This is a genomic window from Longimicrobiales bacterium, assembly GCA_028823235.1.
Classification (GTDB): domain Bacteria; phylum Gemmatimonadota; class Gemmatimonadetes; order Longimicrobiales; family Gaopeijiaceae; genus UBA2589.
Genome location: JAPKBW010000008.1, coordinates 57,672 through 115,342, shown reverse-complemented (window position 1 = coordinate 115,342; position 57,671 = coordinate 57,672). Strand labels below are relative to the sequence as shown.

Annotated in this window: 47 protein-coding genes and 1 pseudogene (2 of these 48 cut by a window edge); 39 read left to right on the top strand and 9 right to left on the bottom strand. The window is 61.2% G+C overall.

Annotation, left to right across the window (positions count from 1 at the left end):
• The 8 genes from OSA81_06700 to hutU form a co-directional block, all read left to right on the top strand.
• Nucleotides 1-124, top strand: the 3' portion of a protein-coding gene (locus OSA81_06700; GenBank protein ID MDE0898687.1) for a DUF1592 domain-containing protein. The gene continues 2,294 nt to the left of window position 1, outside the view; only the last 124 of its 2,418 coding nucleotides appear in the window; its start codon lies off the left edge, out of view; its stop codon occupies nt 122-124.
• A gap of 51 nt (nt 125-175) precedes the next feature.
• The gene (locus OSA81_06695; protein MDE0898686.1) at nt 176-1,600 is read left to right on the top strand and encodes a DUF1552 domain-containing protein; all 1,425 of its coding nucleotides are present in this window, start codon (nt 176-178) and stop codon (nt 1,598-1,600) included.
• The gene (locus OSA81_06690; protein ID MDE0898685.1) at nt 1,601-3,571 is read left to right on the top strand and encodes an ankyrin repeat domain-containing protein; all 1,971 of its coding nucleotides are present in this window, start codon (nt 1,601-1,603) and stop codon (nt 3,569-3,571) included.
• A gap of 55 nt (nt 3,572-3,626) precedes the next feature.
• A complete protein-coding gene (locus tag OSA81_06685; GenBank protein ID MDE0898684.1) occupies nt 3,627-3,827 on the top strand; it encodes a hypothetical protein in 201 nt (66 codons plus the stop codon).
• A gap of 213 nt (nt 3,828-4,040) precedes the next feature.
• Complete coding sequence (locus tag OSA81_06680) at nt 4,041-4,286, top strand: hypothetical protein (GenBank protein MDE0898683.1); 246 nt, start codon at nt 4,041-4,043, stop codon at nt 4,284-4,286.
• 30 nt (nt 4,287-4,316) lie between these two features.
• Nucleotides 4,317-4,682 (top strand): hypothetical protein, encoded by a 366-nt coding sequence (locus OSA81_06675; protein ID MDE0898682.1) that lies wholly within the window; start codon nt 4,317-4,319, stop codon nt 4,680-4,682.
• The gene (gene hutH / locus OSA81_06670) at nt 4,679-6,208 is read left to right on the top strand and encodes a histidine ammonia-lyase (protein MDE0898681.1); all 1,530 of its coding nucleotides are present in this window, start codon (nt 4,679-4,681) and stop codon (nt 6,206-6,208) included. The genes OSA81_06675 and hutH overlap by 4 nt, the downstream gene beginning before the upstream one ends.
• The gene (gene hutU / locus OSA81_06665) at nt 6,205-7,881 is read left to right on the top strand and encodes a urocanate hydratase (GenBank protein MDE0898680.1); all 1,677 of its coding nucleotides are present in this window, start codon (nt 6,205-6,207) and stop codon (nt 7,879-7,881) included. The genes hutH and hutU overlap by 4 nt, the downstream gene beginning before the upstream one ends.
• Nucleotides 7,882-7,883: 2 nt before the next feature.
• Here hutU and OSA81_06660 read toward each other — a convergent pair whose 3' ends face one another.
• Nucleotides 7,884-9,287, bottom strand: a complete 1,404-nt coding sequence (locus OSA81_06660; GenBank protein MDE0898679.1) for a formimidoylglutamate deiminase — start codon at nt 9,285-9,287, stop codon at nt 7,884-7,886.
• A gap of 68 nt (nt 9,288-9,355) precedes the next feature.
• Between OSA81_06660 and hutI the strand changes: the two genes are divergently transcribed.
• A complete protein-coding gene (gene hutI / locus OSA81_06655; protein MDE0898678.1) occupies nt 9,356-10,564 on the top strand; it encodes an imidazolonepropionase in 1,209 nt (402 codons plus the stop codon).
• Nucleotides 10,565-12,347: 1,783 nt separating this feature from the next.
• Here hutI and OSA81_06650 read toward each other — a convergent pair.
• Entirely contained in the window at nt 12,348-13,655 is a 1,308-nt protein-coding gene (locus tag OSA81_06650) for an aminotransferase class V-fold PLP-dependent enzyme (protein MDE0898677.1), read from the bottom strand.
• 465 nt (nt 13,656-14,120) lie between these two features.
• Here OSA81_06650 and rho point away from each other — a divergent pair, with 465 nt between their 5' ends.
• A complete protein-coding gene (rho, locus tag OSA81_06645) occupies nt 14,121-15,332 on the top strand; it encodes a transcription termination factor Rho (GenBank protein MDE0898676.1) in 1,212 nt (403 codons plus the stop codon).
• A 30-nt stretch (nt 15,333-15,362) separates the two neighbouring features.
• On the opposite strand, the gene OSA81_06640 is transcribed toward rho, so the two are convergent.
• Nucleotides 15,363-15,992: a hypothetical protein gene (locus OSA81_06640; GenBank protein ID MDE0898675.1), complete on the bottom strand. Its 630-nt coding sequence runs from the start codon at nt 15,990-15,992 to the stop codon at nt 15,363-15,365.
• Nucleotides 15,989-16,702, bottom strand: a complete 714-nt coding sequence (locus OSA81_06635) for an arylesterase (GenBank protein ID MDE0898674.1) — start codon at nt 16,700-16,702, stop codon at nt 15,989-15,991. The genes OSA81_06640 and OSA81_06635 overlap by 4 nt, the downstream gene beginning before the upstream one ends.
• Here OSA81_06635 and OSA81_06630 point away from each other — a divergent pair.
• Both OSA81_06630 and OSA81_06625 read left to right on the top strand, forming a co-directional pair.
• A complete protein-coding gene (locus tag OSA81_06630) occupies nt 16,701-17,396 on the top strand; it encodes an ABC transporter ATP-binding protein (protein MDE0898673.1) in 696 nt (231 codons plus the stop codon). The two genes, OSA81_06635 and OSA81_06630, sit on opposite strands and share 2 nt — an antisense overlap.
• A gap of 38 nt (nt 17,397-17,434) precedes the next feature.
• Entirely contained in the window at nt 17,435-19,969 is a 2,535-nt protein-coding gene (locus tag OSA81_06625) for an FtsX-like permease family protein (protein MDE0898672.1), read from the top strand.
• 7 nt (nt 19,970-19,976) lie between these two features.
• Here the strand turns inward: OSA81_06625 and OSA81_06620 are convergent, their stop codons facing one another.
• Nucleotides 19,977-20,384, bottom strand: a complete 408-nt coding sequence (locus OSA81_06620) for a hypothetical protein (GenBank protein MDE0898671.1) — start codon at nt 20,382-20,384, stop codon at nt 19,977-19,979.
• A gap of 5 nt (nt 20,385-20,389) precedes the next feature.
• The gene (locus OSA81_06615; GenBank protein ID MDE0898670.1) at nt 20,390-21,565 is read right to left on the bottom strand and encodes an aminotransferase class I/II-fold pyridoxal phosphate-dependent enzyme; all 1,176 of its coding nucleotides are present in this window, start codon (nt 21,563-21,565) and stop codon (nt 20,390-20,392) included.
• Between the two features lie 142 nt (nt 21,566-21,707).
• On the opposite strand from OSA81_06615, the gene OSA81_06610 reads away from it, so the two are divergent.
• The 6 genes from OSA81_06610 (at nt 21,708) to OSA81_06585 (ending at nt 29,480) form a co-directional block, all read left to right on the top strand.
• A complete protein-coding gene (locus OSA81_06610; protein MDE0898669.1) occupies nt 21,708-21,830 on the top strand; it encodes a hypothetical protein in 123 nt (40 codons plus the stop codon).
• A 226-nt stretch (nt 21,831-22,056) separates the two neighbouring features.
• Nucleotides 22,057-25,104 (top strand): hypothetical protein, encoded by a 3,048-nt coding sequence (locus tag OSA81_06605; GenBank protein MDE0898668.1) that lies wholly within the window; start codon nt 22,057-22,059, stop codon nt 25,102-25,104.
• The gene (locus OSA81_06600) at nt 25,101-26,036 is read left to right on the top strand and encodes a M55 family metallopeptidase (GenBank protein ID MDE0898667.1); all 936 of its coding nucleotides are present in this window, start codon (nt 25,101-25,103) and stop codon (nt 26,034-26,036) included. Before OSA81_06605 ends, OSA81_06600 begins: the two co-directional genes overlap by 4 nt.
• A gap of 12 nt (nt 26,037-26,048) precedes the next feature.
• Nucleotides 26,049-26,963: a proline dehydrogenase family protein gene (locus OSA81_06595; GenBank protein ID MDE0898666.1), complete on the top strand. Its 915-nt coding sequence runs from the start codon at nt 26,049-26,051 to the stop codon at nt 26,961-26,963.
• A 36-nt stretch (nt 26,964-26,999) separates the two neighbouring features.
• Entirely contained in the window at nt 27,000-28,223 is a 1,224-nt protein-coding gene (locus OSA81_06590; protein ID MDE0898665.1) for an MFS transporter, read from the top strand.
• Between the two features lie 39 nt (nt 28,224-28,262).
• Complete coding sequence (locus OSA81_06585) at nt 28,263-29,480, top strand: dicarboxylate/amino acid:cation symporter (GenBank protein ID MDE0898664.1); 1,218 nt, start codon at nt 28,263-28,265, stop codon at nt 29,478-29,480.
• Here OSA81_06585 and OSA81_06580 read toward each other — a convergent pair.
• A complete protein-coding gene (locus OSA81_06580) occupies nt 29,464-30,333 on the bottom strand; it encodes a radical SAM protein (GenBank protein MDE0898663.1) in 870 nt (289 codons plus the stop codon). The two genes, OSA81_06585 and OSA81_06580, sit on opposite strands and share 17 nt — an antisense overlap.
• Nucleotides 30,333-31,433: a hypothetical protein gene (locus OSA81_06575; protein ID MDE0898662.1), complete on the bottom strand. Its 1,101-nt coding sequence runs from the start codon at nt 31,431-31,433 to the stop codon at nt 30,333-30,335. Before OSA81_06575 ends, OSA81_06580 begins: the two co-directional genes overlap by 1 nt.
• A gap of 149 nt (nt 31,434-31,582) precedes the next feature.
• Between OSA81_06575 and OSA81_06570 the strand changes: the two genes are divergently transcribed.
• The 5 genes from OSA81_06570 to egtD all read left to right on the top strand — a co-directional run bounded on the left by OSA81_06570 (nt 31,583) and on the right by egtD (nt 38,027).
• Complete coding sequence (locus tag OSA81_06570; GenBank protein ID MDE0898661.1) at nt 31,583-33,211, top strand: D-aminoacylase; 1,629 nt, start codon at nt 31,583-31,585, stop codon at nt 33,209-33,211.
• Between the two features lie 11 nt (nt 33,212-33,222).
• Entirely contained in the window at nt 33,223-34,401 is a 1,179-nt protein-coding gene (locus tag OSA81_06565; protein MDE0898660.1) for a serine hydrolase, read from the top strand.
• Nucleotides 34,402-35,664 (top strand): mechanosensitive ion channel, encoded by a 1,263-nt coding sequence (locus OSA81_06560; GenBank protein ID MDE0898659.1) that lies wholly within the window; start codon nt 34,402-34,404, stop codon nt 35,662-35,664. It begins immediately after the preceding gene.
• A gap of 82 nt (nt 35,665-35,746) precedes the next feature.
• Nucleotides 35,747-37,072 carry an ergothioneine biosynthesis protein EgtB gene (gene egtB / locus OSA81_06555; GenBank protein ID MDE0898658.1) on the top strand — a complete coding sequence of 442 codons (1,326 nt, stop codon included), beginning with the start codon at nt 35,747-35,749 and terminating at the stop codon, nt 37,070-37,072.
• Nucleotides 37,059-38,027 (top strand): L-histidine N(alpha)-methyltransferase, encoded by a 969-nt coding sequence (egtD, locus tag OSA81_06550; protein MDE0898657.1) that lies wholly within the window; start codon nt 37,059-37,061, stop codon nt 38,025-38,027. Before egtB ends, egtD begins: the two co-directional genes overlap by 14 nt.
• Before the next feature lie 851 nt (nt 38,028-38,878).
• On the opposite strand, the gene dcd is transcribed toward egtD, so the two are convergent.
• The gene (dcd, locus tag OSA81_06545) at nt 38,879-39,433 is read right to left on the bottom strand and encodes a dCTP deaminase (protein MDE0898656.1); all 555 of its coding nucleotides are present in this window, start codon (nt 39,431-39,433) and stop codon (nt 38,879-38,881) included.
• A 228-nt stretch (nt 39,434-39,661) separates the two neighbouring features.
• Between dcd and ndhC the strand changes: the two genes are divergently transcribed.
• From ndhC to OSA81_06465, 16 genes and pseudogenes are all read left to right on the top strand, one after another.
• Nucleotides 39,662-40,018 (top strand): NADH-quinone oxidoreductase subunit A, encoded by a 357-nt coding sequence (gene ndhC / locus OSA81_06540; GenBank protein ID MDE0898655.1) that lies wholly within the window; start codon nt 39,662-39,664, stop codon nt 40,016-40,018.
• Between the two features lie 68 nt (nt 40,019-40,086).
• Nucleotides 40,087-40,512 (top strand): annotated as a pseudogene (locus OSA81_06535) (NADH-quinone oxidoreductase subunit B).
• 184 nt (nt 40,513-40,696) lie between these two features.
• Entirely contained in the window at nt 40,697-41,410 is a 714-nt protein-coding gene (locus OSA81_06530) for an NADH-quinone oxidoreductase subunit C (GenBank protein MDE0898654.1), read from the top strand.
• Nucleotides 41,410-42,690 (top strand): NADH dehydrogenase (quinone) subunit D, encoded by a 1,281-nt coding sequence (gene nuoD / locus OSA81_06525; GenBank protein MDE0898653.1) that lies wholly within the window; start codon nt 41,410-41,412, stop codon nt 42,688-42,690. Before OSA81_06530 ends, nuoD begins: the two co-directional genes overlap by 1 nt.
• The gene (locus OSA81_06520) at nt 42,687-43,340 is read left to right on the top strand and encodes an NAD(P)H-dependent oxidoreductase subunit E (protein MDE0898652.1); all 654 of its coding nucleotides are present in this window, start codon (nt 42,687-42,689) and stop codon (nt 43,338-43,340) included. Before nuoD ends, OSA81_06520 begins: the two co-directional genes overlap by 4 nt.
• 3 nt (nt 43,341-43,343) lie before the next feature.
• Nucleotides 43,344-44,636: an NADH-quinone oxidoreductase subunit NuoF gene (gene nuoF, locus OSA81_06515; GenBank protein MDE0898651.1), complete on the top strand. Its 1,293-nt coding sequence runs from the start codon at nt 43,344-43,346 to the stop codon at nt 44,634-44,636.
• Nucleotides 44,637-44,644: 8 nt separating this feature from the next.
• Entirely contained in the window at nt 44,645-46,231 is a 1,587-nt protein-coding gene (locus tag OSA81_06510; protein MDE0898650.1) for a 2Fe-2S iron-sulfur cluster-binding protein, read from the top strand.
• Nucleotides 46,232-46,236: 5 nt separating this feature from the next.
• A complete protein-coding gene (nuoH, locus tag OSA81_06505; GenBank protein MDE0898649.1) occupies nt 46,237-47,556 on the top strand; it encodes an NADH-quinone oxidoreductase subunit NuoH in 1,320 nt (439 codons plus the stop codon).
• Between the two features lie 4 nt (nt 47,557-47,560).
• On the top strand, nt 47,561-48,061 hold the full coding sequence (locus OSA81_06500) for an NADH-quinone oxidoreductase subunit I (GenBank protein ID MDE0898648.1): 501 nt from the start codon (nt 47,561-47,563) through the stop codon (nt 48,059-48,061).
• Nucleotides 48,062-48,070: 9 nt separating this feature from the next.
• The gene (locus tag OSA81_06495; GenBank protein ID MDE0898647.1) at nt 48,071-48,580 is read left to right on the top strand and encodes an NADH-quinone oxidoreductase subunit J; all 510 of its coding nucleotides are present in this window, start codon (nt 48,071-48,073) and stop codon (nt 48,578-48,580) included.
• The gene (gene nuoK / locus OSA81_06490; GenBank protein MDE0898646.1) at nt 48,580-48,873 is read left to right on the top strand and encodes an NADH-quinone oxidoreductase subunit NuoK; all 294 of its coding nucleotides are present in this window, start codon (nt 48,580-48,582) and stop codon (nt 48,871-48,873) included. The genes OSA81_06495 and nuoK overlap by 1 nt, the downstream gene beginning before the upstream one ends.
• A 5-nt stretch (nt 48,874-48,878) precedes the next feature.
• On the top strand, nt 48,879-51,041 hold the full coding sequence (gene nuoL, locus OSA81_06485) for an NADH-quinone oxidoreductase subunit L (GenBank protein ID MDE0898645.1): 2,163 nt from the start codon (nt 48,879-48,881) through the stop codon (nt 51,039-51,041).
• Nucleotides 51,042-51,053: 12 nt separating this feature from the next.
• A complete protein-coding gene (locus OSA81_06480; protein MDE0898644.1) occupies nt 51,054-52,727 on the top strand; it encodes an NADH-quinone oxidoreductase subunit M in 1,674 nt (557 codons plus the stop codon).
• 11 nt (nt 52,728-52,738) lie between these two features.
• Nucleotides 52,739-54,274: an NADH-quinone oxidoreductase subunit N gene (locus OSA81_06475; protein MDE0898643.1), complete on the top strand. Its 1,536-nt coding sequence runs from the start codon at nt 52,739-52,741 to the stop codon at nt 54,272-54,274.
• Between the two features lie 136 nt (nt 54,275-54,410).
• Nucleotides 54,411-55,778, top strand: coding sequence for a phosphomannomutase/phosphoglucomutase (locus OSA81_06470; protein ID MDE0898642.1), 1,368 nt, complete (start codon nt 54,411-54,413; stop codon nt 55,776-55,778).
• Nucleotides 55,779-55,835: 57 nt separating this feature from the next.
• A protein-coding gene (locus OSA81_06465) for a UPF0182 family protein (GenBank protein ID MDE0898641.1) crosses the window boundary here: on the top strand, nt 55,836-57,671 show its 5' portion. The gene runs 957 nt beyond the window's last position; the window shows 1,836 of its 2,793 coding nt (coding positions 1-1,836); it begins with the start codon at nt 55,836-55,838; the stop codon falls past the right edge of the window.

Here is a 57,671-nt window from a genome sequence, read left to right as displayed (position 1 = left end):
CGTGGCAGATGCCGAAAAAAACGGACAGTACAAGATGCAGTCGCTCATTCTGGGTGTCGTCACGAGTGATGCCTTCCGAATGAAACAGGCGGCCGAAGCGGTTGTGACCGAAGCAGGGCACTAGACGGACACGAATACGAAGACCAGATCCCAACTTTCGAGGAGTAACGGGACGATGGAGTTCATCACCGGGAAACACTTGGACCGCAGGACCTTTTTGCGTGGCTTGGGCGCTGCTGTCGCGCTCCCGCACCTTGACGCGATGGTTCCGGCCGGACGCATGAGCGGACCCGTGATGCGGGCGAATAACGACCGCACGCCGCTGATCGCGATCGAAGAGGTTCACGGCCTGGCTGGGTGTAATGACTGGGGTGCGACTCAGCACCTCTACGCGCCCGAGATCATCGGCAAGGACTTCGAGATGGCACCGAACAGTGCCTTGATCTCTCTCGAGCCTTATCAGGACTACCTGACCATCGTCAGCAACACCGACGTCCGCATGGCCGAGGCGTTCACCGCGCCAGAGATTGGAGGCGATCACTTCCGATCCAGTGCCGTGTTTCTCACCCAGTCGCACCCCAAACAGACCCAGGGGTCGGATTTGTTCGTCGGTACGTCATTGGACCAGATTTACGCGAAACGGTTCGGTCAGGACACACCGCTTCCGTCGATGCAGTTCACCATCCCGAACATCGATCAGGCCGGTGGGTGCACGTACAACTATTCATGTGCGTACACGGACTCCCTGAGCTGGGCGTCGCCAAGTGAGCCGCTGCCGATGATTCGTGATCCGCGTGTCGCCTTCGACATGCTTTTCGGTGCGGGCTCGTCGCCGGCCGACAGAGCAGAACGTCGTGCAATGCGCTCCAGCATCCTCGACTGGATAGGCGGCGAAGTCTCCTCGATGAACCGCCAGCTTGGCTCCGAAGATCGCATGCGGATGGAGCAGTACTTGAACAATGTGCGGGAGATCGAACGTCGTATTCAGATGGTTGAATCGGGCAACACCAGCGGTGAGGAACGAGTGATTCCAGAAGCTCCGGCTGGCGTGCCAGATTCCTACCGTGAGCACATGGAGCTCATGTTCGACCTCCAGGTTCTTGCCATCCAGACGGATATGACCCGCGTCATCACCTTCAAGACGGGGCGTGATTCAGAGAATCGAGTGTTCCCCGAGTCCGGGTCGGACCGGCCGTTCCATCCTGCGTCGCATCATGGTGGGCGCGAAGAGGCCGTCCTGGAGTTCAACAAGATCTGTCAGTACCGGGTGAGCATGCTCCCGTATCTGCTGGACAAGCTGAAGGCGACGATGGACGGGGACATGAATCTCCTCGACAAATCTGTCGTGATGTTCGGTTCTCCCATGGCCGACTCTAACCTGCACAACCATCGGCGCGCACCGCTCGTATTCCTCGGTAAGGGCGGGGGCATTCTCGAGGGCAACCTGCACCTCAAGACGGCAGACGGAACGCCCATGGCGAATGCCATGCTTACACTGATGCAGGAGCTTGGGCATACGGACATGGAGAACTTCGGTGATAGCACCGGCGGCCTGATGCTCAAGTCTTCAGGTCGCACGACTGCGCAGGAGACTCACTAGGTGACAAGTTTACTCGGGGCGCTGTTTACCTTGGCGGTCATGGCCTGGGCGCCCGTCGAGGCGCCTGTCGCCGACGCCGCAATGCGCGGCGATGTGGAGACAGTGCGGGCGCTGCTTCGAGATGGGGCAGATGTGAACGCGGCTCAGGGCGACGGCATGAGTGCGTTGCATTGGGCGGCCGAACGGGGTGATGCCGAACTCGTCGACATCCTTGTTTACGCCGGTGCGGAAATTCAGTCCGTGACGCGGATTGGGCTCTACACCCCCCTACACATCGCCAGCCGGAACGGAAGTGCAGACGCAGTCACGCACCTGATCTCCGCCGGAGCAGATGTGCACGCAGTCACCGCTCCGAGTGGCTCAACGGCGTTACACCTTGCTGCCGTGTCCGGCAATAGAGCTGTTGTTCAGGCGCTTCTGGATGCAGGTGTCGACCCGAACAGTGTCGAGGCCCAGTGGTCGCAGACGCCGCTGATCTTTGCGGCCGCCTGGAACCGCGTGGACGCGATCAATGCGCTCCTAGACGGAGGCGCCGACCCGAACATCGCAGCGGTGGGGATGGACCTGACCGCGATGGGCCGGCTCGATGCCGAGGCGAACCGTCGTCAGGCCGACGTTATCAACGCCTTCACGAATGAGGGTGAGTGGCAGCCCACGTCGTCGCAGGTGCAGGCGGCGGTGCGTGCAGGTCGCGCCGCGTATGAGACAGATGCGCCAGAACCTCGCAAGGCCCGCATGAACAGTCGGTTCCAGCGGCAGGTCCGGATCACTTCCAAGGGCGGACTGACGCCTCTCCTGCATGCGGCTCGTCAAGGGCACCTCGAAGCAATGGAGGCACTTCTCGATCGCGGAGCCGAGATTGATCGGGTGGGTGGAGGAGACGGGACGTCACCACTCCTCATGGCGACCATCAATGGTCAGTTCGATGCCGCGATGTCGCTGCTCCAGCGTGGTGCTGACCCGAATGGGAGTTCGACCCTCAACGGTGCCACACCTTTACTCGCAACGATCAACTCCGAGTGGCAGCCGCGGACGCGTTATCCTCAGCCACAGGAGCGCTCGGCCCAACAGGTCGGCTACCTCGACGTCCTTGAGGCGCTCCTTGAAGCAGGAGCCGACCCCGACACCCGGATGACAATGCATCCCTGGTACATGGAGTACACAGGGTGCGGCAACGGAAACTGTGGTCTAATCGATACAAATGGGGCGACCCCGTTCCTTCGCGCGTCGTATGCGACCGATGTCGCCGCGATGGCGCTTCTAAAAACGTGGGGTGCAGATCCATCGATCCCAACCAAGGCTCCTCAGAGGCGGCAGCGTCAGACCCCCGAGCAGAGGCAGCGGGCCCTCCAGATTGATCAGATCGCCGACGCGGACAGTTTCGCTGTGATGAGTGATTCCACGCAGGCAACCTCCGTGGTCACCATTTGGCAGGATCTTCCTGACTCCATCAAGGCAGAGATGGCGGAGGAAGATGTTCGGGCCACCCCGGGAGACTTCCGTGAGGACATCGTTGCACACGCCCAACGCCAGGACTCGGTGAAGGCTGCCGAGCCTGATCCTACCGGCCTTCCGCCAATTCCGACTGGTGGTCCGGCGGTATCAGCGATCCACGCCGCGTCCGGGGTCGGGTACGGTGAGGGTTTTGCAGGAAACGCCCACCGACACGTCGAGAATGGTTGGATGCCGGCGGTGAAGTTCCTGATCGAAGAAGTCGGGATGGACGTCAATATGCGGGATCATGGTGGCTACACAGCCATTCATCATGCGGCAGCGCGCGGTGACAACGACCTGATACTCTACTTGGTTGAGCACGGTGGTGACGTAACCATGGTCAGTCGCCGTGGGCAGACAACCGCGGACATGGCAAACGGGCCTGTGTCACGGGTCTCTCCTATCCCTGAGACAGTGGCGTTGCTCGAGAGCTTGGGCTCGGCTAACAGTAACAATTGCGTCAGCTGCCAGCAGTAACGATAGATGCGGTCCGGGGTGGGGGTCCGATGATTTTTGCCCCGGAGTTCGCTCGGTGAGCATCCTCTGGATTCTCATCCCCAGCCCCTTCGTTGGCTACCTGATGATCGATAGCCTGCGGAAGGTCTTTTCGGACGACGACACCCTGCTGAGAAAGTTGTTCGCTGATCAGCCCGTCACGATGATCGCGACTTCCATGTCGCTGGGGTCGATGGTCGTATGGGCGCTCTCAGAGGCCGTACTCCGCATCCTCTGACCCGCTGTGGGGCGGGGGCGGCCGCCTTAACGGATTGTGCGGACGGCAGTGGGGGAGCGCCGGGATGACGTGTCTTGGAAAAACGGGTATGAAGGCCCGAGTATGTGCCCCGGAGCCCTCAATTTACGCACGCGGCGCAAAGTCTTGCCCCGAGTCAGGTTCCACGCTCACTTCACGCAACGTGAAAGTCGACGCCGAGTCTCTGGAGGTCCTGTGGCCCACATCCCATACGTCTCGGATGACGAAGCGGAGGGGCTGCTATCTGAACTCTACGACGATCACCGGAACGAGCACGGTGTGGTCGACAATATCCTTCGGATTCACTCTCTGAATCCTAGGTCCCTCAGGGACCACGCGCGACTCTATTCCCACCTGATGCGGGGGAGATCGCCGCTGTCCCGAACCCAGCGCGAGATGCTCGCTGTGACGGTCTCAGCGGAGAACGACTGCTTCTACTGAATCAATCATCACGGGGCGGGACTCCGTACGTTGACTGGCAGTCTGGGGCTCTCCCGCGCCCTGGCGCGGGATTTTCGAAGTGCAGACGTCTCGGAGCAGGATGCAGAGATGCTCCGGTATGCTGTGAAGCTCACCCACGAGCCGTGGGCGATGAGCAGCAGTGATGCCGGCCGACTGCTTAAAGCAGGCTTCAGCGACACTGCAGTTTTGGATATCTGTCAGGTCGTGTCGTACTACAACTATGTGAACCGCCTGGCCGACGGCCTGGGTGTCGGACTTGAGAAATTCTGGAACACTGAGGAGTTGACGGTGACTGAAGAGGAGTTCGCTGCTATCCGGATGGCCCGCCGCGCGGGCGACCGAGATCCACCTCGACGTGAAGGGGAGAACCCGTGACCAGATCCATTGCAGTCGACGGGAGGACCCTCACGCTTGAGGCGATTGAGGCGGTGGCACGTGACCCAAGTGTCCGGGTGACACTGGACGACACCGCACGGGAGCGTGTTAAGGCATCCCGCGACTTCATAGAGGCGAAGGTGGCGACGGGAGAGCCTGTGTATGGAGTCACCACGGGGTTCGGCCGGCTCGCGGATATCTCCATCCCTGCGGACCAGCGAGCGACCCTCCAGCACAACTTGGTTCGGTCACACGCTTCGGGCATGGGCGACCCGATGAGCCAGCCATCTGTCCGTGCGCTCATGGTGTTGCGGGCCAACGCGTTAGCTCGCGGAGTGTCAGGTTGTCGCACAGACGTGATCGAAGGCCTCTTGGCGCTCCTGAACGCCGGTATCCATCCGCGGGTTCCCGAATTTGGTTCGGTCGGGGCGAGCGGAGATCTCGCCCCGTTGGCGCATGTTGCACTCGGACTGTTGGGGGAAGGTGAAGTCGAGTACAAAGGCGAGCGTCGCCCTGCGGGGGAGTGTCTTGAGGCCGAGGGGATCACTCCGATCGTCTTGAGCTTGAAGGAGGGGCTCGCTCTGATCAATGGAACCCAGGCAACAACGGGACTCGGTGTGCTCGCGCTGCTCCGAGCCGAGCGAGCGCTAGAGACGGCGGAGGCCGTGGCCGCGATGTCGATGGAAGCGCTTCTTGGAACACCGGAGGCCTACCGGGCAGAGATCCACGAAGCCCGGCCGCACGCAGGGCAGATTCGCTCTGCCGCGATCTTGAGATCGTTGCTCGAAGGATCGGAAATCCGCGAATCGCATCGCGAAGATGATCCTCGCGTACAGGACGCCTATGCACTCCGATGCGTGCCTCAGGTCCACGGGGCCGGTCGCCACGCGTTGGCATACATACGTGGGATTCTGGAGACCGAGGCGAACAGCGCAACGGACAATCCGCTCGTCTTTCCGGACTCCGGAGTCATCGTGAGCGGCGGAAACTTCCACGCCCAGATCGTATCACAGGCCCTCGACCTGCTGACCATAGCGGTGGCGGATCTGGCTTCGATCTCAGAGCGCCGTGTGGAGCGACTGCTCAATCCGGACCTGTCCATGGGGCTGCCCGCCTTCCTCGCCTCCCAGCCGGGCCTGGAAAGCGGCTTCATGATCGCCCAGGTGACTGCGGTCGACCTGCTCGCCGAGATTCGGGTGCTCTCGCACCCGGCATCGGTGGACTCCGTCACAACCAGCGCGAATCAGGAAGATCACGTCTCGATGGGGCTCGCAGCGGCCAGGAAAGCCCGACGCGCAGTGGGGTGCCTGGAGCGTGTCTTGGCGACGGAACTCATGTGCGCTGCTGAGGGGATCGAATACCGTCGCCCACTTCTCGGCGGCCGCGGTGTGGAAATCGCCTATGGCCGCGTACGAGCTCAAGTGGACCGTCTGAATGGGGATCGCATGTTAGGCCCCGATCTGGATGCGCTCACATCGGCCGTCAGAGCGGGGACCTTCTCCGGTATCGCTGAGGAACTGGTATGACATCAGATACGAAGAGTGATCCACGCACCGTGCGCGCGCCGCATGGCAACGAACTGAGTTGCAAGGGATGGGCGCAGGAGGCTGCGCTGCGGATGCTGATGAATAACCTCGACCCGGATGTGGCCGAGCACCCGGACCAACTAATTGTATACGGCGGGACAGGTCGTGCTGCCCGAAGTTGGGCGGCATTCGATACCATCGTCGAATCCCTTCGCGACCTCGAGAACGACGAGACACTCTTGGTGCAGTCGGGGAAGCCCGTGGGGATCTTTCGGACGCACGAACATGCGCCTCGCGTGCTCATTGCGAACTCCAACCTGGTAGGTCGCTGGGCCACGTGGGAGCACTTCCGAGAGCTCGAGCGGAAGGGCCTGATGATGTACGGACAGATGACGGCCGGGTCCTGGATCTACATAGGCACCCAAGGGATTCTACAGGGGACGTACGAGACGTTCGGTGCGATGGCCGACAAGCATTTCGACGGTTCTTTGAAGGGTAAGTGGATCCTCACCGGGGGTATGGGGGGCATGGGCGGCGCCCAGCCTCTCGCCACGACGATGAACCAAGGGGTCATGCTCTGCGTCGAGGTCGATCCGACCCGTATCCAGCGCAGGCTTGATACCCGTTACTGCGATCGCATGACACATGACCTCGAAGAGGCACTCCGCTGGGTAAACGAGGCCACCACAGCGGGCGAGGCGCTATCCATCGGACTGGTCGGGAACTGTGCCGACGTACTCCCGGAGCTCGTTCGGAGGGGCGTCACACCGGATATCGTGACGGATCAGACGTCCGCTCATGACCCGGTGCACGGATACGTCCCCGCCGGCATGGGTGTCGGGCAGGCCGCGGTGCTGCGCGAGTCCGACGCCGAGGAGTACTTGAGGCAGTCGATGAAGTCGATGAGAATTCATTGTGAGGCGATCGTCGACATGCAGAACGCCGGCGCGGTTGCGGTGGATTATGGCAACAATCTGCGTGGGTACGCAAAGGACGCGGGGTTCACCGAGGCGTTTTCCTATCCTGGCTTCGTTCCGGCCTATATTCGGGATCTGTTTTGCGAAGGGAAGGGCCCCTTCCGTTGGGTGGCACTGTCCGGCGACCCGAAAGACATCCACCGGACCGATGAGCTGGTCCTGGAGATGTTCCCCGAGGATGAACACCTCTGCCGCTGGATTAGGTTGGCGCAGGAGCGTGTGGCGTTCCAAGGACTCCCGTCCCGGATCTGCTGGCTGGGACAGGGTGCGCGAGCCCGGTTCGGCCTCGCCTTGAATGACCTCGTCGCGAGTGGTGAGGTGAGCGCCCCGATCGTGATCGGACGAGATCACCTCGATACCGGCTCGGTCGCATCACCCAACCGTGAAACCGAAGCCATGAAGGACGGATCCGATGCCGTAGCCGACTGGCCCATTCTTAACGCGCTGCTGAATACGGCGTCCGGGGCGAGTTGGGTCTCTTTCCACCACGGTGGTGGAGTCGGGATCGGCAATTCATTGCATGCAGGGCAGGTCATCGTGGCCGATGGGACACCTGAGATGGGCGTTCGCCTCGAGCGGGTACTGACGAACGATCCGGGAACCGGTGTCATGCGGCACGTCGACGCCGGATACGCGATTGCCGAAGCGACAGCGGAGCGAGAGGGCATCCGGATACCGATGAGACGAGAGATCTAGCTCTACTCGTCCAGATTCAGGGCCAGCTGCGGGTTGTCTCCCACCAAGGCATGAGCCACGCTCCGGTACCTTTTAGACAATTCTGTGGAGAGGACGTGACGTCCCGCCTCTACCACCTGACGCCCCCCGACGATGACGTCGGACACAGGGGTGGCATCCCCGGAAAAGACCCAGGAATCGAGGACGTCGTCTCCTGAACGGCCGCACAGCGACGGGTGGTTCGGGTCCAGCACGACCGCGTCCGCCCGGAAGCCTGGGGCGATCTGTCCGATTCTTCGCCCACATGCGGCAGCGCCACCGTTCCACGCAGACTCCAGAAGCGATCGCCCGGTCGATCGGTGGTAGGGGCCAGCCGCCACGTTTCGGCTCTGGAGCGTCAATCGCTGCCCATATTCGAGAGTCCGGAGTTCACCCACAGGACTGCGTCCGATGTGGGAATCCGTCCCGATTCCCCAGGAACCCCGCGCGTGCTCAAAGTCTGTGAATGGAAAAATGCCGTCGCCCAGATTCGCCTCCGTCGTCGGACAGAGGCCGACCACGGCTCCCGAAGCGCCGATCCCCGCTACCTCGGAAGCATCCAGATGGGTCGCGTGAATCAGGCACCAGTGCCGATCAACCGGCGCGTTATCGAGAAGCCACTGAACCGGCCGGGCGCCCGACCATTCGAGGCATCGTTCGACCTCTTTCTGCTGCTCCGCCACGTGGATGTGTACGGGAAGCTCCGGGTCCATGCTGCGTGCAGCCTCGACTGCGACGGTTAATGCTTTGGGCGGGACCGCCCGCAGCGAATGAAGGGCTAGACCGATCCGAGTCGTGCCGGCGCTCGCGCCAGCCCCGAGAACCGCTATATCGCCGAGCAGGTCCTCCACGGATGCCACAAATCTGCGCTGGCTGACCTGCGCTTCCGCGCCGCCGAAGTCTGACGTTCGATAGACGGTCGGCAACATCGTGATGCCCATCCCCGCACGTTCCGCTGCCGCCAAAATACGGCGCCCCATCTCTACCGGATCGGCATAAGCGTGGCCGAGGACGTCGTTTCTGAGGTAGTGGAACTCGGCCACGGACGTGAAGCCATGCCGCAGGAGTTCGGAGAACAACTGGCCTGCGATTACCTCGACTGCATCCGGGTCGAGTGTGCGAAGGAAGCCGTACATTCGCTCCCGCCAGGACCAGAAGGAATCGCCTGATGGAGACCCGCGCTCTGCCAGCCCGGCCATCGCCCGCTGAAAGACGTGGGAATGGACGTTGGGAACCCCCGGGACAGCGATACCTCGAAAGTGCCGGGCGCCCCGGGGAGTCGTTTCGGACTCAACCGACGTAATCCACCCACCGCTGTCCACCGTGAGGCGTACATCGTGGGCCCAGCTCCCCGAAAGGAACGCAGTATCGAAAAAAAGGTCGGACATGTCGAGCGAGTGTAGATTCAGGGCGGACGCGGCGTCAACGAGGAGGGTATTTGGTCAGCAGCGAGCTCGTGGTCAAGAACTGCCACATTGCGACAATGTCAGCTGGGTCGGCGGAGCCATACGGGACGATCCGGAACGGCCTCCTGGCGGTGAGTGGTGGACGCATTTCTTGGATCGGATCTGAGAGTGCCGCTCCTGAGGGTATCGCCGCCGATGCACACGAGGTGCTCGATTTGGGTGGAGGGTGGCTGACGCCGGGCCTGATCGATGCGCACACGCATTTGGTATTCGGTGGCAACCGGGCGAGCGAGTTCGAACAGAGGCTGGGCGGCGCAACTTACGAAGAAATCGCCCGAGCGGGTGGCGGCATCCTCTCCTCAGTTTCAGCCACCAGGGGCGCCAGCGACAGCGAACTGGCCTCATCGGGGGCTCGCAGGCTCGGGTGGCTGGTCGACAGTGGCTGCACGAGTGTCGAGATCAAGTCCGGCTATGGGCTGGATCTCGAGAGTGAGCTGCGAATGCTCCGCGCCGCAAAAACCGCCGGGGCGGATCAAGGCGTATCCGTCTCGACGACATTGCTCGCTGCGCACGCGCTTCCTCCGGAGTTTCGTTACGATCGGGAGGGATACCTCGACCTGATCTGTAAGGAGATGATCCCTGAGGCAGCTCGTGCGGGTCTGGCTGACGGGGTGGACGCGTTCTGCGAGGGGATCGCTTTCAACTCTACAGAGTGCGCCCGGGTGCTCGAAACGGGGGCTGATCTAGGGATGGGTGTTCGCCTCCATGCGGACCAACTGTCTGACTCGGGCGGAGCTGCACTGGCGGCGCGCCTGGGTGCCCGATCGGCAGATCACCTCGAATACGCGTCAGGCCCCGGCGCGCGGTCTATGGCCGCGTCTGGGACGGCAGCGGTCCTTCTCCCGGGCGCTTTTTACTACCTGGGTGAGACGCAAAAGCCACCCGTCTCGACATTTCGCGAGCATGGGGTGCCCATAGTCGTAGCCACCGACCTGAACCCAGGGTCGTCTCCATTGGCCTCGCCTCTTCTAGCCATGAACATGGCGAGTGTCCTGTTTGGTCTGACTCCCGAGGAGACGCTTATCGGGATGACTCGAAATGCGGCGCCGGTTCTTGGTTACCAAGACCGAGGGGCGCTCGAAATTGGAATGCGTGCAGACCTTGCGGCCTGGAGCATCGAGAGTCCGGTAGAACTCACTTACTGGGTCGGCGCAAATCCCTGTGTCGGTGTCTGGGTCGCCGGGAGCCGGGTGCGCTGACCGGCGTCTAGTGGTTATTGCGACGCCGAGTCGATCCCCCCGCCGCGGGCAGCCACCCGAGGAGCCGTAGCCGGCCGGGACGGTGCCGCGCGCGCAGTTGGAGAGCCGCTTGTGCGGCGTGCTGAAGGGGCCCTAGAGGGCGCCGAGCGAGCGTTCCCAACTGAGCTGGGGGCTGCAGCTCGGGTCGGTGTGCTCCGCGCGCCGCGAGAGGGGACGGTGCGCACACGGGTGGGACGCCGGCTCGGAGTCTGACGTGCACGGCTGCCGCGAGCGGGCGCAGACTGAGCACCTGGAGCGCGTGTTGTCGTTGCCCGGGTCGACCTGGACCTGGGGGACGACCTTGTGCGGCTAGGCGCCCGGCTCGGCGTGGCCCCCGCACGAGCCGGGCGAGTGCTGGAAGTCCCCGCTCGCGGGGAAGCCTGTTCTCGGACAGGGGTGGTCCGCGCCGCCGCCCCGGAACGGGTCGTCGATGATCCAGCCCGGGCGGCCTGACCCGACTGGGACGCAGGTGGGCGCCGATTCAAGATCGGGCGCGATCCGCCACGTGTCCCACGAGCGCGCGCGACGCCTTTACCGGCACCGGTGGTTCTGGACGCGTTTCCTCGCGTGCCTGATGTGCTCCGCGCATCGCCATCTGAAGTCGGCACGCGACGGGGTAGGCCGGCTGACGGACGGCTGCCGGGACCACCGCGATTGCTCCGGGCGACGGAAAGCGGCTTTCTGCCTACGGTTGGAGTGCGAACTGCCCGATCACCAGCGGTCGTTCCGGTACCGGACACTCCGGTGCGGCCACCGGACCTGGACAAACCCACACCAGCTGTCGCAGATCGCGCACCGGACCCGGAGCGAGCGGCCCCTGCCGGGCCATCGACTTCTGGCGCACGCCGGTTCACTGAAGTGGTGCTACGCGGGCGAGCCTTTGCCGCGGCAGCCACTGAGGTGCGGGAAGGTGCGGTCGGTGAAGCGGTGGGAGTGCGGTGCCGAGCGGTCCGGCCTGTAGTGCCAGTGCCCGGGCTGTCCTTGTACTGAGTGTTCCCTGCGTAGTACGTAGCGCTATTCGGGTAGTAGGCAGGCACATGGTATGTGGCTGCGTAAGAGGAACGTCCGCCGTACCAGGAGCCTGCATAGGAGCCATCCCAATAGCTATTCCAGTACGAGTCCCACGGATCGTAGGCCCAGAACGGCCCCCAACGTGGACCCCACGGGTCCGAGACATACGCGTAGTAACTGGGCTGGTAATAACCGGGACTGTAGTAGCCGGCATGGCCGTACCAGCTTCGGGCCCAGCCGCCGTACGAGTAGTAGACGGGCGCATAGGAAGTCTGCACCACGCAGTGGTCGTAATACATGTAGTACGCGTCCCAGCAGCTCCCGTAGGAGTTGGGGCTTCCGTACACACCGTATTTGGGCCCGTTCGCTTCACCATACGGTGCACCGAAGAAGACCGAGGAGGTTGCGTGAACTGGGCCAGCAACTCCGAAGGACACCCCGGTGAACAGGGTGCCTGCGGGAAGCGAAAAATCAACGCTGACTTGCGCGCTCGCCGAGAGTGAAATGAAGGCCGCCATCAAGGCCATAATTGCGGTTAGTCGGGCTGTCCTACCCACCGTGTCCTCCTTCGCTGGAATCTACCCGAGAATAATGCACGTGGCGTGCCAAGGGGTTGCGTGTGGCACAAAACGCTGTATGGCAGGGAGTTACGGGATACATGTCATTAGGTGTGGGAGGTGGGTGAATGTCCCGATTCCTGGACACAGGAGCGGGTAATGGGACACTCGGCAACCTAGCTTCCCTGAGCCGCGGCAGCGTCCAGGAATCGTGTGATGTCAACATCTTCGGTCATCACGTTCGGCGAGACGCGCAGCGTGTTCAGCGGCCCGCCGAAGGATCGAACCACAGCCCCGTGACCTTCCAATAGCGCACTCCCCACCTCTGGCGCGGCCGCACCGCGGACTTCCACCGCCATAATCACAGACCTCAACTCCGGATCCACCGGCGAACGCCAGGCCAGCGCCCGATCCGCCTGAGTCCGCTCGTACACCTGACTCCATAAGGCCCGGTAGCGGCGCTGTTTCTCGTCAGCGCCGATCGAGGCCTGGAAGGCGAGTGCGTCTCCAAGGGCCACGACGGCAGGCCAGGCACGAGTTGAATAATCTTCGTATTTCCTCGCCGAGCCCCTGATGCGTTCTCCTGCGGTCCGGTACCACATTCTCGGAAGTCGGTCCCGCAGGCTTGGCGCCACCCAGAAGAGTCCTGTGCCCTTGGGAGCCTGAATCCATTTGTGTGGGCTCATGGCGTAGGCATCGACCCCGGCAGAACCCAGATCCACGGGGATCATTCCGGCGGACTGGGCTCCATCCACGAGTATGAACTCGACCCCACGCGCTCGCGCAGCCTCCGCGATCTCCTTCAGAGGGTGGGTCAGTCCAATTGAGTTGTCGACGTGCGGCACCACCAAAGCTCTGGTTTTTGGCCGAATCGCCGCCATGTGCAGGTCGACGACCTCTTCGACCGTCATCTCCTCACCGCGCAGGATGGGGAAATCGAAGTCCCGTACCGTGAAGCCCCGGCGGGCAGCCACGCCACGCCACGCCACCGAAGCCCCTGGATGATTCAGCGAGCTGAAGAGAACCTCGTCACCACTGACCAGAGGGAGACCGTGGGCCAGGACGTTGAAGCCCTCCGTTGTATTGTGGGTGATCGCGAGGTCATCTGCCTCACATCCAAGAAGATCTGCAGCGAGGCCTCGGGTCGTCTCCGTGACGTCCCTCCAGACGGATCCCCAGACGTATAGCGACGGGAAGGACTCGCACAGTTCGAGGTATCCGGCGTGGGCACGATGTACTGCCGCAGGGACGGTGCCGATCGATGCGTGGTTCAGGTAAATGAGGTCACCCGAGAGCAGGTACTGCTCGCGAAGCCTCCGGATGGATAGGCGACCGTCGGCGTCAAAGACTGTGGAGCCGGAGGCCTGCCCATCGTCGAGGACAGCGGCCTCGATGGCCTCTGCACGCGCCAGCAGCGGGGCTCCGGCGCCGGCCGCCGCAAGGGCTCCCAGAAAGCCGCGACGGGTGGTCCGAGTACGATGCATCGAACAGCTCCAAGTAATTGTGACTTGATCCGCAGGGAACTTCGTCCAACATTGCTTGTGTTCAGCCGACGCGCGAATCGCGGTCGGCAGCGGCGCGGCCAGTCGGCCCGCTGATGGGACAGTCCGCGAGAAGTAGCTAGCGTGGATTCATCTACTGACGGGCGCCGATGAGTCATTCGGGCTCAACTGACGCAGTCCGTCCCTTTGGCTGTATACGTGTCAGACACACCAGAAGCACAAAAAAAAGAATCTCCGCCGGCTGATTCAGCGCCTTCCGAAGCTGCTGCCCCCGCGGAAAACTCATCCACAGAAAGTGCGTCAGCTGACGGTGGCTCCTCCGGGGGACGCGGTCGCGGCAATCAATCCGCCAAGGCCGGCGATCGTCCTCGACGGAACAAGCGCCGCCGTCGAGGCCGCCGCCGTAAGGGCGGTGAGGGTGGCGGTGGCGGCGGTGGCGGCCGTGGCGTGGACGGCGGAGGACCGTCGGACACCGAGCTCATGGCGGGCCTTCCCGAAGATCCCGACGAGCTGATGGCGCTTTCCCGTCCACTCGGGTTGCTCGAGGTCCTAGGATCCGGTTCTGGATTCGTTCGCCGTCGCGATTACGGCTACGCCCCCAGTGATGACGATATCTATGTGCCGCCGCGAGTCATTCAGAAGTTTGGTCTGAGGATCGGCGACGAACTCATGGGTGTTGTCGCGGCATCCGTGCGGGCAGGCAAGAGTCCGCCCCTCGCACACGTCGCGCTGGTGAACGACCGTCCGCCTGAGGAAGCTGCCCGACGACCTGAGTTTGGCCGCCTGAGTGCAACGCACCCGGACGAACAGTTGATTCTGGAGTGCGGACGCACCTGGCGCGGTGAGCCCGAGTTCACCAACCGGGTCATCGACCTCTTCTGCCCATTCGGAAAGGGGCAGCGAGCCATGATCGTCGCTCCTGCGAAGGCCGGTAAGACTATGGTCATGCAGGCTGTCGCAGAGGGGATCGTCAAGAACAATCCCGAGTGTCATCTCATGATTCTTCTCGTGGACGAACGTCCTGAGGAAGTCACGGAGATGGAGCAGTGCGGGTTCGGTGAGGTCATCGCTTCGACCTTCGACCGGCCTCCGGAGCGTCACGTCCAGGTCACTGAGATGACATTGGAACGTGCTCGCCGACGGGTGGAGCAGGGCGAAGATGTCGTCATCATTCTCGACTCGATCACCCGTATGGCTCGAGCCTATAACTCACTCAAGGGTGGTAGTGGGCGGACGATGTCAGGTGGTCTCGACTCCAACGCCCTCGAGAAACCGAAGCGATTCCTAGGCAGCGCTCGGAAGATCGCCGCCAGCCAGGGCGGTGGTTCTTTGACGATCATCGGAACTGCGCTCGTAGATACAGGATCACGCATGGACCAGGTGATCTTCGAGGAATTCAAAGGGACCGGGAACAGCGAATTGGTGCTGTCGAGGGATCTCGCCGACAGGCGTATCTACCCGGCGATCGATCTCGTTGGGTCGGCGACTCGGAAAGAAGAACTCCTTCTCGACGACGATCAACTCTGGGTTTCTCACGCGATGCGGCGTCAGCTGGCTGGAATGGGCCCCACGGAGGCGATGGTTGATCTCCTGGGCGCAATGAAGAAGACCAGCACGAATCGGGACCTCATCGACTGGGCCCGAAACCGGTCGTCATAGAGGGCGGAGGGTTCCGTCTCCCGCGGTAGATCAGGAAGCGCCCGTCGACGAAGAGTCAGCGGGCGTTTCTCGTGGGTCCTCGTCTCCAGCAGGTGGTCCGTCGGACTTGGCTACTACGGACGCCAGCTGGGTGAGGCTCTTTGCCATCTCCCGACTCTGGGCACGCTCCATAACCATTGCCCAATAACCCATGAGTGGGTTTCTGCCCAGATCACCCCTTTCACGCCAAGCCACCACTGTTACCGCGCCGTCAGTCGTCAATTCGACTGTCCCACTGGTTCGCATGACTACGTCACCGGCGCCCGCGACCTCGACTGAGTAGGTCACGCCTCGCTCGGACACTCCATCGATGTGGAAGGTGCCAGCACCAAGCTCTGGATCGTCCCAGACGATGGCAGTCCCGGCTCCACGTTGCGGTCCGGTTCGCGTGGTAGAGTCCGGCCAGGCGGTCCAGAGTAGCCAGCCCTCTGGTGAGTCCATGAAGAGGAGGACCTCGCCGGGAGTGGCGTCCAGCCGCGTCTCCACACTCGCCGACCAATTCGTCGGCAGGAAGAATCCGACGACGAGGAGAGTACAGAGCAAAATCGAAATACCGCCAAGGACGATGGTGCCGGGCCCGAAGAGTCCTCCGAAGACGCCCACGAACAGTCGTTTGATCATGCTCCCTCTTTCTCCACACCGTCTAGAACGGCCTCGAGCACTGGCCACGCATTCGCCGCGGTGCGCCTGTGTCCTTCGGTCGTCGGATGAATTCGGTCCGCCTGGTTGAGTTCCGGGATGCCAGCCACGCCATCGAGCAGGAATGGGATGAGATCAGTCTCCTCTGACTCGGCAACAGCACGGAACACACTGCGGAAAGCCGAAGTGTAGAGGTCGCCCAGATTGGGTGGAGCCTCCATGCCAGCGACGACCACGCGTACATCAGGGTAACGGGTGCGAGTCCTCCGAATGATCCCGGTCAGATTCGACGCCAGGGCACGCGGGTCCTGCCCTCGAAGTCCATCGTTGGCACCGAGCTCGAGGAACAGGACGTCAAATGGCTCTCGCAATATCCAGTCGAGTCGCCTCAACCCTCCTGCGCTCGTCTCTCCGGACACGCCTGCATTTAGCGCTCGAAATGGCTTTCCTGCAGAGTCTGCCATCGCGGCGAGTACGGAAACGTAGGTGTCGGCGGCGCGCTCCAGGCCAAGGCCCGCAGTGAGGCTGGTGCCAAGGAAGACGACGGTCGGGCGATCATCCGATGGAACCATCGTCGAAGGGTCGACCACCATAGCGGAATCGAGCCCGGGTTCGCCCGAAGACGGTACCGTATCCGTCGCCGTGCATGCGGCGAGCGACAGTGCCAGAATGGAGTAGAGAGCGCTTTTCATGATGATCGTTGCCGAGGGACTTGAGAAAACCTACACCAGCGGCGGCAGACCTCTACCCGTACTGCGTTCACTAGATCTCCAGATCGAGGCAGAGTCGTTCGTTTCGGTGGTGGGGCCGTCTGGTAGCGGGAAGACGACATTACTTGGCCTGCTCGCAGGACTCGACGAGCCGAGCGGGGGCCGGGTCGTTCTCGATGGGGTCGACATGTTCAGCCTGACAGAGGACGGGCGCGCTGAATTTCGGTCGCAGAACGTCGGCTTTGTCTTCCAGACCTTCCATCTACTGCCAACGCTTACTGCACTCGAGAACGTGCTCGTCCCCCTCGAACTCCGCGGTGAGGGCAGGTCTGCCCGGGGGGGCGCTGAGGCGCTGCTCGAAAGAGTCGGACTTGGTGACCGGCTCGACCACTATCCGGCTCAGCTCTCGGGCGGAGAACAACAACGTGTCGCGCTCGCCCGAGCTTTTGCGAATCGCCCGAAGATTCTCTTCGCCGATGAACCAACCGGGAATCTGGATCGCGAGACGGGCGCTTCCATCGTTGAGATGCTCGAAGAGCTGAATCGCGAGGCTTACACCACTCTTGTGCTGGTGACGCATGACCTCAGCCTCGCTGAGCGAGCACACCGCGTCGTGGGTCTCGCCGGTGGCCGGGTCGCTTCTGACCGACCCGGGACCGACTCCGGGCCCCTGTGAGGGCACCTCTTCGCCCAGGGTTCGCCCTGAAGTTGGCTTTGCGGGAGAGTCGATACGGGTTTCGTCGTGTCGGCGTCTACATGGCCTCGATCACGCTGGGCGTCGCTGCGCTCGTTTCGATTCATTCATTCCGCGACGACTTTTCCCGGTCGGTTCAGGAGGAGGCGGACGTCCTTATGGGGGCGAACGCTCGCTTCGCGGATGACAAGCCGATCGGACCGGAGATTCAGGCTGTTATCGACTCCCTCCGTGACGAAGGAGTGGAGTCGGCTCGGGTCACGACGGCCTCGTCGATGATCCTGGCGCCCACCAGTGATGTCGTGCGCCTTCTTCAGGTCCGTGCGCTTGACCAGGGGTATCCGTACTACGGCGACGTCGCGACGGAACCTGCCGGTGTCTGGGGCGCGCACCTGGAGCCCGGCAAGGTTCTCGTGGATCCTGCTGTGCTGACGCAACTCAGGGTCTCGATTGGGGACTCGCTGGTCGTCGGGACGGTGCGTCTCGTGATCGCGGGCACCGTCGACGACCTCCCGACTGACGTCGCTTTTCAGGCCGCCATCGGCCCACGTATTCACATCTCGCAAGAGTCCATGGAGCGAGCTGGCCTCATCGGCTTCGGCAGTTTGGCACGCTACGAGGTCTACCTGCGGCTCCCCGACCAGAATGAAAGAGGCGGTCTGCGGGACCGATACGGTGAGGTGCTGCGGGCATCTGGTGTGAGCTATCGCCTCGCCGAAGAACAGGCACAAAGCCTGGCGAATGGCGTTCGGTTCCTTGGGAGATTCCTCGCTCTCGTAGGACTCGCGGCCCTTCTCCTTGGGGGTGTGGGCGTCGCGAGCGCGATTCACGTGTATATCCGCGAGCGACGACCGGGGATCGCAGTCCTTCGCTGCATCGGTGCAGGGCAGAGCACTGCGTTTCTCGCGTACCTGATTCAGGCCGCGTGGCTCGGTCTGCTCGGAGCCTCGGGTGGTGTGGTACTTGGGGTCGTGCTTCAGGAGGTCATGCCGATCGTCCTGGCCGGCGTCTTGCCGGTAGACGTGAACACGCGTCTGTCTCTCCCTTCCATCGCGGCGGGCCTTGGCATCGGGGTGTGGGTCGCTGTTGTCTTCGCGCTGATCCCACTTCTACAGGTGCGCGATGTGGCACCGCTCGCGGCCATCCGACAGGACTTCGAGGCACGACGACGACGATTCGATCTGCCGCGTCTGGCCTCGTACCTGATTGTTGCCGCGAGCGTACTCCTGTTGTGCGCCCTAGAGGCCCCTGAGCCTGAGATAGGCATTGGCTTCGCTCTGGGGCTGGCCGTGGCAGGAGGCACGATCGCAGCAGTGGGCCTGGGCTTGACTCACCTGACCCGGCGCTTCTTTCCTGCGCGCGCATCCTATCCTGTTCGTCAGGGGGTCTCAAACCTTTTTCGGCCCCAGAACCAGACAGTCTCCGTGACGCTCGCGCTTGGCCTTGGTGCCTTTGTCATCGGTATGATCGTGCAAGTCGAAGCGAGCCTGAGAGACGACCTGACGATGTCAGCCGGAGATGGACAGCCGAACCTGCTCCTCTTCGACATCCAGACCGATCAGCTTGCCGGAATCCTGGAGCTCGTGGGCGAGGACGCGCAGGCCGACGTCTCTCCGCTGGTGACCGGACGGGTGGCTCAGATCAACCGCATTTCAGTGGACTCACTGCGGGCGAACCCGGACCCGGAGCAGCGGCCAGATGCATGGGCGGTCCGGCGCGAATATCGAAATACCTACCGCGCCACCCTAGGCCGTGCCGAGACCCTCATTTCCGGACAGTGGTGGGATGGCACGCCAGGCACAGAGGATGGGACGCGCGTTGACTACGGGAGACTCCCGCGGGTCTCCATCGAGCAGGACGTGGCAGAGAGCCTTCGAGTGGGCCTTGGTGACACCATCGGTTGGGATATTTCAGGCACCCAGATCGAAACCGTGATCACAAGTTTGCGGCGCGTAGATTGGGGCCGACTGGAGCCGAATTTCTTTGCGATCTTTGAGCCGGGTGTGCTCGACGATGCGCCACAGAACATTCTCTTGGTGGCACGAATTCCGAGTGACGAAGAGCGAGCGCGTGTGCAGCGGGACCTAGTGGGGGTCTTCCCGAATGTATCGGCGCTGGATTTTTCCCGGGTTCAGGAGGCGATCGAGTCGGTCCTCTCGCGGGTGCGACAAGCTGTCGCGTTCCTGGGCGGATTCAGTGCGCTCGCCGGGATCATCGTGCTAACCGGGGCCCTGGCTACATCACGGATGCAGCGACTCCGAGAAGGAGCACTGCTGAAAACGCTCGGCGCTCGGCGCAATCAGGTCATGACCGTCCTGTTTGCGGAGTACCTCGCTCTGGGTTCGATAGCGACGGCAAGCGGGTTACTCCTCGCCATCGGCGCCTCGGCAATCGTCGTTCCGCAGGTATTTGAGATCGACTATACAGTCCGTCTCGGCTCAGTCGGGGTCATCTGGCTGGTGGTGGTTTCACTCACCGTCCTGACCGGCCTGGTCGGGTCGCGTGATCTGCTTCGCCGACCACCGCTTCCAGTACTGCGCGAGGCGCCGGAGTAGAAGAGGCTCAGTCCGCGGCGTTCGCCTCCAGCGTACCGTCGGGAAGGCGCAGAATCGAAGCGTGGTGACAGCCATCGCATGGCAACTCATGGGGTGTGCGGAGCATCGTCGACTGGGTCGTAAGAGCGTCGCCGCACTTCGGGCAGCTTCCTTTCACGGTCTCTAGCGTGAACCGTTCGACATACCGCTTCCGGGCTAGCACTCCGCCCGTCAGCAGGGCTCCGATGGGCCAGACCGCGTGCGGGGGAAAGATAGCTACTACGGGCGCGAGAATGATCGAAACGCCGATGGTTCTGGCGGCTCCTCCGACTCTCCATGAGTGCGAGCGAGGTGTAATTACCGCATGCAGCGGAGTCGGGTTAAACCCGAAGACCGTAGCTTCAGCCTCTACCTCGAACGTGGGTGGATCTGGCATTGGATCTATCCGCGTGACGCGAAGGCACGCAGTCGCTCACCCGCCTCCTGAAGCGTCTCGATCTGCTTGCAAAAGACAAAGCGCACCAGCGAATGGCCCCGCTCAGGAACACTGAAGAAGCTTCCGCCCGGAACCGGGGCCACCCCCGCTTCCGCGGTCAGGCGTTTTCCGAACGTCATGGAGTCTTCGTCCGACAGATCGCTGAAGTCCGCGAGAACATAATAGGCACCCTGTGGATATGAGCACTTGAATCCGGCATCCTTGAGCGCGGGCACCAGCACCTCGCCGCGAGCCTTGTACCCGGCCACCATGTCCGAGTAGTACTCCGGGCCGAGCTCGTTCAACCCCACTGCGCAGGCTTCTTGAAGAGGCGCGGGTGCCCCAACAGTGAGGAAGTCATGGACCTTCCGAATCGCGTGAGTAAGGGCCGGGGGCGCGATGACTGTTCCGATCCGCCACCCCGTCACACTGAACGTCTTGGAGAGGCCTGAGATCGTGATAGTGCGATCGCGCATCCCATCGAAGGTGGCCAGTGGAAGGTGCTCTCCTTCGTAGTAGATATGCTCATAGATCTCATCTGTGATCGCGATGATGTCGTGCTCGATGCACACATCGGCGATCGCCTGCAGCTCCGCGCGGGAGAAGACACGCCCCGTCGGGTTGTTCGGCGTGTTGATGACGATGGCTCTCGTCTTCGCGGTGACAACCTCGTCCAGCATCGCCTTCTCCAAGCGGTACTCCGGCCCCTCCAGTGTGACAAAGACTGGCTTCGCTTGGCAAAGAATGGCATCAGGGCCGTAGTTCTCGTAGAACGGCTCGAAGACGATGACCTCCTCACCGGGGTCGACGACGGCGAGCATGACGGCCGCCATCGCCTCCGTGCCTCCGCAGGTGATCGTGATTTCACGTTCCGTATCGACCTCCATGCCGTAGTGCTCGCTGTACTTCCGCGCGAGCGCATGACGCATGTTGGGCGCCCCCCAGGTGATGGCGTATTGGTTCACATCTTCCCGAATCGCCTTGCACGCCGCCTCCTTAAGCAGGTCTGGCGCAGGAAAGTCCGGAAAGCCCTGGGCTAGATTCACAGCGTCGTGTTCTCGCGCCACTCTCGTCATCTCTCGGATTACCGACTCGGTGAATGCGTGCGTGCGTGCGGCTGTACGGTGCAGGGGATTCGTCATGGGAATTTAGTCTGGGCCGATGGAAGCGAGCGCCATGATGGACTGCTTCCGTGGGTGGTGCAACCGGTCGATTGGCGGGGTCGAGGGTCGGCGATAGCATTCGGCGTCCCATGATTCCCTTCGGCCCAACAAGAGCCCGCTCGTGCGAACGCTCTCCCGTCGGACCGCCGTACTGGGGGCCGTGTGGTCTACACCTGCGCTATCCGCTCTGGAAGCCGGCCTGGCGCTCGAGCTGTTGGGTGGCGAGGTCGAGGTCGATGTCTGAGCAGCGTGCATGATCTTGATTTCACCGGTCGCAACCTTCTCTGCCGTCCATGCAAGTCTGCCGACCGGTGAGGAACTGGCCTTCCGGTACATGACCGCGCACTTCCGAATCACACTGTCTTTCTAAGGGTCTGGCTCGGATCCGTGTGTCTGGCTTCCAGCCGGGGACGGCGACAGTTTCACGCCCTCGTTTCGAACCGCCCAACGGATCACGACAGGAGTACAAGATGAGGTTCCTCCGCGCCGCGACGCTGATCACCGCATGCGCCGCAGCTGCGCCCGCCTCGGCTCAGGATCACAAGCCGCCATTCGCTGCAATGCAGGCTCGTGAGATTGGCCCTGCGGGCATGAGCGGGCGTGTGTCCGACGTGGAAGTCGTCCTCTCCGATCGCAGCGTGATCTACGTAGGTGCCGCAACGGGTGGGGTATTCAAATCGACGGATGGCGGACTCACCTGGGATCCCGTGTTCGACGAACAACCCGCCCTCGGGGTGGGCCATATCGCGGTTTTCCAACCAAATCCTGACATCGTGTGGGTCGGGACCGGAGAGGGTAATCCGCGAAACAGTGCCGGCGTCGGAAGGGGCCTCTTCAAGTCTGTAGATGGCGGTCGCACTTGGCGGGACATGGGCTTCGGAGACTCGGAGCGAATCCACCGCGTGTTGACACACCCGACTGACCCAGAGGTGGTTTACGTGGGAGTGCTCGGCCCGGCCTGGTCTGACGGTCAGGAACGTGGCGTCTACCGGACTCGTGACGGTGGCGAGAGCTGGGAGCGGGTGTTGTGGGAGAACGAACGCACTGGTGTGGCCGATATGGTCATGGACCCGACGAACCCGGACAAGATTTTCGCGGCGATGTGGGAGTTCCGTCGTGACCCATGGTTCTTGACGTCCGGCGGCGTGGGATCTGGCCTCTACGTCACTTACGACGGTGGTGATTCCTGGCGGCGACTCACCGAAGCCGATGGGATGCCTCCCGGGGAACTGGGTCGCATAGGAGTGGCCGTGTCGGCCTCGAATCCGGACGTCGTGTATGCGGTCGTGGAGGCTGCCCGCTCCGAGCTCATACGGTCGGATGACGGAGGACGAAGCTGGACGACGATCAATGACGATCCAGGCATCGTTCCACGCCCGTTCTACTACGCAGATATCCGGGTGGACCCGTTGAACGAAAACCGGATCTACTCGTTGCATTCGGCGGTGCAGGTCAGCGAAGACCAGGGTCGTACGTGGAGCACCGTGGTCCCGAGTGGGATCATCCATGGGGATATCCATGAGCTCTGGATCGATCCTGACGACCCGCGGCGGATGATTCTTGGCGAGGACGGAGGAATCGCTTTCACCTACGACCGAGGCGACAAGTGGCGGTTTGTAGAGAACCTTGGCCTTGCCCAGTTCTACCATATCGAGCTGGACGATGCTGTGCCGTTCAATGTCTACGGTGGACTACAGGACAACGGGTCCTGGTTCGGGCCGTCCACGGTCTGGGAGAACAAGGGCATCCTCAACGCGCATTGGACCCGGGTCGGGAGTGGTGACGGATTCAGCGTGATGCCGGACCGTGCGGACCCCGAGCGATACGGTTATTCGATGTCGCAGGGTGGAAACCTCCAGCACTTCGACAAGCTCACGGGTGCGCGGCGAAGCATTCAGCCGATCCACCCTGACGGAGTGCCGCTTCGTTTCAACTGGAACGCCGGGCTTACGTGGGATCCGCAGTCGCCGGGTACGACGTACTTGGGTAGCCAGTTCCTGCACCGGACTGTGGACCAAGGTCGAAGCTGGGAAATTATCTCCCCGGACCTGACCACGAACGACGTTGAAAAGCAGGGTGCTTATCTGAGCGGGGGCCTGACCTTCGATGCATCAGGTGCGGAAATGCACACGACCATCATTTCCGTTGGCCCCAGCCACCTGGAAGACGATCTCATCTGGGTCGGGACCGATGATGGCAACGTCCAGGTCACCCGCGACGGTGGGGCAAGCTGGACGAACGTCCGTGAGAACGTCCCGGGCCTCCCCGAAGGGATCTGGGTGCCCGATGTTCAACCGTCAAAGCACGTCGCGGGACGCGCCTATTTAGTCGCGGAAGACCACCGACGGGGTGACTGGACTCCCTTCGTGTGGGTGACCGAGGACTACGGCGAAAATTGGACATCGCTCGCGACCGACGAAATCGACGGCTTCGTCCACGCGGTAGAAGAGGATCCGGCGAGCCCGAATCTTCTCTTCCTGGGCACCGAGTTCGGACTGAGAGTCAGCACGGACCGGGGCCAGAACTGGATGCCCTTCACGGCGGGTGTTCCCGCTGTGCCGATCCGAGATTTGCAGGTGCATCGACGGGATGGCGACCTGGTCCTCGGGACCCATGGCCGAGCGATCATCATCGTCGACGACATTCGGCCTCTCCGGGAATTCGCGGATGCGCCGGACCTCCACGAGCGGACGGTGCACGCGTTCGGACCTGCCCCCGCGATCCGCGCCAACGTGGCGGAGGCCATCGGCTACCGTTCGACCGGTCATGCCATGCAGCAGGCAGAGACTCGCCCGGTGGGCGCTCTTCTCAACTGGTGGACGGAGCGTTCTTCGGATGCTCGCCTCGAGGTAACGGATGGCGGTGGGGACCTCGTCTGGTCGGGCTCAGGTTCCGGCCAGGGGATTCAGCGCACCGTGTGGGATCTTCGTCCCGGCGGGGACGCCGCCGAGTCGCTCCCGCGCCAGGTCGCCGTGCTTCCCGGAGACTACACGTTCACGGTGACGGCCAATGGAGAGGCGTCCTCGACTGTCTTCGAAGTTCTGCCAGACCCTCGGAATCCTATCTCGCCCAGGGCTCATGCGGCTCAGATCGCTGCATTCCAGGAAATGCAGACGATCATGAAGGTCGCCACCGATGCGAGAGCGGCCCTCGAGAGAACAGCCGAGGGGGTCGATCTCGTGCTGTCGACGCTTGAGGACGGTGCGGACTCATTGCGTGAAGAGGGGACCGCTCTGGCCGAGGCAGTCGATGCTGTGATGCGGCGGCACTTCACGGGTCCCGAGTGCCAGGGCAACTGTCGTGGGCGACTCACCATACGGGCGGTTCAATCCCCCAATGGACGCATCGCGAGTGACCCCGACGGCCCGTCCGCGAACACACGTAACATGATGGACCAGGCGCGCACTGCGGCGAACTCGATCTCTGAAGACGTCGACCAACTCATGAACACAGACGTAGCCGCGTATCGTACTGCGCTGCTCGCCGCCGGCTATACACCCTTTGGAGGTGACCGATGAGACATTCGAGGAGCGGTTCGATTTTGTCGATGTGGCGTAGGGTGGCCGGGATGTGGCTCCTGATCGCGACAGTCGCGATCGGCACGCCAGGACTCTCGGCCCAGGACGGATCTCCCCGGATCTTCATCTCCGTGGACCTGGAGGGGATCGGTGGTGTCGGGAGCCCGCTGATGACTTCCTCCAACGGAAAGGACTACGGTACCGCTAGACAGCTGCTCACCGACGAGGTGAACGCAGTGGTCGAGGCGATCTATGCCCACTCACCGAGTGCTGCCATTCTGGTGAACGACTCTCACGGCGATCATCAGAATGCGCTGCACACTCAATTTGACCCTCGGGTGGTGTACATCCAGGGAGCGATCAAGCCTTTGGGTATGGTCCAGGGACTCGATGCCTCGTTCGATGGCGCCGTCTTCATCGGGTATCATGCGAAGGCGGGCGACCCAGATGGATTCCTCGCCCACACGGGAAGCGGGTCTGTAAAGGGTCTGTGGCTCAACGGTGTGGAGGTCGGAGAAGGCGGCATGAACGCGGCCTTTGCCGGATCACAAGGTGTCCCGGTCATCTTCGTTGCGGGCGATTCCGCAGCGACGGCGGAACTCTCGGCCCTGCTCGGATCAGAGACGGTCACCACTAAGACTGCCGAGTCGCCATCCTCCGCGCGTCTCATTCATCCACAGCTGGTCGTTGAGATGCTGCGCGATGGCGTGGGTCGCGCGCTCGACCGCCTCGACCGGGGTGGGTTTGAGCCGTGGGACTTCGGCGGACCGGTCGAAATCCGTATGCGCTTCGCCTCGACCACCCATGTCGACATCTTGATGTCTATTCCGGGAGTGACGAAGGTCGACGGCTTCACGGTCCAGTACAACGCCGACAATGCCGATCAGGCCTACCGCCTCATCCGCCTCATGTACCGCTTCGTGCAAATCTGAGACGCTTCGCACATGCTTCGAAACACACTCCTCTGGGCATCCACGAATCCCTTTCTGGCGAAGAAACTTCCGACGTACCGCTTCGTTCAGAGGGCGACGAAGCGATTCATGCCAGGGGCGGATCTCGATGCGGCCCTAGTCGAGGCGAAAGCCCTTGCGGCGAACGGCGTGACGACTACGACCACGCTACTCGGCGAGAATCTCGTATCGCTGGATGAGGCCGACAGAGTCGTCGATCACTACGTCGGCGGCCTGAAAGAGATCGAGGCGCGGGGGCTCGATGTCGAGATCTCGGTGAAGCCCACGCAGATCGGGATCGACTTCGGGGTCGACGAGGCGCGGAAGCGACTCGGGCAGATCGCAGCATCGACCACGTCTCTCGTCTGGGTCGACATGGAGAGTTCGGAGTATGTCGACCGCACGCTCGATATCTTCAGAACTGTGAAGGAAGAGCAGGGCAACGTAGGACTCTGCATTCAGTCTTACCTCCACCGCACCGAGGCGGACCTCCAGGCATTGATGCCGCTTCAGCCTGACATCAGGGTCGTAAAAGGGGCGTACAACGAGCCTCCGGAGGTCGCATTCCCAAAGAAGTCCGACGTCGACCGCAACTTCGTGAAACTTTCCCAGACGCTCCTTCGTGCACGCCTGGGCGGAAGTGCCGGTAGACCTGTTTTCGGCACGCACGATCCGAACATGATCGGCGAAGCGAACCGGATCGCCTTAGAGTTGGGCCTGGAGAAGGATCGGCACGAGTTCGCGATGCTGTTCGGCATCCAGCGTGACGAACAAGTCCGACTCGCCAGAACGGGTCACAAGGTCCGTGTACTCGTGAGCTACGGCGCGGCTTGGTTCCCATGGTACATGCGCCGCCTCGCTGAGCGTCCGGCCAACCTCCTGTTCGTCGCGAAGCAGCTGGTCAGATAGATGACTGGGGGAGATGAGCACCCCCGAATACCCACCGTGCATGATCAGAGGGGGATTGCAGATGCGGACCCACTGAGATGGCGTGCGCTGGCCATGGTATCGTGTGCGATGCTGCTGTCTCTGTCCTCTTGGATGACTGCGACCGCCATTGGGGGCGACCTACAGCTGAGATGGGCACTGTCGTCGAGTCAGGTCGGACTTCTCACCACAGTGGTACAACTGGGCTTCGTCGCTGGCACCGCCATAGCGGCGATCCTGAACCTTGCTGATGTCATTCCGGCCCGGGTCCTTTTCGCGGCATCAGGCGCACTCGCCGCCGTCGCGAACGCCGCGCTCCTGTTGTCACCATCCTATGAATCAGCACTCTTGGCCCGTTTCCTGACCGGCGCCTTTCTCGCTGGCGTTTATCCCCCCGGAATGAAGATGATTTCGACCTGGTTCCGGTCCGCCCGAGGCATGGCGATCGGCACGGTGGTCGGAGCCCTTACCATCGGAAAGTCGATGCCGTACCTGCTCAAGGCTCTGGGCGGCGCCGACCTGGAACGCGTGGTCGGTGGTGCATCCATTGCGGGCTTGCTGGGGGCACTCCTCGTCGCCGTCGCTTACCGCGAGGGGCCGTACCCCTTTCCGAGCCGTCCCTTCGAGTGGGCCCGAGTCCGGCGGATTCTTGGCCACCGCGAAACGATGCTCGTCACGGGTGGCTACCTCGGGCACATGTTCGAGTTGTACGCGATGTGGGCGTGGGTGCCGACCTTCCTTGCGGTTGCGGGCGCCGGTCGGGTCTCAGCCTTCACCGTCGATCTGGTCGCATTCGGAGCGATTGCGTCGGGCGGCCTTGGATGCATCTGGGGCGGACTGGCGGCAGATCGGATTGGGCGAGGACGTGTCGTGAAGCTCGCAATGGGGGTTTCGGGGACGTGCTGCGTCCTGTCGGGACTCATCCTGTCGGGTCCGTTCTTCCTCGTCGCGATCTTGGCGCTCGTGTGGGGCTTTTTTGTCGTGGCGGACTCGCCCCAGTTCAGCGCGCTGGTCACTGAGGTGGCGCCCGCCGAATCGGTCGGGACCGCGCTGATGATACAGACGTCGCTCGGATTCCTCTTGACCATGGTCACGATTCAGGCGGTACCTGTCCTCGTTGATGCTGTGGAATGGCGGTGGGCATTCGCGGGCCTCGCGATGGGGCCTGCGCTGGGAATCGCCAGCATTCGTCGCCTCGAGCGAATCCATCGGTTAACTTCGCGCGCCTCGACCACGGGGTAGCGCCGCCCCGACCATATATCCGAATCCATTCGGGGTCTGATGCTCCACATTGCGATCGCAGCCGGTCTCATTCTTGGTCTGGCCACAGGGCTCCTCGGAGCTGCCGGCTCAGACTTCTTCCTCGCCATAGCCTTGGCATCCGCTCCGTTCGGGACCGCATTTATGAATGCGATCCGGATGGTCATCATTCCACTCGTGATGGCCGTGGTCTTTACCGGTGTGGCGAACCTCGGCGACCCCCGAAAACTCGGGAAGCTCGGCGGCACGACACTCGTGTTCTTCTGGGCGACGGTGGTGCCGGCAATCGTGATCGGCATGGGTACGATGTGGCTCGGGCTCAACTTCGCGCCCGAAATGGCCGCGCCCGAAGCCGCGGCCCGCGAGGCGACCACGCTGCCCAGTATGGTGGATTTTCTCGTCGCTCTGATCCCCAACAACCCTTTTGCGGCCGCGGCGAACGGCGCCCTGCTTCAACTTATCGTCTTCACCGCGCTTCTCGCGGCCGCAGCCGGCACTTTGGAGGACGAAAAGCGCCTACGGCTCGTCCAGTTCGCCGAGGCTCTCTCTGAGGCCCTGATTAAGCTCGTCTGGTGGATCCTCTGGACTGCCCCCATCGGAATTTTCGGACTCGCCGCGCCGGTAACCGCACAGTTGGGATGGGGCCTCATTCAGAGCCTGGCCGTCTTCGTCGTGTCTGTCGTGGTGGGCTTAGGTATCTACATCAGTGTCGTGTACCTGCCGCTACTGAAGTTCGTTGGCGGAATCGGACCCCTCCAATTTCTTGGTGGCACGTTCGGGGCCGCGTCCATCGCATTCTCGACCACCAGCACCGCTGCAGCGCTTCCAGTCACACTCGAGGAGGCGAAGCTCAAGCTCGGAGTCTCCGAGCCCGTGGCCGATCTGGTTCTCCCCCTCGGGGCGTCCATGTATCGCGCGGGGTCAGCGCTCTTTCAGGGTGCGGCCGTCATCTTCCTTGCACACCTCTTCGAGGTCCCAATTCCCCCGGCGGCACTTGGCGGGGCGGTGCTGGCCACATTCCTGGTCTCGCTGACCGTGGCGCCGGTCCCTTCCTCGGGAGTGGTTACACTGGCGCCCGCGCTCGACGCAGTTGGGATACCGCTCGCGGGGTTGTCGATTCTGCTCGGAATTGACCGCGTGCCAGATATGTTCCGGTCGACGACGAACCTGCTGGGTCAGATCACAACAGCGGTGGTCGTCGACAAGTGGGTCGGCGGGAGTCCTACAGACCCCTCATGAACTCGGGGCGCAGAGGCACGTCACCGGTAAGCGCCGCGTCGATCGTGGCGAGGAGGGCCTCGCGGTCTTCCGGAATCCGCCCGGCGATCGGGACGTAGTTGGAGGCGTGGTTCGTGCGGAACAGTGCGTTTTGCGGCTGAGACTCAGCCACAATTGTCCGTAACTCGCGCAACAACGTTACGACCTCCGGCATCTCGAAGCGGCCCTTCTCTTCCATTCTTGCGAGCGGGGTACCGGGAATGACAGTCAGGGTCAGGGACGCGAGGTATTCCGGGTCCATCGCCGTCACCAGGCGTGCGGTTTCTCGGGCATGAATGTCAGACCTCTCCACCCCTCCGGCACCGAGCAGAGTGATAACGCTGATCTCCATACCGGCGGCATGGGCCTTCTCTGCGGCCTCGACGTGCTCCGCGAATGAACCTCCCTTCACGATCCTTCGAAGCGTCTCGTCATCACCCGACTCCGGGCCGATATACAGCAACGACAGTCCGTGCTCACGCAGGGTCCTGAGCTCGTCTGTCGATTTGTCGCGAACGTTGTCCGCCGTGGCATAGCAGGACACGCGCCGCAGGCGCGGGAACGCATCTCGCGCGGCATCCAGGATCGTCGTCCACCGCTCGACGGACATTCCCAAGGGATCTCCGTCCGCGACAAACACCTTGTCCGCATCCCGGAAGATTCGACCGGCCTCCGCGATGTCGTCGAGAACATCTCCGATGGGCCGCTCGCGATACCCGACCGTGCGGTACATGTCGCAGTACGTGCAGAGATTGTGGGAGCAGCCGATCGTCGCCTGGACGATATACGAATGCGCCTCGGAAGGTGGACGATACACCTTGCCTTCGTAACGCATCAGCTGACCGCCCGACTCCCGCTCGTACGGATCTTCCAGACCCCGATTGTCAGGACCGGGATCACATAGACCACGATGAACCCAACGGTCATGGTTCCGTACCCTTTCGCGATCAGCCCGGTGAGTCCGAAGCTGCTGATTGCCGTGCCGAGGCCAAGGAGGACGAGGGCGACCACGGGTCGAACCCACTTTGCCATCTCTCCCTCACGGTCGGTCTGAAGGCCTGAGATTCGCTCGTTGACCGCGTGAATCAGCCCGGCCCCGGTCTCGATCAGAGTTCCGAAGAGCACAACCTGGAATCCGATCTGGAAGCCACGAGAGCCGAGCGCTTCCAACAGGACGGTCGATGGGACTTCTGCATCCATGATCCCCGGGTACATGCCGATCATGGGGAGAAAGAAGAGAAGGCCGGGAATCATGGCGATGGGCCCGGTCAGAGCGCCGGCGATGAACGTCTCACGTCGGGTCTCGTGGAGTCGCAGCGTGGCGAGAACCGGTGGGATCACGGCGAGGTTGTACCCAGCATAGGACAGCCCGGCCCACGCCCATCCGCTACCGACTGGCTCCGCGCTCAGGTTCGCCACGATATCCCCACCGAGCACGCGGAAGCACCAAACAAAGAGGATGGCGTACAAGCCGTAAAGAACGAAAGACCATGCTGAGAAAAAACGCTCGACCGTTTCATTTCCACCGAACACGAGCCCGCCCACGGCCACCATGACTGCGACGACCCCGACCCAGTAGTTCAGTCCGAACGTGTCACTCATAATCGAGCCGGCCGCCGCGGCGACGACGGCGAGAACCAAGAGGGTCAGGGCGACGTAGCAGACTTCGAACGTCCACCAACCGCGCCCAAGCAATTCCTGAAAGAAGTGCCGGTAGTCGAATGCTCCCCAAAGCCGGGCCAGCTCATACGTGGCCATCGAGACCGCGCTGAAGATCACGGTGCTCGCGAGGATACCGAGCAGCCCTCCCATGGGACCCTGACTGAGGAAGAACGTGGACAGCTCAGCTCCCGTGCCGTAGCCCCCTCCAATGAGGACTGATTGAAAGAGAAACCCGGGCAGGAGGTAGCGGCGGAAGATCGAAGTCTGGCTCATGCTGGCGACAATAGACCCTGCGACGTGGCTGCGCTATCGTGTCGGCCTACCCCAGACTGGAACCCACGCCGATGAAGCTTCTTACTCGCCTGCGAGACCACTTTCCTCTTAGAGTGAAACGCAGACTGCCCGCACGAGGGAAACGAGCAGTGTTAGCTCTCGTCGCCTTCGCGTTGGCACTTCCGGCAACCGACGTGTTGGGGCAAAGACCACCGCCGAGCTATGACGTTGTCATCCGGAACGGCCGTGTACTCGACGGCGCAGGGAATCCGTGGATCGCGGCAGACGTCGCGGTCCGAGCCGGCAGAATCGTCCGGATTGGGCATGTCGTAGGGCGGGGACGCCGCGAGATCGACGCCACCGGCCTGTATGTGTCGCCGGGCTTCATCGACATGATGGACCAGTCGGGGAGCGTCCTGCCACAAAACGGTCTTGCCGAGAACAAACTTCGGATGGGCGTGACTTCCGCGATCGGTGGAGAAGGAGGTACCCCGGTCCAGGCCGACTCGATCGAAGGGTATTTCCGACGCCTGGAGGAGCAGGGTATCTCGATCAACTTCGGCAGCTACTTCTCCGAGACACAGGCACGGGTGGCGGTGCTGGGGAATTCCGCCCGGGCACCGGATGCCGCAGAGCTCGCACGCATGCAGGGGATCATGCGGACAGCGATGCGTCAGGGCGCCATGGGAATGACCACGGCCCTCATCTATCCACCTTCCGCCTTCGCGACGACTGACGAACTTGTTGAGGTCGGCCGGGTCGCCGCAGAATACGGAGGGATCTACGCGAGTCACATCCGCGATGAGGGCGAGGGCCTTGTCGGTGCGGTCCAGGAAGCCATCGAGGTCGGTGAGCGCGCGGGAATGCCGGTTGAGATCTTCCACTACAAGGCAGCCTTCGAACCAGGCTGGGGCACGGTCATCAAGGAGGCCGCGGTGGAGATCGAAGCCGCCCGTGCCCGGGGCGTGGACGTAGCCGTCGACATGTATCCGTATACAGCCGGCGGCACGGGGCTCGAGGCGACGATACCGAGCTGGGCCTTCGATGGCGGGAATGACTCCGTGCGGGCCCGAATTGCACGGCCCGAAGTCCGTGAACGCATGAAGCGCGAGGTCGAGTCCGGCTTTGATGGCTGGTGGAACATCGTAGAGTCCGCGGGAGGGTGGGACGGGATCGTCCTGGTGAACGCGAGGAACCCCGCGAACGCTCACCTCGAGGGTAAAAGCATTTCGGTGATCGCCCAGGAGACCGGCAAGGATCCCGCCGACGCAGCGTGGGATCTCGTGGCTGAGGGCAACGGACGGGTTATGGCCATCTATCACATGATGAGCGAAGAAGACGTACAGTGGGCGCTACAGCGCCCCTGGACGAGCATCGGGAGCGATGCCGGAGCCGCCCTCTCAGCAGGCGTCACGGATGCTCTCGGTCTTCCGCATCCCCGGAGTTATGGAACCTTCCCCCGCATCCTTGCTCGCTATGTACGTGAGACTGGGACTCTCTCACTCGAAGAGGCCGTGCGAAAGATGACTTCGTGGCCCGCCACGCGAATGCGGCTGGACCGCCGCGGTGTGATACAGGAGGGCGCCTGGGCTGACATCACGATCTTTGATCTCGAGCGAGTCCAAGATCTAGCCACCTACGATGAACCCGTGCTGTTTCCCGAAGGGATCGAATACGTCCTTGTAAACGGGGTGGTGGTCATCGAGGATGGGGGCACACACACAGGGGCCCGCCCGGGCCATGTACTTTACGGCCCCGGCCGAGGGATCTCCCGATGAAGGAATCTGTAATGCGACGTCGACTTGCCTCACTCGGAATCATCACGCTCGCCTTTGCGGCGGGGTGTGACGCGCTCCAGGCTCAGCTCGACCCCGAACTGGCCCAGGCGGTGTCTCGTGTCACCGCACAGCTCGAGCCCGAAATTCGAAGGGCCATGCTCGATGGCACGATCCCCTCGATTGCGATCGCGATCACGGACCGGGACGGTGAACTCTGGAGCGCCGCGTTCGGTGAGTCCAACCTGTGGGCGGGAACGCCGGCATCGACCCAGAGCGTGTATCTCATCGGGTCGACGTTCAAAGCGCAGTCCACGGTCGCCCTTATGCAACAGATGGAGCAGGGCAAATTCGACCTCGACGACCCCGTTCACGACTATCTCGACGAAATGACGATTCGTGGGGAGGACCCCACGAACCCCGTCCTCTTTCGCAACCTGCTGACCCATACCTCTGGCATGCCGGTGGACTTCGGGCCACACCTCGTCTGGGGGGAGACCGCGCCGCTGGCACTGGCCGACTACCTCTCGGATTCCCTTCGGGTAGCAACGCCACCGCTCGAAGGTGTCGTGTACTCGAATATGGCCTATTCGCTGGTCGCATACATGGTCGAGAAGTTCAGCGGGACAGCTTACAAACAGTACATCCGTGAGAACGTTTGGGGACCGCTCGGAATGACGAGCACTGCCTTCGATCTACGGCCCGAGATGGAGGAGCGTCTGGTCACCCCATACGTGCCCGACGAAAACACCGGCCGCCCGGTCGCGACGGCCCGATTGAAGGCGAACGTTTGGCCGGCGGGCATCACGTACGGGACGATTCACGATCAGGCGCGCTGGCTGCGTTTCAACCTCGGCGATGGTATGGCAGGGGAGCACCGACTCCTTCAGGAATCCACGCTCGAGCTTATGCAAACTCAGCAGTTCCCCGCTATGGCAGGAGATCCGATGGGAGGTGGTTGGGGATACGAAAACCCTGGCTACGGGCTCACCTGGTGGACCACCACGAGGGGGAGCGATGCATATTTTGCCCACTCAGGAAGCCTCCCTGGCTACACGGCCTTCGTCATGGGTGACCGCGGCCGAGGCCACGGTGTCGTGTTTCTCACGAACGGGAACGCGGCCCACCCACATCTCGTGAGACTGAGCAACCTCGCACTCGATCTCCTCGCTGAAGAGCTGGGGAACCGATAGATGGCCGCTCTCCCAAGCTGGCTGGTCGACCTCGGCATAACGGTTATCCTCGCCCTCGTTGCGGCCATCGCCTATCGGCTCACGGTCCGATTGGGGCGAGGAGCCATTCGCCGGGCCGCAGCACGCACGACGGCCCAGTGGGACGATCTCATCATCGATCGAAACGTCTTCGCGCGCCTCGCGAACGCCGTACCAGCGGTCATTCTCTACTTTGGAATCGGGCCAGCTCTAGGGTTCAGCCCCGTGGATGTGTCTGCCGACGGGACGATGACGGCCTTCGTCGCCCTGGTCGTCCAGCGGGTCGCTCTGTCGGTCCTCGTGCTCAGCGCCGTCCTGTCCTTCAACGCGCTACTGGAAGCGATCAACGACATCTACAATGCCTCGTATTCGGAGGCGAATAGTCGCCCCATCAAGGGGTATCTGCAGGTGATCGGTTTGATCGCCTATATATCCGCCGGCGTGGTCATCGTCTCGATCCTCGCCGACCGGTCACCGATCGTATTCCTCTCGGGGCTTGGCGCCCTAACTGCCGTACTGATGCTGGTGTTCCGTGACACAATTTTGTCGCTGGTCGCGAGTATGCAGATTATGTCAAACGACATGATCCGGATCGGTGACTGGGTGGAGATGCCTCAATCGAACGCCGATGGAGACGTGATCGATATCGCGCTACACATCGTGAAAATCCAGAACTGGGACAAGACGATATCGACGATCCCCACGCACAAGTTCATCAGCGAATCATTCAAGAACTGGCGCGGAATGAGTGAATCAGGTGGGCGCCGAATCAAGCGAGGACTGAACATGGACCTCGCGACCGTTCGGTTCCTGACCGAAGAAGAGTTAGTGCGCCTTGGGCGTTACGAGCTTCTGCGGGGGTACATGGACGGAAAACGCGGCGAACTGGAAGCTTATGCCGCAGACAAGTCAGACATGGCGGAAGAGGTGATCCAGGATGTGCGCCGATTGACGAACGTGGGAACCTTCCGGGCCTACGTGTACGCCTACCTGAGAGCTCACCCCCTAATCCATGAAGACATGACGCTGCTTGTTCGCCAGCTGGCATCGTCCCCTCAAGGGCTTCCAATCGAGATCTACTGCTTTACGAACGACATCGAGTGGTCGAACTACGAGCGAATCCAGAGTGATATTTTCGATCACCTGCTCGCGATCCTTCCCGAGTTCGGTCTCCGTGCATTCCAGGAACCCGCCGGGTCGGACTTCAGTCGGGCCATGGCCAGTGCGGCCGTTGGCTCGAACTGACTGAGGCCTGCACCCGGACGGGGAACTTCTCCAGCTGGGTGAGCCGTTACCGTAGCTTCCTGATTCCCTCAGCCCGCCTGTCATGGATGTGCATCTCGGTCGATCGCTGACCGTTTTCGAAATCTCCTCACTACTCACCGAGGCCCGCGAGCGAACGCTGTTGCTGACGGCGGCGTTGTCGGACGAGGACCTCCGTTTGCAGCATGATCCCCTCATGAGTCCGATCGTTTGGGATCTTGGGCACATCGGCCATTTCGAAGACATCTGGCTTCGGGAGAATCTGAGGAGTGCGGATACGGGTTCCGAGGGCCTCCGTGGTATCTACAACCCGTTCGAGAACCCTCGCGCTGCTCGGGGTTCTCTCGCGCTTCCTTCGCTCACGGATTCCCGGAGATACCTCGGGGATGTGCGACGGGCCGTCCTGGAGGAACTGGATCGTGTCGACCTCTCCGGCGGGACCCGACTCCTGGAAGGGGGCTTCGTGTATCGTATGGTCTTGCAGCACGAGTACCAGCACAACGAGACCATCCTCCAGACCTTGCAGTTGAAACGTGGTGAAAAATGGTTCCCTCCTCGGCAGTTGACCTCCCCACGAGTCGCGCCAGACGCACCGCCGGCCGGCGAGATGGTCCGATTCCCTGGGGGACCGGTAATCCTGGGTACAGATGACCGATCTGCGGCCTACGACAACGAGCGACCCGCCCACCGCGTGGACATGCCTCCGTTCTGGATCGACGTTCACCCGGTCACGAATGGTGAGTATGCTGCGTTCGTTAGAGATGGGGGGTACACCCATCCGGATCACTGGTCGAACGAGGGTTGGGCGTGGCGAGAGGCCGCAGGGCTGATCGGCCCCAAGTACTGGAGTGAATCGGACGGGGAGGTCCATGAACGATTCATGGATCAGACCCTCGAGCTCGACATGGACCGCCCCGTATCGCACGTCTGCTATTGGGAAGCACAGGCGTATGCCCGATGGGCCGGGAGAAGACTTCCGACAGAGTATGAGTGGGAGACTGCCGCCAGCTGGGATCCCGACTCGGATACACCACGTGTGTACCCGTGGGGCGACGATCCGCCGACGCCGACTCGCTCCAACCTCGATGCACTTCTCTTCGAGACCACTGCCGTAGGCTCGTACCCATCGGGTCAGTCAGCTCTCGGCTGTTGGGACATGCTCGGCAACGTCTGGGAGTGGACGTCCAGCGATTTTCGTTCCTGGCCCGGCTACGAGACATTCCCATACCCGGAGTACTCGGAGGTATTTTTCGGAGACGAATACAAGGTTCTTCGAGGTGGCGCGTGGGCAACGCGTTTTGGCGCTATACGGAACACCTATAGGAACTGGGATTACCCCATTCGCAGGCAGATTTTCAATGGATTCAGGTGCGCACGTGACGACAAATAACTCAGGCTCCAGAGTTGGGGTCGATCTGCATGAGGTACTCGCCGGACTGGGCGAACCCCTCAAAAGCATTCCGTCGAAGTATCATTACGACGAACGCGGATCAGAGCTTTTCGAGGAGATCACCTGCCTTGAGGAGTACTACCCGACACGGGCAGAGCGGGCACTCCTTGAGAAGTGGATGCCTGAACTGGTCAAGGAGCTGCGGCCCGCCTCGCTCGTGGAGTTGGGTGCAGGAAGTTCAGAGAAGTCGAGGGTCGCGCTGGATGCGATGGTCGACAACGGTTGTGGCCGTGCCTACGTACCGGTCGACGTCTCCGCCGACTTTTTGACTGCAACGGCAGCTGCGCTTGAGCAGGAGTATCCGTCACTAGAGATTCTCCCCCTCGTCGCGGACATCACGGAGCCTCTGGGGCTGCCGGCGGGGTTAACCGGTCCGACTTGGGTCGCCATTCTGGGAAGCACTCTTGGCAACTTTGAAGAAGGCCCGGCGTGTCAACTGCTACAGCGCGTCGCTGCCCTTCTTCGAAAAGAGGATCGATTCCTCCTCGGTGTCGACCTGCGACCAGGGGAAGGAAAAAGCGCGGAGCGCATCGAGCTCGCGTACAACGACGCAGGGGGCGTCACCGCGGCATTCAGCCTGAACCTCCTCTCGGTCCTCAACAACGCGTTCGGATGTGATTTCGACCCCTCAGCGTTTCGACACCGATCATGCTACAACGCAGAAGCCGGCCGCATCGAGACATCCCTAGCCGCGACGTCCGAGCAGACTATTCGGTTCCAAGCCGGAGACTCGGTCCACCTAGCGGAGGGTGAGGCGATCCGCACCGAGATCAGCTGCAAGTATGATCGCCCGACAATCGACGCACTTTTTGCCCGCTCTGGGCTCATGGTCGATCGATGGATCGAAGATTCCGACGGTTACTACGTTTTGATTTTTGGTATGTCGACAGAGTGACGCTTGCCTAGAATGACGAGATGTGATTTGGAACGAGATCACGACAGGGACATATCCGCCCTAGGAATCGGACAGGGACGGACTTGTAAAAGCACGCAACCCCGAGTTCTGCAGCATCCAGCAGGCCATTGCATCAGGTCTGGTCGATTCCGTAGTCCTGAACCCACCACCTCTCCTCGATTGAGCATCTGCGGGGTGACTGTGAAGCCCTTACCGTCCCGGTCCTTCAAATTCCGGCGACCATCTTCTCCTCGGTGAGGTCGGGGCTCCCAACCAATTCTTCCTGGACCTGCTTAGCTAGCCCTTCGTCGGAGGATATTCGAGCCTCCTCGGAATTTGAGTCCGCGAGGCTAAAGCTCAGGGAACACACGATTTCCAGTAGACGGAGTAGCGGCCGATAACGAAACCTGCGATCGCCACCATCAACCCCGTCACTCCACCGATCAGGATCCCGGTGGCACCTCCCGAAATAGCTCCCTGGAACCTAGTGCTGTGAGGGGCCCGACACAGATCGGATGTCTGCCAGGCCGAGCGGGCACGTCGTCTCCTTTTTCATCACCTCGACATAACTCGTCCCGAGGGAATCGAACCGGCCGTTCCCGACGAAGTAGAGCGGAGTCAGCAACTGGCTGGCCTGTCGACGCTCCATCTTCGCGAATAGTTGAATGAGGTGATCCTGCGTGCTCGGCAGGAGTCCGGCCTCCGACTACGCCGCACCCGGGATTGCCGACGGACAGGAAATGCCTGCAGCCCAAAGGATCGGAATCCTGAAGCGTCGCATCGCGTGCTCACGGGGGAGATGGAGCGTCACCGACACCGTACGATTGTGACGATCGGGGTTTACGGCCAACCTACATCTTGGGAAGTGTGACCCCGACCTGGTTCATGTATTTGCCTTTCCTGTCAGCGTAAGCGATTTCCGGCTCTTCGTCTCCTTGGAAGAAGAGCAATTGAGCAATACCCTCACCCCCGTAGACCTTCGCCGGCAGGGGGGTCGTGTTCGAGATCTCGAGTGTGAGGTAGCCCTCCCACGTCGGCTCCAGCGGCGTGACGTTCACGATCAGCCCGCATCGGGCATAGGTCGACTTTCCGACACACAGGACCAGGACATCTCGCGGAATCCGGAAATACTCTTCGGTGCGGGCAAGCGCAAAGGAATTTGGAGGGATGATGCACTCAGGGCCCACGATGTCCACAAAGGAGCGGTCGTCGAAATGCTTCGGATCGACAACGGTGTTGTGGACGTTGGTGAACACCTTGAACTCAGGCGAAACCCGGATGTCGTAACCATACGAAGAGATGCCGTACGAAATCTTGCCGTCCCGGACTTGGCCGGTCTCGAAGGGCTCGATCATCTGCTGCTCTTCGCACATTCGGCGTATCCACTTGTCACTCTTGATCGACATCGACTGCTGTTCTCCGGGCGGGTTTGCAGGGACGCGGACCGAAGTGTTGGAAACCGAATTCCGGATCCCGCGGGGGGGGCAAGATAGGCGAGACTGGGAAGGTCGGTCAAACCGGCGAAATCCTATGAAAATACTCACTTCCTGCGGTTGACACTCCATCCGCGCGTCGGGTACCTTTTCGGCGGTCAGCATAGCTCGTGAAATATTTCACAAACCCCAGCGGCCCACATGTCGGGAGCCTATCTCCCCCTACTCGTACTCTTCTGCGTCTCCATAGTGAACGCGTTGGGTATGGTCGTCACTTCGCACATTTTCAACCCGCGTCGTGACACACCACAGAAGCTGATGCCCTACGAATCGGGCATGATCCCGCTCGGGAGTACCCGAGCGCGTTTCTCCGTGAAGTTCTATATGGTGGCGATCAGCTTCATCGTCTTTGACTTGGAGACGATCTTCCTGATCCCTTGGGCGGTCCACATGCGGGAGCTGGGCTGGAGTGCCTTCTTGTCGATGACCATGTTCGTCGCCGTTCTGGCGATCGGACTCGTGTATGAGTGGAAGAAAGGAGGTCTCGAGTGGGACTAGGTGACATTCTTCCCGGAGGTGGTGTTTCTGCCACGACCGGAGGATTTGGAGCGGAGACTCCGACATTCTTCACCAGCAAGGTCGACGCACTCATCAACTGGGGCAGAATGAACTCGCTCTGGCCGATGCCCTTCGGCACTGCGTGCTGTGCCATTGAAATGATGGCGTCGGCGGCTTCCAACTACGATCTCGCCCGTTTTGGTATGGAGCGGATGTCCTTCAGCCCACGCCAGGCGGACGTCCTGATTTGCGCTGGACGGGTCCCTTACAAGCTCGCGCCGGTCCTTCGCCGCATCTGGGACCAAATGCCGCAGCCCAAATGGTCGATTTCGATGGGTGCCTGCGCCAGTTCGGGCGGTGTCTTCGACGTCTACTCCATGGTGCAGGGAATCGACACTATCATTCCCGTGGATGTCTACATCCCGGGCTGTCCGCCGCGTCCTGAAGGACTCATCTACGGTCTGATGATGATTCAGGAGAAGATCCGGGAGGAGAGCCTTTCCAAGCACTTCGAGCATCGCGCCGAAGACCCAGCGCTCGTTGCCCTGCCTCGCGCCAGTGCGGCCGAGGTCGTAGGCCTCACGGGTCCGTTTGGAAATTCGACGCAGCAGGACCAGTTGACCGGGGGCATCATCGTGGCTCCCGACACCGTCCCCGACGACCTCCTCTCCTGACACCATGGCAGATGACAGCATTAGTGGGCTCGACGCGGTTGAGGAAGGCCCGGTTTCATCGTCCACCGACAGTGGAGGTGGCCAGGGGTCTACGGGGTCACCGGACGAACACCCGACGCTTGCGGCGCTTCTTGACCGATACCCGGATGAAATTGTCCGCTATCGACTGAACGCTGGTGACCAGTATGTCGTGTGGATGAAGCCGGATCGCAGCCACGAGATCCTCGAATGGTTGAAGGATGACCCGGACCACTTGTACGACATGATGTCCGACGTCACGGGCCTCGACTATGGGAACGGCCGTCCCATCAATGTCGTCTACCAGATGTACTCGACGACTTATAAGCTCGCTCTGCGCATCCGGTGTGAACTCCCGCTTGATGCCCTCGAGATCGATTCCGTCGTGGACCTCTGGCAGGCCGCCAACTGGCTTGAACGAGAAGTCTATGACCTATTCGGGGTAACCTTCCGAAATCACCCGGACCATCGCCGAATCTTGATGCCGGACGATTATGCGGAAGGCCATCCGTTACGGAAGGACTTCCCGCTCCGCGGACGCTTCTCTCGGGCCGAGCAGACGCGTCGGGCACTGAACCAGAATGTAGAGCGCTTCTATCTCGCCGAGGACCTCGTTCGTGGTGGTGCCCCCCAGGAAGTAGCAGCCGCCGAAGTCGGCGGAGCGATCAGTCCCAGTGAATCCGGCGGGGGAGAGACCTGATGTCCAGCAACACCGTCGAGTTCAATATCGGACAGGGTCGGGAGATGGGTGTGGGTGGGGCAGGGACTCCGAGTCCGCTCGCGCCCTTCGACATCCCGGAGCCCGATATTGGAACGGAGCGCATGCTCATTAACCTCGGGCCACAACACCCTGCGACGCACGGTGTACTTCGTCTCGTGTGCGAGCTTGATGGTGAGACCGTAACCGAGATCGTACCACACATCGGCTACCTGCACTCATCGTTCGAGAAGCTCGGCGAGTACCGGACTTGGAACCAGATTGTCCCGCTCACTGACCGGATGGACTACCTCGCGCCGCTGATCTACAACTGCGCGTACGTCATGTCCGTCGAGAAGCTCATGGGCATTGAGGTCACGGAGCGCTGCAAGGTCGTCCGAGTCATCCTCATGGAGCTGGACCGAATCTTCGGGCACCTCCTCTGGCTCGGGACCACTGCGATTGATGTGGGCGCGTTCACCCCCTTCCTGTATTCGTTCCAGCAGCGCGAGAAGATCTACCAGCTACATGAGGCGCTAACTGGTGCCCGGATTACCACATCCGCAACGCGTGTTGGTGGTATGATGGCTGATCTCCCGAAGGGCTGGCTTGATCAGCTCGTCGAATTTCTGGATGAGTTCCCTAAAACCCTGGGTGAGGTGCACCGCCTTCTTACCGGGAACCAGATCCATATCGGGCGAACGCAAGGCATCGGATCGATTTCTGCCGCTGACGCCATCAACTACGGCTTCACAGGCCCGAATCTGCGTGCCGCTGGCGTGGCCTACGATGTTCGCAAGGATCGCCCTTACTACGACTACGAAACCTACGATTTCGAAGTCCCGATCGGTGAGCACGGCGATTGCTATGATCGCTACCTGTGCCGGATGGAGGAGATGACACAGTCCGTGGGTCTCCTGCGTCAGGCAATGAAGCGTTTGCCCGATGGGCCGATCAACGTGGAAGACCCGAACATCTCTCTGCCTTCCAAGACGGATGCGATGTCCGACATGGAGAGCATGATTCATCACTTCAAGTTGATCACCGAGGGCATTCCTGCCCCCGAGGGTGACTGCTATATGGCAATCGAGGCATCCAAGGGCGAGCTCGGCATGTACGTGGTTGCGGAAGAGGGGAGCACAAAGCCAGTGCGGTGGCGCGTTCGTCCGCCGTCATTCGTGAACCTTTCGGTGATCCCGAAACTCGCGACAGGGCACCTCTTGTCTGACCTAATCATGATCAACGCCAGTCTCGACATCGTCTTGGGTGAGATCGACAGATGAGCGATATCCCCTTCAAGAACCCGGGCTGGGCCGGAAACACCGGTGAATTCGACCTCACGGAAGACCAGGTCCGCGGTGATGACTTTGTCGGAAATCGACCCGCCCACGGAGGACATGCGTCAGGTGCGGGAACCCTTCCATACATGCTCGCAGACAAGCAGCCGGAAGCACCGCTTTTCGAGGGTGAGTATCAGGAGCGATTCGAGAAAATCCTTACGCGCTATCCCACCAAACAGGCTGCTCTTTTGCCAGCGCTCGGTTTGGCGCAGGAGCTGCGGGGGCATGTTAGCCCCGAGTCCATGGATCGTGTCGCGGAGCTACTGGAACTGTCACCGGCGTATGTACGAGGGGTGGCCACGTTCTACACGATGTACAACAAGCGCCCTGTGGGCCGACACCTCGTTCAGGTCTGCACGAATATCTCCTGCAATCTGGCGGGTGCCGACGAGGTCGTAGAGGCGTTCCTCCGCTACACCGATACCGAATTGGGCGAGACATCTGAAGACGGTGAGTTCACCGTCATTGAGGCCGAATGCCTGGCAGCGTGCGGCTATCCGACCTGCGTACAGATCAACTCGCGATATTTCGAGAACGTGACCCGTACCGAGGTGCCTAAGATTTGTGAGCACCTCAAGGGACAGGGGGAGTAGTCGATGGCCTACCCATACGTTTCCGAGCATGAAGTCCAAGTACTCAGCAAGTACTTCGGTGACCCGATGCAGCGTCGCATCGACACCTATGTCGAGCGAGGCGGATACCAGGCCCTGAAGAAGGCGTTCGAATTGGGCTCGGAGGGCGTGGTGAACACGGTGAAGGAATCGGGCCTGCGCGGCCGAGGTGGAGCTGGCTTCCCGACGGGTGTGAAGTGGTCGTTCATGCCAAAGGAGTCGGGAAGGCCACACTATCTGCTTTGCAACGCAGATGAGTCCGAGCCTGGCACATTCAAGGATCGCGAGCTCATGCGGTGGGATCCGCACCAGCTCATCGAGGGGTGCCTCATCGGCGCCTACGCGATTGGAGCGCAGCATGTCTATATCTACTGCAGAGGCGAGTTCTTCGAAGCCAATCAGGTACTAGCCCGAGCGGTAGAGGACGCCTACGCCAAGGGGTACCTCGGCAAGGACATCATGGGCTCGGGTAATGACCTCGACCTCACGGTGCATCAGGGGGCTGGTGCCTATATTTGCGGTGAAGAGACCGGTCTAATGAACTCACTCGAAGGCCGCCGTGGGGAGCCTCGCGTGAAGCCACCGTTTCCGGCTGCTGTGGGCGCCTTTGGCATGCCATCGACCATCAACAACGTCGAAACCCTTTGTGCGATACCGCACATCGTGACGAATGGCGGCGCGTGGTATCGTCAGTACGGCACAGAAAAGAGCCCTGGTACAAAGCTTTTCTGCGTTAGCGGACACGTGAACAAGCCCGGCAATTACGAGCTCCCCCTCGGCTTCCCGCTCATGAAATTGATCGAGGAAGTGTGTGGTGGGATGCGCGATGGCAATGCGCTCAAAGCGGTGATTCCCGGGGGATCTTCAGTCCCGATCATCAATGCCGAAGAAGCTGGTCGGTGCACGCTCGACTACGAAGGCTGTGTCGAAGTCGGCACGATGCTCGGCTGCGCCTCCGTCATCGTGATGGACGAGACCGCCGACATCGTGAAGCAGGTTCGACGCATGGTCGACTTCTATGCACATGAGTCATGCGGCCAGTGCACACCGTGTCGCGAAGGTTCGGCTTGGACTGCCCAGATTCTTCGGCGCATCGAGGATGGCCGTGGCACCGAGGGCGATCTAGATACGCTCATGCAGATGACGCAACAGATGGTCGGAACCACGATTTGTGTGCTTAGTGACTCCGTCGCGGCTCCAGTACAATCGTCCATCGAGAAATTCAGAGATGAGTACCTGTCGTTGATCCGTCGCGGTGAAAGAGTGGGGGCTGCGTGATGGCCGCGATGGTCAATCTCACGATCGATGGCCACGAGGTCTCGGTTCCGCGGGGAACCACGATTCTCGAAGCCGCCAAGACGATCGGGTCGGAGGTGCCCCATTACTGCTACCATCCCGGGATGTCCTCTCCGGCGATGTGCCGCCTCTGCCTGGTAGAGGTGGAGGGTGCGCCGAAGCCGATGCCGGGGTGTGTCACCACCGTCATGGACGGTCAGGTCGTCAACACTCAGTCCGAGCAGGCGAAGAGCAACCGCCAGGGCGTGCTCGAGTTCTACCTCGTCAATCACCCGCTCGATTGCCCGATCTGCGACATGTCGGGCGAGTGCGATCTTCAGGATTACGTCCACGCAGAGGGTCGTGAGCACGGACGTGGGCGCGAACCCAAGCGGGTTTTCGGCCGCGACGATTTCGGTGGGGATATCCTGTTCTACGGTGACCGATGCGTGATGTGCACGCGCTGTGTCCGCTTCATGAGTGAGGTCGAGCAAGACCATCGACTGACGGTGGTTGAGCGAGGCAATCGCTCGGTGATCGACACGTTCTTTGACGAGGGACTCGAAGGCACGAACTGGCACGGCAACATCGTCGACATTTGCCCGGTCGGCGCGCTGGTCTCCAAAGACTTTTTGCACAAAGCCCGGGCATGGGACCTGACGCACACTCCGTCGGTCTGCACGAGCTGCTCGCAAGGTTGCAACATCGACCTGCATTCCCGAGACAACCTGGTTCAGCGAATCAAGCCACGTGAGAACCTTGACGTAAACGCCTGGTGGATTTGCGATTACGGGCGCCACAACTATGAATGGATGAATCAAGGCAACCGACTGGATGAGCCGCTCGCACGAGTCGATTCCTTATCGGAGGCATCAGGTTGGAAGGACGCCCTCAAGGGCCTCCTCGACAGGGTAGATGGCCTCGACAACGTGTCGGTCAAGGCAGTCGCCTCGCCCTTTTCCTCCAACGAGGACCTGGCCGCCCTCTCGAGTGTGGTGGACGCCCTTGGCGGGGGTGACATCGTGTATCGCTCTTCTGCAGCAGGAGATGAAGTTCCGCTGAAGGGCTTCCCGCAGTTGGTGCGACGGAAGGACCTCTCGCCGAACGCTACCGCGGCCGACCTCATGAACATGACAAGGGTTGGTGCGGATGACGCATCCGGAGGGCTCGAGTCGGTCGCCGGGCATGACGGCATCGTCATCGTTCTCGGCGATTCACTACCGGATCAGCCGGTGGACTTCGGTGAGAACGCTGGCCTCTATATTTACCTCGGAACCCATGACAGCCCTGCAGCGTCGAACGCGGACTACGTTCTTCCCGTGACGAGCCACGCTGAATCGGAAGGCACCTTCACGAACTTTGAGGGCCGGGTGCAGCACTTTGACGGCGCGCTTCAGGCCCCCGGCATGTCACGCCCGGCGTGGCTCATTCTCGGAGCGTTGAGCGCTGAGCGGTCCAGTGGGGACATCTTCCGCTGCGCGGCTGACGCGTTCGCTTCTGTCGGAAAGCAGGTGCCCGCATTTAGCGGCATCAGCTACGACGATGTTGGGTCCCGCGGGGCCGTCATCAACGAATCCGTTTCCTTGACGGGAGACTGAGGGGTATGGGCTTGCAACCGATCGAGGGCCTGCCGGCGATCATCGCCATGGTGCTGAAGAACACTACCATTTTTGGTCTCGTGATTGTGGTGGTGGCGTACGCGACGCTTGCCGAGCGACGAGTCTCGGCCTTTATCCAGGATCGCCGCGGACCGAACCGTGTCGGTCCGTTCGGGCTTCTTCAGCCGCTCGCGGACGGCGTGAAGAACATCCTCAAGGAGGAAACGCTGCCGGCTACGGCCTCGCGTTTTTTCTTCGTGCTCGCACCAATTCTAGTGCTGGTCCCTTCGCTGATGACCTTCGCGGTCATTCCGATCGCCGCTCCGTTGCCAACGCCATGGGGTGTGGTCGACATGGTCATCGCGGACGTTCCCATCGGCATCCTCTACGTGCTGGCCTTCAGCTCTCTCGCCGTATATGGGGTCGTGCTGGGCGGGTGGGCATCGAACAACAAGTATGCGTTCCTTGGCGGGCTGCGGGCTTCGGCCCAGATGGTCAGCTACGAAGTCGCGCTCGGTCTGTCATTGATCGCAGTCCTCATGATGTCTGGGAACGTGACCCTGACCGAGATCATCTGGAAGCAACAACAGCTTGGAATGTGGTACGCGTTCCCGCTTTCATTCGCGTTCATTCTGTTCGTGATCTCAGCGTTTGCGGAGACCAACCGACTTCCGTTCGATATGCCAGAGGCGGAGTCCGAGCTTGTCACAGGCTATCACACCGAGTACTCGGCCATGAAGTTCTCGGCTTTCATGATCTCCGAGTTCGGCCACATGGTGACGGCTTCCGCCCTCATGGCGACGCTGTTTCTCGGCGGATGGGACTTGCCCGGGACCTGGGATGATGCGTTTTGGCTCAACGGGCAGCTCATCAGAGGCTTCGCAGCGGACGGCAGCGTGATCCTCGCACAGCCCAGTCTGCTGAAGACACTGGCGACGTTCGGAGGCTTCGCGGCGAAGACAGGACTCTTCCTGCTGCTCTACATTTGGATTCGGTGGACGCTACCTCGGTTCCGTTATGACCAGGTGATGGCGTTGGGCTGGAAGGTCATGCTGCCGACCTCACTCGCCTACGTCATGCTCGTCGCAATGACGATCCTGGTCATTGAAGAAGTGGGTATGACATATGGCTTCACTTACGGCCTGGTGCTGACCGCAGTGAGTGGCGCCGCCACGTTCGCTTTCATGTTCTTCCTCGACCGTGGTCGCACAATCACGGGTGGGGCAGCTCAGCGTGCTCAATTGGTCGAGATCAAGACGATTCCTCAGGCAATGGCGGCGCGAGAAGCCTCCAAGCAGCCTGAGCCAGCCACTGCCGGAGACTGATCAAATGACGATTTCTGTCAAAGTGATGCACCGGCCGGACCCGGATACAACGTCGTATCTGCGAGCCGCGCTGAGCGGAATGGCGTTGACCTTTAAACACATGGTCAATCCCAACAAAATCACACAGCAGTACCCGGAGGAGCAGACGGACCTGAGCCCCCGATGGCGCGGCACGCACGTCATGGAAACCCATGCGGACGGTCGACCAAAGTGCGTGGCTTGTGGCCTGTGCCCGACGGTATGCCCAGCAAACTGCATCCGCCTCGTCGGAGGTGAAGACGACCAAGGGAATCGTTACCCGATCGTCTACGAGATCGACGAATTTCGCTGTATTTTTTGCGGCATGTGCCAGGAAGTGTGCCCTGTTGAAGCGATTCATGTGGGCCAGCATTTCGAGAATGCCGAATACACGCGAGACCGATTCGTCTACGACCTGGATCGACTCATGGAGCAAGACCACCCGTCCACACTTCTCTGGGATCCCTCGGATCCCGACTCGGAGTAACGGCCGGACATGATCTTCCTGTTCTACCTCTTCGCGGGACTCGCAATCGGTGGCGCGATCGGCGTCGTGATGGCAAAAAGCCCTGTGGGAAGTCTCCTCTTCATGGTGACAACGCTTGGGGCCATGGCTGCGACGTTCGTCCTGCTCGAGGCCCACTTCCTCGCCGCGATCCAAATTATCGTATACGCGGGCGCCATTATGGTGCTCTTCCTGTTTGTGATCATGCTCCTGAACCTCGGGCATGACTACCAGAAGGACCTGAAGGGAGGGGCGTTCGCCGTACTTTCGTTCGGCATCATCGGCGGGATCGCCGGCATCCTGGCCACCCGCCTCGGAGGTGCCGGTATGACGGCGGGCTCCGGCGGAGTCGCGATCGACGCAGCGATCGCCGAACATGGCGCCGTAGGTGCGATTGCTGAAACACTTTACACGACCTACGTGGTGCCATTCGAGATCACGGGAATCCTGTTGCTCGTAGCCATCGTGGGCGCACTCGTGCTCGCAAAGAGGGACGTCTGATGGTCACCGAGGCGCTCGTACTCAGCGCGATCCTTTTCGTCATCGGGACCTTTGGTGTCCTCGTGCGCCGAAACGCGATCATCATGTTCCTCTGCATTGAGCTACAGCTCAACGCGGTGAATTTGAGCTTCGTCGCATTCTCGCGCGTATGGGGCATCGACGGCCAGATCTTTGTGTTTTTCGTGATGACGGTGGCCGCTGCTGAGGCGGCGGTCGGACTCGCAATCATCATCTCGATTTTCCGTCACTATGAGACGGTGAATGTGGACAGCTTCAACGTCTTGAAATGGTGACCGGCATGACGACTTCGCTGATCGCCCTTCTGCAGGGAGGCGGACAGGCCGCGGGCGAGGGCGCGCATTTCGAGCCTTTCTTCCCGGGCTTCGTGATCTTGTTGCCACTACTCGGCTTTCTGGCCAATGGGTGGCTCGCCCTTCAGCACGGCCGCGACTCCGCAAATGCGGTGCGTGCCGGTGGGGAACTCGACCTCGGAGACTCGTCGTCGAGGCCTGCGACGCACACGCTTCCCACATGGATCGGCCCCGGTGTCATGGCGCTGGCCTTCCTGATCACCGCCGTGAACTTCACGCGGATGCTGGGGGCACACCTCGAAGCACCTGTGGTCATTGAGTATTGGACCTGGATCGCCACAGGCACTTTCACGGTGAACGCCGCGATCCAGCTCGATCAGCTCTCGATTATCATGATGATGGTCGTCACGGGCGTCGGAACGCTGATTCACATCTTTAGCGTCGGCTACATGAAGGAAGATTCCGGATATCCGCGGTATTTCGCATATCTGAATCTTTTCGTCTTCTTCATGCTCGTCCTCGTCATGGGATCTAGCTACGCGCTGATGTTCGTCGGCTGGGAAGGAGTGGGGCTCTGTTCCTATCTCCTGATCGGCTATTGGTTCAGTGACCGGGAAAAGGCGGACGCCGGCAAGAAGGCGTTCATCGTAAATCGCATCGGCGACGTCGGCTTCCTCATCGCGATGTTCTTGCTGTACAAAGCGTTCGGCACGGTCGACTTCATCCAGGTCTTCCATGAGGCACAAACACTCGAGTATGCGGGTGGTCTGGTCACGGCGATCACGCTCTTCTTCTTCCTGGGCGCGGTCGGAAAGAGTGCGCAGATGCCGTTGTACGTCTGGCTGCCCGACGCGATGGCAGGCCCGACTCCGGTCTCAGCCCTGATCCACGCGGCGACAATGGTCACCGCAGGCGTCTATCTCGTGGTCCGGTCGTCGGTGCTGTTCGCACTTTCGCCTGTTACGAGTGCCGTGGTCGCAGGAATCGGTGTTCTGACTGCGCTGTTTGCGGCGACCATCGCGCTCAAGCAGAACGATATCAAGAAGGTTCTTGCCTACTCTACGGTCTCGCAGCTCGGATTCATGTTCATCGCCGTGGGAGTGGGAGCGTACACCGCGGGCGTCTTCCACCTCATGACCCACGCCTTCTTCAAGGCGCTTCTATTCATGGGGGCTGGTGCTGTGATTCACTCAATGCATGAGGCGTATCACAACACGCACAACCACGAAGACGCACAGGACATGCGCAACATGGGTGGGCTCAAGGTCTTCTTGCCCATCACATGGACCACAATGTGGATCGCGACATTCGCGATCGCCGGCATCTGGCCGTTTGCCGGATTTTTCTCGAAAGATGAAATTATCTGGCAGACCGCAGCCTTTGGTGGCGCAGCGAACGCCCCATATCCAACCCTCTATACGGTCTATTGGATTCTTGCTCTCGCTGCCGCGATGCTGACCGCGTTCTACATGACCCGCATGATGGTCATGACTTTCCACGGAACGAACCGTACAGGCGAAGAAGAGGCCAAGCACCTGCATGGGGCCCCGCCAGTCATGTGGATCCCGCTCGCGATCCTCGCCGTGCTTTCGATTTTCGGCGGGTGGATCAACGTCCCCGAGGCGATTCAGAACTCGTTCCTCGGCGGTATGGGCTTTCTTCCGATGACCGAGTGGCTGCATCACTGGCTCGAGCCGCTCACCGCTCAGGCCCATCACATCCAGGAAGTGAATCTTGGCAGTGTGTCTGAGAGTGCGCCGTTTGGAGGTGGAGAAGTGGTCTGGGCAGTGATTTCCACGGTCGCCGCCGGCGTCGTGGTCTTCCTCTCGATCCTGTTCGTCGGGAAGCAGGAGATTGTCCCGGCCGCTCAAGACAAGACCGAACTCACCGGAATCAGTGCACTCCTTTACAATAAATACTACGTGGACGAGGCATACGATCGCTTTGTCGTCCAGCCGATCATCTCTGCCTCCCGGTTCTGCTGGAAGGTCATCGACGCGGGCATCATCGACGGCACTGTGAACGCAGTCGGGTGGTTGGCGAAGGGGATTGGGTGGGCCGTGAGCATGTTCCAGACAGGATCCGTTAACACCTATGCGTTCATCCTCACCGTTGGGGTGTTGTTCGTCCTCGGCGCCAGCCTGTTTTAGGGGACGCTGACCATGACTTCACTACTTGATTCGATCGGATACGCGGGCTGGGCACTTCACGCGCTGATCTGGCTTCCGGTTCTCGGCATCGGTCTCGTCCTGTGGGCTGAAGAAGGCCAGGCGAAGACCGTCGCGTTCTGGTGGTCCATCGGGGTCTTCGTGCTAAGCCTTGGGTTGTGGTGGGCTTTCGACCCGGCACACGTGGGCATGCAGATGGAGAGTTCCACCTCCTGGATTTTAGGGTGGGGTGTGAACTACTCACTGGGTATCGACGGGATCAGCCTGTTCATGGTGATGCTGACGACGTTCAGCACCTCCATCGCGATCCTGGGTTCGTTCAACTACATCGGCGAGAAGCAGCGTGCTTTTTACGCACTCATGCTCCTGCTCGAAGCCGCCGTCATAGGTGTCTTCTCGGCGACAGACGTATTCCTGTTCTACGTATTCTTCGAGCTTACCCTCGTGCCGATGTACTTCATGATCGGTGTATGGGGCGGTGACCGCCGGATCTACGCGGCCATCAAGTTCTTCCTCTACACGGCCTTCGGCTCATTGCTGATGCTGGTCGGGATCCTCTTCCTTTTCTGGAAGGCCAAGACGCTCCTTGGTTTCCCTACCTTCGCCTACGCGGACCTTCTCCAGGTACCACTCACTGGCACGGAGCAACTGTGGCTCTTTGCCGCCTTCGCATTGGCTTTCAGCGTAAAGGTCCCACTATTCCCTTTTCACACATGGCTGCCTGACGCCCACGTCGAAGCGCCGACCCCTGGGTCCGTTATTCTGGCAGCTGTATTGCTGAAAATGGGGACATATGGATTTCTCCGGTTCCTACTCCCGCTCTTCCCGCTCGCGGCGCAGCACCCCACGGTCGTGACGACTATGATGGTGCTCGCGGTCATCGGAATCCTCTATACGGCTTGGGTCGCAGCTGTCCAGCCGGATGCGAAGAAACTGGTAGCCTACACGTCTGTAGCCCACATGGGGTTCGTCGTGCTTGGGATATTCGCGCTGACTGTGAACGGTCTACAGGGCGGCTTGCTCGTCATGATCTCTCACGGAATCAGCACGGGTGCCTTGTTTCTATTGCTCGGCATGTTGTATGAGCGCAGGCATACGAGGACGATATCCGAATTCGGTGGTATCGCCCGCGTCGCTCCCTGGTTTGCAACAGCCTTCCTGATCACGGCACTCGCATCCATCGGCCTGCCGGGGACCAGCGGATTCGTTGGTGAGTTCCTCGTGCTGCTCGGTGCCTTCGAAACGCACCCGGTGCTGGCTTTTCTCGCGACCACGGGCGTGATCTTCGCAGCTTACTACATGCTACCGATGGTGCAGACGGTTTTCTTCAACAAGCTTGAGTCGGAAGAGAATCGGAAGATCGAAGACCTCAGCCGGCGAGAGATGGTCATCCTCGCGCCTCTTTGTGCCCTCATGATCATCCTCGGCTGGAATCCGACCCCGGTTCTCGAACGCATGGAGCCCAGCGTGCGCGCCGTGATCGAGCGGGTCGAGTCAGCCAACGCCCAGGTGTCGCTTCTTGAAGAGCAGGGCCTCGACCTCCCGGGCGAAACCACTTCCGCCCTCATTGAAATGGGCTCGTCCGATGCGAACGCAGTGTCCGACGACCCGACTGCAGATCCCACGAGCGATGACGCAGCAGATGTCATCGCCGACGGCGACGAATAGGCCGAATCACCATGGAACTAGACTTCAGCCGTCAGCTCCACTTTTTTTTCGCGCTCATGCCGGAGGTGATCCTCTGCGTGTGGGGGATGGGTGTGCTCGTTGCCGGCGTATCCGGGAAGCACAAGCCGGGAATGGAACAAGATTCGAATGACCCGAGCTTTGGTGGGGCCGCCGATCTCGGTTGGCTAGCCCTCGCGGGGGTCCTGCTTGCAGCTCTTGCGAACGGATGGCTTTACGGGGTCACCGAAGTCGGCCGGACCTCGATGATCGCCATCGATGGGTTCCGACTCTTCGCTAACTGGATTTTCCTTGTGGCGGCCGCTCTCACCATTCTGGTCTCTTTCGCCTATGTGTATCGGCAGCGGCTGCAGGCCGGTGAATTCTACGGCCTGATCCTGCTCGCCACGGCAGGGATGATGTTCATGGCCGGCGCGCGTGACCTAATCGTCATCTTCCTCGGTCTCGAGGTCATGTCGATCGCGGTGTACGCATTGGCTGCCTTCAATCGGAGGGACAGGAAGTCGGCGGAGGCGGGCCTCAAGTACTTCCTGCTCGGAGCTTTCTCGACCGGATTCTTTCTGTACGGAATTGCGCTCGTGTACGGCGCCACAGGGAGCACGAACATTGCCGCCATCGGCCAGAGTGTTTCGTCGGGTGCGGGAACTGGCACACTCCTCACGATCGGTATCGCGTTCCTGACGGTCGGCTTTGGCTTCAAGGTGTCGGCAGTACCGTTCCACATGTGGACGCCAGATGTGTACGAAGGCGCACCTGCACCCGTCACGGCTTGGATGTCAGCGGCGGTGAAGGCTGCGGCTTTCGTCGCGTTTCTCAGGGTGTTTTTCGTCGGCTTCGACGGAGCCTACGATTCCTGGTATCCGATCATGTGGTGGCTTGCTGCCATCACGATGATCAGCGCCAACCTGATCGCACTCGTGCAATCGAACGTGAAGCGGATGCTGGCCTATTCTAGCATCGCGCATGGCGGGTATCTCCTCGTCGCGATCACAGCGGCGAACGAGACCGCGGCGGCCGCGCTCCTGTTCTACCTGTTAGTCTATACGATCATGAATATCGGCGCTTTTGCGATCGTGATCGCCGTGGCGCAGCACGGTGAGGAGCGGCTCCAGATCGAGGACTACGCCGGATTCGGTTGGGCACAGCCGGTGATGGGCGTCATCCTCACGATCTTCCTGCTCTCGCTCGCGGGCTTCCCGGGAACGGGTGGCTTCATGGGCAAGATGTACCTACTGCAAGGCGCGGCGGATGCACAGCTCTGGTACCTGTCGGTCGTCCTCGTACTCTCCACCATCGCATCGTACTGGTACTATTTGCGGCTCGCCTGGTTCATGTGGATGAAACGCTCCGCCAGCGAAGATCAGCACAACCTGTTTGTGGTGCCGTTCCCGATGCGCGTCGCCCTGATCGCCTCAGTTTTCGTGGTGGTTTACCTGGGTTTCTTCCCTGGTCCAGCGCTGGACTTCGCCAAGAGCAGCGTAGAGGGCCTCGGCGCAATGAGCGGGACCATGCTCGGGTTGGGGCAATAGTCACTACTGGTTCGGGGGGCAGAGTTCTCGAACCGGCGGTACCCGCCTCTATGTTTTGGTAGGCCCGCGCACTTCGCGCGATCGAGGCCGGGCGTCTAGGCGGAGTATTCCTTCCCGTCACCACCGAACCAACACAATGAATCCACAGATCTTCCGGCAGTACGACATCCGCGGCATTGTGGGCCAGGACCTCGACGAGACTGTGACCGAGGCGGTGGGGCGCGCCCTCGCGTCCCACGTCAGAGCAGAAACGGGACTTGGGCGGCCACGTATCGCAGTCGGCCACGACAATCGTTCTTCCTCACCGGGGCTGGCTGCAGGAATGATCGCCGGGATTCGGGCGGCTGGAGCAGATGTTCTCGACATCGGAATGGTGCCAACCCCGGTCCTCTATTGGGCTGAGTTCATCTACGAAACCGACGCCGCAGTCCAGATCACCGGATCACACAATCCACCCGAGTGGAACGGCATCAAGATGACATGCCGTCGCGCGGCGCTCTACGGTGACGCGATTCAGGGCCTGCTTCAGCGCATTCAATCTGCTGACATCGACTCAGGTGCCGGTGACGTCGAGGCCATTGAAGTCTTGGACAGGTACGTCGACGACATCGCTGGCCGATTCACACTCGGACGGCCGATGAAGGTTGCCGTGGACTGTGGAAACGGGAGCGGCGCTCTAGTGGCTGAGCAGCTTTTCGCGGCGCTAGGTGTGGAGATCACGCCGTTGTTCTGTGAATCCGACGGCACGTTCCCCAACCACCACCCGGATCCAACGGTTGATGAGAATCTCGAGGACATCATTCGCACCGTCTGCGAGACGCCTCATGACCTCGGCGTCGCTTTCGATGGAGATGCGGACCGCATCGGAGCCGTGGACGCGAACGGCGACATCGTACGAGGGGACCTCATCCTGCTGATCTTCGGGCTCGATCTACTGAAGAAGCATGGCCCGGGTCAAAAGCTCGTATTCGACGTGAAGTGCAGTCAGGCGTTACCCGAAGTGTTCGAGGCGGCTGGGGGTGAGCCCATCATGTGGAAGACCGGCCACTCGTTGCAAAAGGTCAAAATGAAGGAGACCGGTGCGCTTCTCGCAGGCGAGCTTTCTGGTCATATCATGGTAGCGGACGACTACTTCGGCTTTGATGACGCGCTGTACGATGCCTGTCGTTTGATCTCCCTGCTCAGCCATACCGAACGATCGCTCGCCGAGATGGTCGATAGATTCCCGAAGTACGTGTCCACGGCCGAAATTCGGATCGACGTCACGGAAGAGCAGAAATGGAACATCGTTGAGAAGGCTGTCACGCACTACAAAACGACGCACGACGTCATTGAGGTCGATGGTGCGCGCGTGCAGTTCGACGACGGATGGGCGCTGCTACGCACCTCGAACACGCAGCCGGTAATCGTTGCTCGCTTCGAGGCTCGTACGCAGGAGCGACTCGATGAAATTCGTTCTGAGGTCGCGGAATGGCTCTCCCAGTACGACGTTTCCCTTCCCTAATCCACTTTCGTCTGCTTTCGGTACCCCTATGATGTTCGGCCCAGGATTGCGCCCGTAATGGCCGCTAAATCAACTGACCTGCTTGCCACGCTGCGTGGCGGCAGACTGCTCATCACGGTCCTCCTCACGATCGGGATCCTGGCAGCGCTCGGGCGTGGCCTGACTTCGCTCTACGTCGAAGTCCTTTGGCAAGGGCAATCCGGCTACCTGCCTGTGTTTTGGCGGCGACTCGCCTGGGAAGCGGGGGTCCGCGTGCTAGTTGGGATCATGGTCGGGGCGCTCGTATTCGTGAATCTGCGAATCGTGTCGACCACACTAAATGAGCTCCAGATTCGCCGGAAATTCGCGAATCTGGAAATTTCGAAACAACTACCGAAGCGATACGTATTGTTCGCGATGTTGTCCGCTGCCGCCACCATCGGCCTGTGGTTTGGCACTTCTGTCTCGCCGAGTATCGGCCGGCAGTTGCTTTTGGCGATTTCTTCATCGCCGTGGGGCACAGTAGATCCGGTACTCGGCAAAGACATCGGGTTCTACGTCTTCTGGTATCCTGTCCTGGCAGGTGGGATCACGTACGCCCTGATCATCGCATTCCTCGTATTCACGCTCGCCACGGCAGGGTACGCCGCGACCGGTACGGTGACTTGGATCAACGGTCGACTCCGGGCTCATGGCATCGCACGCCTTCACCTTGGCGGAATTCTTGCCGCATTCTTCGCGCTGCTTGCCGCGCAGCTCTGGCTGGGTCGCTACGGCCTACTTCTGGGCGGGAACTCTGACGTACAGGGCATCTTCGGGTACGCGGACGCGCAGGCGCGCCTTCCCGCCATGCAGACGTTGACTGTTATCAGCTTGGCAGCGGCCGTCGCCACGATGTGGGGCGCGTGGAAGAATCGTCCCTGGCCGGTCATCGCCTCATTCGGGGCGGTGATGTTCGGGACGATCGTGATCGGCAACCTCTTACCGTCGCTCATCCAGAGTTTCCGGGTGGAACCGAACGAGCTCGTGCGTGAGACGCCGTACATTGAGTACAGCCTGGACTTCACCAGAGACGCGTACGGCCTGCAGGACATGGCCCGTGACTCGTTCAGCTATGACGGGGCCGCTCCAGTCGACTGGGAAGAAGCGGAACGACAGTTCGCAGGGCTCCCCGTTTGGGGGTCAGGTACCTCCGGGCCGCTGTTGACGACCTACGAGGAAGTCGAGGCCCGGTTCGGGTACTACGACTTCGACGGGGTTTCGATCGACCGATATGACACGCCCGACGGACCCGTGCCCATTTCCATCTCTGTCCGTCAGATCAATACGGGAGGCATTCCCGACCGGAACTGGCAGAACCTCCATCTGCGCCAGCGATACGTAGCGGGCGCGGGTGCCGTAGCCAGCCTAGCCGCGACGCGCACCCGGGCAGGGCGTCCCCAGATGCTCGTCAACGGAATTCCCCCAGAATTCGATGCAGGTGCCACAGGGTTGCAGGGCCTCGAAATCGAACGTCCAGACATTTTTTTCGGTACGAGGCCTCAGGGAGAGTACGCGATCGTCACGCCTGGTCCCGACCAATTTCTGGCTCCGGACTCGACGATCGGCGTCGCAGCCATCGACTTTCCCGGAGGCATCTCTCTCTCGTCGGGCATCCGGACCGCTCTCCTTGCCTGGCGCTTTAGGGACATCAACCTCCTGTTTTCCGCGGAACTCTCCGATGAGAGTCGCCTGATTCATCGCCGTCGTGTGACCCAGCGCGCTCAGGCGATCGCACCCTTTCTGCGTTTCCCGGAGCGACCCTATCCCGTCGTGGAAGGGGGACGAATCGTATGGATCCTCGAGGGTTTTACAGGCTCACTCGCTTATCCGCTGTCAGCAGATCAGGACTTCGGCACCGTCCGGAGGCGGGTG

Excerpts from the sequence above, each read along its gene's own strand:
- OSA81_06695 (MDE0898686.1), top strand. The coding sequence starts at position 176 with ATGGAGTTCATCACCGGGAAACACTTGGACCGCAGGACCTTTTTGCGT.
- hutU (MDE0898680.1), top strand. The coding sequence starts at position 6,205 with ATGACATCAGATACGAAGAGTGATCCACGCACCGTGCGCGCGCCGCAT.
- OSA81_06660 (MDE0898679.1), bottom strand. The coding sequence starts at position 9,287 with ATGTCCGACCTTTTTTTCGATACTGCGTTCCTTTCGGGGAGCTGGGCC.
- OSA81_06650 (MDE0898677.1), bottom strand. The coding sequence starts at position 13,655 with ATGCATCGTACTCGGACCACCCGTCGCGGCTTTCTGGGAGCCCTTGCG.
- OSA81_06640 (MDE0898675.1), bottom strand. The coding sequence starts at position 15,992 with ATGATCAAACGACTGTTCGTGGGCGTCTTCGGAGGACTCTTCGGGCCC.
- OSA81_06630 (MDE0898673.1), top strand. The coding sequence starts at position 16,701 with ATGATGATCGTTGCCGAGGGACTTGAGAAAACCTACACCAGCGGCGGC.
- OSA81_06635 (MDE0898674.1), bottom strand. The coding sequence starts at position 16,702 with ATGAAAAGCGCTCTCTACTCCATTCTGGCACTGTCGCTCGCCGCATGC.
- OSA81_06620 (MDE0898671.1), bottom strand. The coding sequence starts at position 20,384 with ATGCCAGATCCACCCACGTTCGAGGTAGAGGCTGAAGCTACGGTCTTC.
- OSA81_06615 (MDE0898670.1), bottom strand. The coding sequence starts at position 21,565 with ATGACGAATCCCCTGCACCGTACAGCCGCACGCACGCACGCATTCACC.
- OSA81_06605 (MDE0898668.1), top strand. The coding sequence starts at position 22,057 with ATGAGGTTCCTCCGCGCCGCGACGCTGATCACCGCATGCGCCGCAGCT.
- OSA81_06600 (MDE0898667.1), top strand. The coding sequence starts at position 25,101 with ATGAGACATTCGAGGAGCGGTTCGATTTTGTCGATGTGGCGTAGGGTG.
- OSA81_06595 (MDE0898666.1), top strand. The coding sequence starts at position 26,049 with ATGCTTCGAAACACACTCCTCTGGGCATCCACGAATCCCTTTCTGGCG.
- OSA81_06585 (MDE0898664.1), top strand. The coding sequence starts at position 28,263 with ATGCTCCACATTGCGATCGCAGCCGGTCTCATTCTTGGTCTGGCCACA.
- OSA81_06580 (MDE0898663.1), bottom strand. The coding sequence starts at position 30,333 with ATGCGTTACGAAGGCAAGGTGTATCGTCCACCTTCCGAGGCGCATTCG.
- OSA81_06575 (MDE0898662.1), bottom strand. The coding sequence starts at position 31,433 with ATGAGCCAGACTTCGATCTTCCGCCGCTACCTCCTGCCCGGGTTTCTC.
- OSA81_06565 (MDE0898660.1), top strand. The coding sequence starts at position 33,223 with ATGCGACGTCGACTTGCCTCACTCGGAATCATCACGCTCGCCTTTGCG.
- OSA81_06560 (MDE0898659.1), top strand. The coding sequence starts at position 34,402 with ATGGCCGCTCTCCCAAGCTGGCTGGTCGACCTCGGCATAACGGTTATC.
- egtB (MDE0898658.1), top strand. The coding sequence starts at position 35,747 with ATGGATGTGCATCTCGGTCGATCGCTGACCGTTTTCGAAATCTCCTCA.
- dcd (MDE0898656.1), bottom strand. The coding sequence starts at position 39,433 with ATGTCGATCAAGAGTGACAAGTGGATACGCCGAATGTGCGAAGAGCAG.
- ndhC (MDE0898655.1), top strand. The coding sequence starts at position 39,662 with ATGTCGGGAGCCTATCTCCCCCTACTCGTACTCTTCTGCGTCTCCATA.
- OSA81_06530 (MDE0898654.1), top strand. The coding sequence starts at position 40,697 with ATGGCAGATGACAGCATTAGTGGGCTCGACGCGGTTGAGGAAGGCCCG.
- nuoD (MDE0898653.1), top strand. The coding sequence starts at position 41,410 with ATGTCCAGCAACACCGTCGAGTTCAATATCGGACAGGGTCGGGAGATG.
- OSA81_06520 (MDE0898652.1), top strand. The coding sequence starts at position 42,687 with ATGAGCGATATCCCCTTCAAGAACCCGGGCTGGGCCGGAAACACCGGT.
- nuoF (MDE0898651.1), top strand. The coding sequence starts at position 43,344 with ATGGCCTACCCATACGTTTCCGAGCATGAAGTCCAAGTACTCAGCAAG.
- OSA81_06510 (MDE0898650.1), top strand. The coding sequence starts at position 44,645 with ATGGTCAATCTCACGATCGATGGCCACGAGGTCTCGGTTCCGCGGGGA.
- nuoH (MDE0898649.1), top strand. The coding sequence starts at position 46,237 with ATGGGCTTGCAACCGATCGAGGGCCTGCCGGCGATCATCGCCATGGTG.
- OSA81_06500 (MDE0898648.1), top strand. The coding sequence starts at position 47,561 with ATGACGATTTCTGTCAAAGTGATGCACCGGCCGGACCCGGATACAACG.
- OSA81_06495 (MDE0898647.1), top strand. The coding sequence starts at position 48,071 with ATGATCTTCCTGTTCTACCTCTTCGCGGGACTCGCAATCGGTGGCGCG.
- nuoK (MDE0898646.1), top strand. The coding sequence starts at position 48,580 with ATGGTCACCGAGGCGCTCGTACTCAGCGCGATCCTTTTCGTCATCGGG.
- nuoL (MDE0898645.1), top strand. The coding sequence starts at position 48,879 with ATGACGACTTCGCTGATCGCCCTTCTGCAGGGAGGCGGACAGGCCGCG.
- OSA81_06480 (MDE0898644.1), top strand. The coding sequence starts at position 51,054 with ATGACTTCACTACTTGATTCGATCGGATACGCGGGCTGGGCACTTCAC.
- OSA81_06475 (MDE0898643.1), top strand. The coding sequence starts at position 52,739 with ATGGAACTAGACTTCAGCCGTCAGCTCCACTTTTTTTTCGCGCTCATG.
- OSA81_06470 (MDE0898642.1), top strand. The coding sequence starts at position 54,411 with ATGAATCCACAGATCTTCCGGCAGTACGACATCCGCGGCATTGTGGGC.